At 40.0% G+C, this 55,161-nt stretch carries 70 protein-coding genes (1 of these 70 only partly in view); 60 read left to right on the top strand and 10 right to left on the bottom strand.

Going from position 1 to position 55,161, the window contains the following annotated elements:
- The 5 genes from AC3E9F_RS06690 to AC3E9F_RS06670 form a co-directional block, all read right to left on the bottom strand.
- Positions 1–306 carry the 5' portion of a DUF1700 domain-containing protein gene (locus tag AC3E9F_RS06690; RefSeq protein WP_006151044.1) on the bottom strand. The gene continues 288 nt to the left of window position 1, outside the view, so only the first 306 of its 594 coding nucleotides appear in the window; the start codon lies at positions 304–306; its stop codon lies off the left edge, out of view.
- Complete coding sequence (locus tag AC3E9F_RS06685) at positions 293–619, bottom strand: PadR family transcriptional regulator (RefSeq protein ID WP_263394164.1); 327 nt, start codon at positions 617–619, stop codon at positions 293–295. The genes AC3E9F_RS06690 and AC3E9F_RS06685 overlap by 14 nt, the downstream gene beginning before the upstream one ends.
- A gap of 171 nt (positions 620–790) precedes the next feature.
- Complete coding sequence (locus AC3E9F_RS06680) at positions 791–1,216, bottom strand: hypothetical protein (protein WP_263394163.1); 426 nt, start codon at positions 1,214–1,216, stop codon at positions 791–793.
- A 41-nt stretch (positions 1,217–1,257) separates the two neighbouring features.
- Positions 1,258–2,754 (bottom strand): gliding motility protein, encoded by a 1,497-nt coding sequence (locus AC3E9F_RS06675; RefSeq protein ID WP_263394162.1) that lies wholly within the window; start codon positions 2,752–2,754, stop codon positions 1,258–1,260.
- Positions 2,755–3,105: 351 nt separating this feature from the next.
- The gene (locus AC3E9F_RS06670) at positions 3,106–4,272 is read right to left on the bottom strand and encodes a CynX/NimT family MFS transporter (protein ID WP_263394161.1); all 1,167 of its coding nucleotides are present in this window, start codon (positions 4,270–4,272) and stop codon (positions 3,106–3,108) included.
- A 213-nt stretch (positions 4,273–4,485) separates the two neighbouring features.
- On the opposite strand from AC3E9F_RS06670, the gene AC3E9F_RS06665 reads away from it, so the two are divergent.
- From AC3E9F_RS06665 to AC3E9F_RS06645, 5 genes are all read left to right on the top strand, one after another.
- Positions 4,486–5,316, top strand: coding sequence for a glycosyltransferase (locus tag AC3E9F_RS06665; RefSeq protein WP_263394160.1), 831 nt, complete (start codon positions 4,486–4,488; stop codon positions 5,314–5,316).
- A 78-nt stretch (positions 5,317–5,394) separates the two neighbouring features.
- The gene (locus AC3E9F_RS06660) at positions 5,395–7,245 is read left to right on the top strand and encodes a polysaccharide biosynthesis protein (RefSeq protein ID WP_263394159.1); all 1,851 of its coding nucleotides are present in this window, start codon (positions 5,395–5,397) and stop codon (positions 7,243–7,245) included.
- 163 nt (positions 7,246–7,408) lie between these two features.
- Complete coding sequence (locus AC3E9F_RS06655; RefSeq protein ID WP_214262819.1) at positions 7,409–7,864, top strand: DUF805 domain-containing protein; 456 nt, start codon at positions 7,409–7,411, stop codon at positions 7,862–7,864.
- 177 nt (positions 7,865–8,041) lie between these two features.
- Positions 8,042–8,506, top strand: a complete 465-nt coding sequence (locus AC3E9F_RS06650) for a DUF805 domain-containing protein (protein WP_214262818.1) — start codon at positions 8,042–8,044, stop codon at positions 8,504–8,506.
- Between the two features lie 73 nt (positions 8,507–8,579).
- Positions 8,580–8,939 carry a DUF805 domain-containing protein gene (locus tag AC3E9F_RS06645; protein WP_263394158.1) on the top strand — a complete coding sequence of 120 codons (360 nt, stop codon included), beginning with the start codon at positions 8,580–8,582 and terminating at the stop codon, positions 8,937–8,939.
- Between the two features lie 76 nt (positions 8,940–9,015).
- On the opposite strand, the gene AC3E9F_RS06640 is transcribed toward AC3E9F_RS06645, so the two are convergent.
- Genes AC3E9F_RS06640 through sdaAB form a run of 3 tightly spaced genes read right to left on the bottom strand, consistent with a single transcriptional unit; the run spans position 9,016 to position 11,221 of the window.
- Positions 9,016–9,645, bottom strand: coding sequence for an HAD hydrolase-like protein (locus tag AC3E9F_RS06640; protein ID WP_263394157.1), 630 nt, complete (start codon positions 9,643–9,645; stop codon positions 9,016–9,018).
- Positions 9,646–9,668: 23 nt separating this feature from the next.
- The gene (sdaAA, locus tag AC3E9F_RS06635) at positions 9,669–10,541 is read right to left on the bottom strand and encodes an L-serine ammonia-lyase, iron-sulfur-dependent, subunit alpha (protein WP_263394156.1); all 873 of its coding nucleotides are present in this window, start codon (positions 10,539–10,541) and stop codon (positions 9,669–9,671) included.
- An 8-nt stretch (positions 10,542–10,549) separates the two neighbouring features.
- Positions 10,550–11,221, bottom strand: coding sequence for an L-serine ammonia-lyase, iron-sulfur-dependent subunit beta (gene sdaAB / locus AC3E9F_RS06630; protein WP_004251057.1), 672 nt, complete (start codon positions 11,219–11,221; stop codon positions 10,550–10,552).
- Positions 11,222–11,461: 240 nt separating this feature from the next.
- Between sdaAB and apf the strand changes: the two genes are divergently transcribed.
- Both apf and AC3E9F_RS06620 read left to right on the top strand, forming a co-directional pair.
- A complete protein-coding gene (apf, locus tag AC3E9F_RS06625) occupies positions 11,462–12,088 on the top strand; it encodes an aggregation-promoting factor (protein ID WP_263394155.1) in 627 nt (208 codons plus the stop codon).
- 276 nt (positions 12,089–12,364) lie between these two features.
- Positions 12,365–12,562: a hypothetical protein gene (locus AC3E9F_RS06620; protein ID WP_416385342.1), complete on the top strand. Its 198-nt coding sequence runs from the start codon at positions 12,365–12,367 to the stop codon at positions 12,560–12,562.
- Positions 12,563–12,740: 178 nt separating this feature from the next.
- On the opposite strand, the gene AC3E9F_RS06615 is transcribed toward AC3E9F_RS06620, so the two are convergent.
- Entirely contained in the window at positions 12,741–13,544 is an 804-nt protein-coding gene (locus AC3E9F_RS06615; RefSeq protein WP_263394153.1) for a hypothetical protein, read from the bottom strand.
- A 304-nt stretch (positions 13,545–13,848) separates the two neighbouring features.
- On the opposite strand from AC3E9F_RS06615, the gene mnmA reads away from it, so the two are divergent.
- The 51 genes from mnmA to gap all read left to right on the top strand — a co-directional run bounded on the left by mnmA (position 13,849) and on the right by gap (position 51,023).
- Positions 13,849–14,970 (top strand): tRNA 2-thiouridine(34) synthase MnmA, encoded by a 1,122-nt coding sequence (gene mnmA, locus AC3E9F_RS06610; RefSeq protein ID WP_414312436.1) that lies wholly within the window; start codon positions 13,849–13,851, stop codon positions 14,968–14,970.
- 140 nt (positions 14,971–15,110) lie between these two features.
- Entirely contained in the window at positions 15,111–15,566 is a 456-nt protein-coding gene (locus AC3E9F_RS06605) for an NUDIX hydrolase (protein ID WP_490672951.1), read from the top strand.
- Between the two features lie 8 nt (positions 15,567–15,574).
- Entirely contained in the window at positions 15,575–17,491 is a 1,917-nt protein-coding gene (gene mnmG, locus AC3E9F_RS06600) for a tRNA uridine-5-carboxymethylaminomethyl(34) synthesis enzyme MnmG (RefSeq protein WP_490672945.1), read from the top strand.
- 85 nt (positions 17,492–17,576) lie between these two features.
- On the top strand, positions 17,577–17,711 hold the full coding sequence (locus AC3E9F_RS06595; RefSeq protein ID WP_024054483.1) for a hypothetical protein: 135 nt from the start codon (positions 17,577–17,579) through the stop codon (positions 17,709–17,711).
- A gap of 44 nt (positions 17,712–17,755) precedes the next feature.
- Positions 17,756–19,309 (top strand): damage-inducible protein CinA, encoded by a 1,554-nt coding sequence (locus AC3E9F_RS06590; RefSeq protein ID WP_263394149.1) that lies wholly within the window; start codon positions 17,756–17,758, stop codon positions 19,307–19,309.
- A gap of 125 nt (positions 19,310–19,434) precedes the next feature.
- Positions 19,435–21,642 carry an anaerobic ribonucleoside-triphosphate reductase gene (gene nrdD, locus AC3E9F_RS06585; protein ID WP_263394548.1) on the top strand — a complete coding sequence of 736 codons (2,208 nt, stop codon included), beginning with the start codon at positions 19,435–19,437 and terminating at the stop codon, positions 21,640–21,642.
- Between the two features lie 13 nt (positions 21,643–21,655).
- The gene (locus AC3E9F_RS06580; RefSeq protein WP_006149022.1) at positions 21,656–21,796 is read left to right on the top strand and encodes a hypothetical protein; all 141 of its coding nucleotides are present in this window, start codon (positions 21,656–21,658) and stop codon (positions 21,794–21,796) included.
- A 38-nt stretch (positions 21,797–21,834) separates the two neighbouring features.
- Positions 21,835–22,335, top strand: coding sequence for a GNAT family N-acetyltransferase (locus AC3E9F_RS06575; RefSeq protein ID WP_263394148.1), 501 nt, complete (start codon positions 21,835–21,837; stop codon positions 22,333–22,335).
- Between the two features lie 5 nt (positions 22,336–22,340).
- A complete protein-coding gene (nrdG, locus tag AC3E9F_RS06570; protein WP_263394147.1) occupies positions 22,341–22,937 on the top strand; it encodes an anaerobic ribonucleoside-triphosphate reductase activating protein in 597 nt (198 codons plus the stop codon).
- Entirely contained in the window at positions 22,934–23,566 is a 633-nt protein-coding gene (locus tag AC3E9F_RS06565; RefSeq protein ID WP_263394146.1) for a uridine kinase family protein, read from the top strand. The genes nrdG and AC3E9F_RS06565 overlap by 4 nt, the downstream gene beginning before the upstream one ends.
- 265 nt (positions 23,567–23,831) lie before the next feature.
- On the top strand, positions 23,832–24,140 hold the full coding sequence (gene rpsJ, locus AC3E9F_RS06560) for a 30S ribosomal protein S10 (protein WP_003009585.1): 309 nt from the start codon (positions 23,832–23,834) through the stop codon (positions 24,138–24,140).
- Positions 24,141–24,222: 82 nt separating this feature from the next.
- Positions 24,223–24,849 carry a 50S ribosomal protein L3 gene (gene rplC, locus AC3E9F_RS06555; RefSeq protein WP_004251088.1) on the top strand — a complete coding sequence of 209 codons (627 nt, stop codon included), beginning with the start codon at positions 24,223–24,225 and terminating at the stop codon, positions 24,847–24,849.
- Positions 24,850–24,873: 24 nt separating this feature from the next.
- Positions 24,874–25,497 carry a 50S ribosomal protein L4 gene (rplD, locus tag AC3E9F_RS06550; RefSeq protein ID WP_000024549.1) on the top strand — a complete coding sequence of 208 codons (624 nt, stop codon included), beginning with the start codon at positions 24,874–24,876 and terminating at the stop codon, positions 25,495–25,497.
- Entirely contained in the window at positions 25,497–25,793 is a 297-nt protein-coding gene (locus AC3E9F_RS06545) for a 50S ribosomal protein L23 (protein ID WP_001055347.1), read from the top strand. The genes rplD and AC3E9F_RS06545 overlap by 1 nt, the downstream gene beginning before the upstream one ends.
- Positions 25,794–25,810: 17 nt before the next feature.
- Entirely contained in the window at positions 25,811–26,644 is an 834-nt protein-coding gene (rplB, locus tag AC3E9F_RS06540; protein ID WP_006144707.1) for a 50S ribosomal protein L2, read from the top strand.
- 102 nt (positions 26,645–26,746) lie between these two features.
- Complete coding sequence (gene rpsS / locus AC3E9F_RS06535; protein ID WP_000533766.1) at positions 26,747–27,028, top strand: 30S ribosomal protein S19; 282 nt, start codon at positions 26,747–26,749, stop codon at positions 27,026–27,028.
- 11 nt (positions 27,029–27,039) lie between these two features.
- A complete protein-coding gene (rplV, locus tag AC3E9F_RS06530; RefSeq protein ID WP_000818137.1) occupies positions 27,040–27,384 on the top strand; it encodes a 50S ribosomal protein L22 in 345 nt (114 codons plus the stop codon).
- 12 nt (positions 27,385–27,396) lie between these two features.
- Positions 27,397–28,050 (top strand): 30S ribosomal protein S3, encoded by a 654-nt coding sequence (gene rpsC, locus AC3E9F_RS06525; RefSeq protein ID WP_000529936.1) that lies wholly within the window; start codon positions 27,397–27,399, stop codon positions 28,048–28,050.
- Positions 28,051–28,053: 3 nt separating this feature from the next.
- Positions 28,054–28,467: a 50S ribosomal protein L16 gene (gene rplP, locus AC3E9F_RS06520; RefSeq protein ID WP_002928793.1), complete on the top strand. Its 414-nt coding sequence runs from the start codon at positions 28,054–28,056 to the stop codon at positions 28,465–28,467.
- A gap of 9 nt (positions 28,468–28,476) precedes the next feature.
- A complete protein-coding gene (rpmC, locus tag AC3E9F_RS06515) occupies positions 28,477–28,683 on the top strand; it encodes a 50S ribosomal protein L29 (RefSeq protein WP_000772918.1) in 207 nt (68 codons plus the stop codon).
- A gap of 24 nt (positions 28,684–28,707) precedes the next feature.
- On the top strand, positions 28,708–28,968 hold the full coding sequence (rpsQ, locus tag AC3E9F_RS06510) for a 30S ribosomal protein S17 (RefSeq protein WP_000440801.1): 261 nt from the start codon (positions 28,708–28,710) through the stop codon (positions 28,966–28,968).
- 25 nt (positions 28,969–28,993) lie between these two features.
- Positions 28,994–29,362, top strand: a complete 369-nt coding sequence (gene rplN, locus AC3E9F_RS06505; RefSeq protein ID WP_000616547.1) for a 50S ribosomal protein L14 — start codon at positions 28,994–28,996, stop codon at positions 29,360–29,362.
- A gap of 72 nt (positions 29,363–29,434) precedes the next feature.
- Positions 29,435–29,740 (top strand): 50S ribosomal protein L24, encoded by a 306-nt coding sequence (rplX, locus tag AC3E9F_RS06500; RefSeq protein WP_000497691.1) that lies wholly within the window; start codon positions 29,435–29,437, stop codon positions 29,738–29,740.
- A 23-nt stretch (positions 29,741–29,763) separates the two neighbouring features.
- A complete protein-coding gene (rplE, locus tag AC3E9F_RS06495) occupies positions 29,764–30,306 on the top strand; it encodes a 50S ribosomal protein L5 (RefSeq protein WP_000013542.1) in 543 nt (180 codons plus the stop codon).
- Positions 30,307–30,323: 17 nt separating this feature from the next.
- The gene (locus AC3E9F_RS06490; RefSeq protein ID WP_001085699.1) at positions 30,324–30,509 is read left to right on the top strand and encodes a type Z 30S ribosomal protein S14; all 186 of its coding nucleotides are present in this window, start codon (positions 30,324–30,326) and stop codon (positions 30,507–30,509) included.
- Between the two features lie 212 nt (positions 30,510–30,721).
- Complete coding sequence (rpsH, locus tag AC3E9F_RS06485; RefSeq protein WP_004251095.1) at positions 30,722–31,120, top strand: 30S ribosomal protein S8; 399 nt, start codon at positions 30,722–30,724, stop codon at positions 31,118–31,120.
- Positions 31,121–31,310: 190 nt separating this feature from the next.
- On the top strand, positions 31,311–31,847 hold the full coding sequence (gene rplF / locus AC3E9F_RS06480) for a 50S ribosomal protein L6 (RefSeq protein WP_490672944.1): 537 nt from the start codon (positions 31,311–31,313) through the stop codon (positions 31,845–31,847).
- Between the two features lie 83 nt (positions 31,848–31,930).
- Positions 31,931–32,287, top strand: coding sequence for a 50S ribosomal protein L18 (rplR, locus tag AC3E9F_RS06475; protein ID WP_004251098.1), 357 nt, complete (start codon positions 31,931–31,933; stop codon positions 32,285–32,287).
- A 17-nt stretch (positions 32,288–32,304) separates the two neighbouring features.
- Positions 32,305–32,799 (top strand): 30S ribosomal protein S5, encoded by a 495-nt coding sequence (gene rpsE / locus AC3E9F_RS06470; protein WP_195183502.1) that lies wholly within the window; start codon positions 32,305–32,307, stop codon positions 32,797–32,799.
- Between the two features lie 13 nt (positions 32,800–32,812).
- Complete coding sequence (gene rpmD / locus AC3E9F_RS06465; protein WP_000057241.1) at positions 32,813–32,995, top strand: 50S ribosomal protein L30; 183 nt, start codon at positions 32,813–32,815, stop codon at positions 32,993–32,995.
- A gap of 145 nt (positions 32,996–33,140) precedes the next feature.
- The gene (rplO, locus tag AC3E9F_RS06460; protein ID WP_006154715.1) at positions 33,141–33,581 is read left to right on the top strand and encodes a 50S ribosomal protein L15; all 441 of its coding nucleotides are present in this window, start codon (positions 33,141–33,143) and stop codon (positions 33,579–33,581) included.
- A gap of 12 nt (positions 33,582–33,593) precedes the next feature.
- Positions 33,594–34,904, top strand: coding sequence for a preprotein translocase subunit SecY (gene secY, locus AC3E9F_RS06455; protein ID WP_263394143.1), 1,311 nt, complete (start codon positions 33,594–33,596; stop codon positions 34,902–34,904).
- A gap of 155 nt (positions 34,905–35,059) precedes the next feature.
- Positions 35,060–35,698 carry an adenylate kinase gene (locus AC3E9F_RS06450; protein ID WP_004251114.1) on the top strand — a complete coding sequence of 213 codons (639 nt, stop codon included), beginning with the start codon at positions 35,060–35,062 and terminating at the stop codon, positions 35,696–35,698.
- A gap of 117 nt (positions 35,699–35,815) precedes the next feature.
- The gene (gene infA, locus AC3E9F_RS06445; RefSeq protein ID WP_001029883.1) at positions 35,816–36,034 is read left to right on the top strand and encodes a translation initiation factor IF-1; all 219 of its coding nucleotides are present in this window, start codon (positions 35,816–35,818) and stop codon (positions 36,032–36,034) included.
- 24 nt (positions 36,035–36,058) lie between these two features.
- The gene (gene rpmJ / locus AC3E9F_RS06440; protein ID WP_001808836.1) at positions 36,059–36,175 is read left to right on the top strand and encodes a 50S ribosomal protein L36; all 117 of its coding nucleotides are present in this window, start codon (positions 36,059–36,061) and stop codon (positions 36,173–36,175) included.
- 17 nt (positions 36,176–36,192) lie between these two features.
- Positions 36,193–36,558, top strand: a complete 366-nt coding sequence (gene rpsM, locus AC3E9F_RS06435) for a 30S ribosomal protein S13 (RefSeq protein ID WP_004251117.1) — start codon at positions 36,193–36,195, stop codon at positions 36,556–36,558.
- A gap of 17 nt (positions 36,559–36,575) precedes the next feature.
- A complete protein-coding gene (gene rpsK, locus AC3E9F_RS06430) occupies positions 36,576–36,959 on the top strand; it encodes a 30S ribosomal protein S11 (RefSeq protein ID WP_001118385.1) in 384 nt (127 codons plus the stop codon).
- A gap of 43 nt (positions 36,960–37,002) precedes the next feature.
- Entirely contained in the window at positions 37,003–37,938 is a 936-nt protein-coding gene (locus AC3E9F_RS06425) for a DNA-directed RNA polymerase subunit alpha (protein WP_263394141.1), read from the top strand.
- A gap of 11 nt (positions 37,939–37,949) precedes the next feature.
- Positions 37,950–38,336: a 50S ribosomal protein L17 gene (rplQ, locus tag AC3E9F_RS06420; protein ID WP_004251124.1), complete on the top strand. Its 387-nt coding sequence runs from the start codon at positions 37,950–37,952 to the stop codon at positions 38,334–38,336.
- Between the two features lie 262 nt (positions 38,337–38,598).
- Positions 38,599–38,865: an ACT domain-containing protein gene (locus tag AC3E9F_RS06415; RefSeq protein ID WP_006149010.1), complete on the top strand. Its 267-nt coding sequence runs from the start codon at positions 38,599–38,601 to the stop codon at positions 38,863–38,865.
- Positions 38,866–38,874: 9 nt separating this feature from the next.
- The gene (locus AC3E9F_RS06410; protein WP_263394140.1) at positions 38,875–40,212 is read left to right on the top strand and encodes a PFL family protein; all 1,338 of its coding nucleotides are present in this window, start codon (positions 38,875–38,877) and stop codon (positions 40,210–40,212) included.
- Positions 40,213–40,521: 309 nt separating this feature from the next.
- Entirely contained in the window at positions 40,522–40,893 is a 372-nt protein-coding gene (rnpA, locus tag AC3E9F_RS06405) for a ribonuclease P protein component (RefSeq protein WP_263394547.1), read from the top strand.
- Complete coding sequence (locus AC3E9F_RS06400; protein WP_263394139.1) at positions 40,868–41,683, top strand: YidC/Oxa1 family membrane protein insertase; 816 nt, start codon at positions 40,868–40,870, stop codon at positions 41,681–41,683. Before rnpA ends, AC3E9F_RS06400 begins: the two co-directional genes overlap by 26 nt.
- Before the next feature lie 14 nt (positions 41,684–41,697).
- A complete protein-coding gene (gene jag / locus AC3E9F_RS06395; protein WP_263394138.1) occupies positions 41,698–42,654 on the top strand; it encodes an RNA-binding cell elongation regulator Jag/EloR in 957 nt (318 codons plus the stop codon).
- A 52-nt stretch (positions 42,655–42,706) separates the two neighbouring features.
- Positions 42,707–43,327, top strand: coding sequence for a ribonuclease P (locus AC3E9F_RS06390; protein WP_263394137.1), 621 nt, complete (start codon positions 42,707–42,709; stop codon positions 43,325–43,327).
- A gap of 118 nt (positions 43,328–43,445) precedes the next feature.
- Complete coding sequence (gene tkt, locus AC3E9F_RS06385) at positions 43,446–45,422, top strand: transketolase (protein ID WP_263394136.1); 1,977 nt, start codon at positions 43,446–43,448, stop codon at positions 45,420–45,422.
- 117 nt (positions 45,423–45,539) lie between these two features.
- On the top strand, positions 45,540–45,860 hold the full coding sequence (gene yajC, locus AC3E9F_RS06380; RefSeq protein WP_016466451.1) for a preprotein translocase subunit YajC: 321 nt from the start codon (positions 45,540–45,542) through the stop codon (positions 45,858–45,860).
- 48 nt (positions 45,861–45,908) lie between these two features.
- Positions 45,909–46,346, top strand: coding sequence for a low molecular weight protein-tyrosine-phosphatase (locus AC3E9F_RS06375; protein WP_263394546.1), 438 nt, complete (start codon positions 45,909–45,911; stop codon positions 46,344–46,346).
- The gene (locus AC3E9F_RS06370; RefSeq protein WP_263394135.1) at positions 46,339–46,752 is read left to right on the top strand and encodes an MORN repeat-containing protein; all 414 of its coding nucleotides are present in this window, start codon (positions 46,339–46,341) and stop codon (positions 46,750–46,752) included. The genes AC3E9F_RS06375 and AC3E9F_RS06370 overlap by 8 nt, the downstream gene beginning before the upstream one ends.
- A gap of 299 nt (positions 46,753–47,051) precedes the next feature.
- Entirely contained in the window at positions 47,052–49,703 is a 2,652-nt protein-coding gene (adhE, locus tag AC3E9F_RS06365; protein ID WP_263394545.1) for a bifunctional acetaldehyde-CoA/alcohol dehydrogenase, read from the top strand.
- Between the two features lie 309 nt (positions 49,704–50,012).
- Entirely contained in the window at positions 50,013–51,023 is a 1,011-nt protein-coding gene (gap, locus tag AC3E9F_RS06360) for a type I glyceraldehyde-3-phosphate dehydrogenase (protein ID WP_006154814.1), read from the top strand.
- A 169-nt stretch (positions 51,024–51,192) separates the two neighbouring features.
- Here the strand turns inward: gap and AC3E9F_RS06355 are convergent, their stop codons facing one another.
- Positions 51,193–52,128 carry an RluA family pseudouridine synthase gene (locus tag AC3E9F_RS06355; protein WP_317852501.1) on the bottom strand — a complete coding sequence of 312 codons (936 nt, stop codon included), beginning with the start codon at positions 52,126–52,128 and terminating at the stop codon, positions 51,193–51,195.
- A gap of 88 nt (positions 52,129–52,216) precedes the next feature.
- On the opposite strand from AC3E9F_RS06355, the gene pbp2a reads away from it, so the two are divergent.
- The gene (pbp2a, locus tag AC3E9F_RS06350; protein ID WP_263394134.1) at positions 52,217–54,442 is read left to right on the top strand and encodes a penicillin-binding protein PBP2A; all 2,226 of its coding nucleotides are present in this window, start codon (positions 52,217–52,219) and stop codon (positions 54,440–54,442) included.
- 179 nt (positions 54,443–54,621) lie between these two features.
- The gene (locus AC3E9F_RS06345; protein ID WP_263394133.1) at positions 54,622–55,104 is read left to right on the top strand and encodes a sigma-70 RNA polymerase sigma factor region 4 domain-containing protein; all 483 of its coding nucleotides are present in this window, start codon (positions 54,622–54,624) and stop codon (positions 55,102–55,104) included.
- The last annotated feature ends 57 nt before the right edge of the window (positions 55,105–55,161 follow it).

The following is a 55,161-nucleotide window of genomic DNA, read 5'->3' as shown; positions in this document are numbered from 1 at the left end:
CATGAGAAGACCAATCCCGACTGGAATCCCAATAGGTGCAGCCAGAAGTGCGATGATTGCGATTTGTAAAACCTGACGGTTGTTCTTATTGGAATTTTCTTCGTTGATTTTTTTATCAAGAAGTGTAGTCAGGACATCATGGGCAGCTTCTTTTGGACTTCCCAGGCTAGCTATTAGGTCTTCCTCGCCTTCAGGACCAGCATCATCAAAGAGTTCTTTGAAGTAGTCCATGGCTTCGATGCGATCAGATTGAGGAAGCTTCATCAGATAGGCTTCAAGCTGATTCAAATATTCAGTTCTTGTCATGGCGAATGCTCCCTTCTATGATGCCGTTGATAGTGTCAGTGTAGAGTGTCCACTCTTCTCTGAGTACAAATAGTTGCTCCTCCCCAATCTCTGTTAAGGAGTAGTACTTCCGCATCCGACCTTGGTATTCGCGAGAGTATGTAGTTAGATAGCGGTTGGTTTCCAGTTTTTTCAAGATGGGGTAGAGGGTAGATTCCTTGATTTTGGCAATGAGTTTAATGGTTTGGCTAATTTCATAACCATAGGAATCCCCTTGTTCTAGAATGGCCAAGATGAGAAATTCAATCAAAGCCGCTGATGTCGGAAAATACATGGGGCACCTCCTTTTTAGTATATAAAAATTCTATATATAATTATTCTACACATACATCATACATCTAAATGTAAGCCCTGTCAAGCAATATGTGTAAAATTTTTATATATAAAAATCTCCTAGTAAAAACTAGAAGATTGGAGGCTGTTTTGCATTACTTTGAGGCAATACTTATCTGCAATCCTCATCATAAATGGGCGGAAGATAAAAATACTTGTCTTCAATCTTGATTTTGGCACAGAGAATGCCGTTTTGATAGACATATCCGTTAAATGGAGGATAGCTATCCAAGTTTTTTAGGATATTCTCAGGCAAAGAACTAAAATTGTAATCCCTCAGAGCCCCAGAACCAATCAATCTTTCAGTCCGATAAGCCTTGATTTCTTTGTCATATTTTTTGAGAAATTCTTCTCGTTTGCTTTCAAAGAGAGCCAAATCTCCGTCATCTAACTGGTAATAGCGTTCGTAACCAGCAATCCAAGAAATATAAACACACAGTAAAGATTTTTCTATCTCTGGAGAGTAGCCAATTGTAAAGTAATTTTCTTTGTCGACCTGCCGATTTTCTACTGTGATAGTCTGTATAAAGTTAGTCATGATAATCTCCGTTTTAAGAATGAACTAGAAAGGCTTCTCATTTAAAAATCTTTTAGCTCATCAAAGATTTCTATAAATTTTTCTTTGTCCATCCCTAAATCTTCAGGTAGTAAATCTAAGATCTCGATCAGGGCATCATAGATATCCTCTCTCTCGATTGTTTCAATAAAACAGTTACGCTTGTCCATTTTATTGAAACCTTGAGTATATTCTCTTATGAGGGCTTCTATGTGTTCCGTAGTGTCCTCGTTGGGGTTTTCTAGAAGCTTTCTAACACTTGCTCTAGTCTTTCTATATAGAGAGGCTGCTTTTTTTGCGTTTGCGGTTGAAATATTTTCTTGTCCATCCCATGAGCGAAATGGATTGTCTAGGTTTTGGGCTAGCCATTCAGCTTTTCTCGGTTTTGTTATCCAAAGATTCAGTCCCTTGTCCTGCTGTTTTTTATAATATTTTTTGGCTACTTTAGCGGCCTCTTCTGGTAAGCTGCTCATCCAAAACATACTTAATCGAGGTAAATCTTCTGGTTTGGGAATATCCTCTGCAGTAAAGCCAAACAAATCAACAGTGGAAAACATGACTAACTCTTTGAACTCTGATAATTTATGGAAATTGAGAATATGACCAGGTTTCCCCCACAATCTTAATTCCCTAAGTCTTGGATAGTTATTCAAGATTTGTGCAAAGTCTATTTCAAGGATGTTAGAACAATGGATGGCTCCTAAATCTTTTAATCCCAGTGCCTTAGGTAGAGAACTATCAAGTTGTAATCGTAAGCTGGCTCCATGGTCCTTTACAAGTATTTGACAATTGTCGCTCATGTCTCCTAATAAGACTAGCTCCTCCAAATCATCGTTTAGTCTAAGTTCCTCTACGCCTGTCAAATCAATGGAAAGCCGATGTATGGATGTCTTAGAAAAATCCAGTTTTGTTTGTCCATGATTTTTAAGAACTAGTTCTGTAATAAAAGGAGTTGACTGCAAATACTCATATATATTTTTGTGCCATCTCGTTAATGTCAACTTAGATAAACAAGGGAAGACTTTTAATTCTAATGCGTCTTCAAAAGGCGTCCACTCGTCATTGATATTGTGTTTAGAAATACGGCACTCATTTCCTGTAAATGAAACTTTTTCCTTGCTTTTATCTGCTTTCTTAAATAAATCTCTTTTTTCTTTTGGTATTTCTTGCCATTTCAGTTGCCTATAAATATCGTAACCATTTCCCCAAAACATAGCATATGTGTTTGTGCTTTCGGTTGTTAATGGTGTTGTATTACCAATAAAAATATAATGTGACGGTACATGAATATCAACATTACTGAGATGTAAGTTTCTTTCCCAGTACATAAAATCTATATAGAGTGGCTTCAAAGAAGATAATTCTTCTTCTCTAAGAGGTTGTTTTCCTGACCAGTCTAAAGACAGTAGGACAGCCTGCGGCTTTTTCTCCCCCTCTTCTATCTTGGTTATCTGACAAGCTATGTATTTTTTTAGATGGAAATTGTAAACACAATAGACGTCCCCTGCTTTTGCTAGCATACAAATTTCTCCTTATATGATTCAATGGTCTTTGGATAATCGATATTTTTTATCCAATTAAAATTTCTTAATGGCGTTAAAACAATCATAAATGTAGACGTTTATAATTTCAACTTTAGCATCGCTTCAACTATCAATTCCGAAAGTAATAATCTTTTATGTACCCAAACAGTGCTACTCCTAATAAAGTGTAACCGGAGTTTTCCTAGCTTTATTATATCATTTTTGCGCATAGTAAGAGTAGTATGCTTGGTAAATCTATACTTTGTAAAATGTTGTGAAGATCAAAAAAAACCAGACTCAGTCTGGCTTTCAAAGTGTGTTTATTTGTGGCAAATTCTAAAAACCTTTTTAGAGGATTTTATCCGATTTATCCACCATAAAGAGAGCGATTGTCATGATGATATCAATCATTAAAAGAGCCAGTACAGCTGGGATCCACGAATGGAAAAAGTTAAAACTATAACCAAAGAGAGTTGGTCCAAAGGCTGCCAGGATGTAACCACCTGTCTGGGCAAGCCCAGATAATTGGGCCGTCTTTTTAGGAGAGCTAGTTTTGATAGAGAAGCAAACCATGAGATAAGGGAAAAGAGCGCTACAAGCAGTACCAATTAAGAGATGCGCTACTAACCAGTAGAGGAAACTCTTGCTCGGGTATAAGAGCATGGCAATTCCAAGCAATCCAGCGATAGAGATGACTGTCAGCATGATTTGACGGTGACGATTGGACAAACGAGTTGTTAAACTTGGAATGGTCATCGAGAAGGGGATACTAATCAGTGAAAAGATAGAAGCCAGAAGGCCAGCGTCTGTATGAGATAGTCCTGCACTGATGGCCATGGTTGGTAACCAGGTCATGCTAGTATAGAAGAGCAAGGACTGAAGTCCACCAAATACAATAATAGCCCAAACTTCCTTGTTTTTTAAGATATTCTCTTTCTTTTGTTTTTTCTCATGTCCTTCTAGAAAATGATTGCGACGATGATTGGGGAACCAGACCACTAAAGTTAGTAGGCAGACGAAGGATAGGCAGAGGATCAAGCCTTTCCAAGAGGCCGCTTGAGTAATGGGAACAGAGAGATAGGAAGCAAGAGCTGTTGCGATTCCCATGGAAGTCACATATACTGTTGTCAAGAAGCTAATCTTTTGTGGGTAGTTGGCCTGAATAGCGCTAGGAAGGAGCACGTTAAAGATTGCAATACTTGCTCCGATGAGTAAAGTTCCCAGATAGAGTAGAGGAAGATTAAAGATACGAATCACGGAACCTATGGTCAATACGATAAGACTATAGGTGAAAAGGTGCTCGAGCCCAATTTTTTGAGCCAAACGTGTCGCAAAAGAGGAGAAGAGGGCAAACATCAAGAGAGGAAGGCTGGTCAAAACACCAAGTGAACTGACTTCTACTCCAAAACCTTGAGCAATGTCACCTAAAATAGTTGGCAAAGCTGTGAAAGGAGCCCTTAAGACCGCTCCGATTAAGATAAATCCTAGAATAAAAAAGAGTGATCGTTTTTTCATGTGAACCTCAATATGCTGATTTTGATAACAGCTTATTTTAAGGCTTTTTCCCATAGATGTCAAGATAGAGAGAATCCGTTACTTAGCTCAGCGAAATCATGGGAAAAAGAAGAATATATTTACTAGTTTTTTTCTGGGATTCAAATAAAAATAGGAAAGTCTGGAAATTTGTGATAAAATAGTGAAAGAAAATCTATACATTGGAGAAGTACTGTGTCTGAAAATCGTAAATTTAGCGTCTTGATGTCAGTCTATGTTAAAGAAAATCCAGTCTTTCTAGAAGAGGCAGTAGAGAGCATCATACATCAAACGCTCAAACCTAGCGAAGTGGTCATCGTCGAAGATGGGCCACTGACACCTGAGCTCTATCAAGTTTTGGAGAAATTGGAAGCACAGTCAAGTATTCCGATCAAACGTTGTCCACTTGAGCAAAATCGCGGCTTAGGCTTAGCGCTTCAGTACGGTGTCTTACAGTGCCAATATGATGTCATTGCTCGTATGGATACAGATGATATTGCTGTTGAAGACCGTTTCGAACAACAGTTCGAATTGATGGAAAAAGAAAATTTGGACCTACTAGGTGGTCATATCGCAGAGTTTATCGACCAACCTGACGAGATTGTGTCCTATCGTCGTGTGCCGATTAAGCATGAGGATATCATTGCCTACCAACGTATGAGAAGCGCCTTTAATCATATGACTGTGATGTTCAAAAAAGAAATGGTGCTCAAGGCTGGTAACTATGAGGATGGTCTTTATATGGAAGATGATCTTCTCTGGCTAAATATGATTAGTGCTGGAGCTCGGACTGGAAATGTAGATCAAATTCTTTGTAAGGTGCGCGTGGGAGCGGGGATGTTTGAACGCCGTGGAGGTCTTCGCTATCTCAAGCTCTATCGTCAGGCACGTCAAAGAATGCACGCGCGTGGGCAGATTTCTTATGGTGAATACCTGAAAAGTGTTTTAATTCAGGTTGTCGTTGCTCTGTGCCCAGGCTTTGTGCGACAGTTTATATTTTTGAAACTTCTAAGAAAAAGCAAGTAATGCTTAGCTGATAGGATTTTAATCTAATATCTTATCATTTCTAGAAAATGTGATTCTGTGTAGGAGGATACCATTCACATGAATAAAAAAATAACAGATTACGTCATTGATCTGGTTGAAGTATTAAATAAACAACAGAAACAAATATTTTGGGGATTTTTTGATATTGCCAGTATGGTCTTATCAATTATTGTGTCCTATATTCTATTTTATGGGTTAATCAATCCAGCCCCGGTAGACTATGTCATTTACACCAGTCTAACCTTCCTGTTCTATCAACTGATGATTGGCTTCTGGGGTCTTAACGCTAGCATTAGTCGCTATAGTAAAATCACAGATTTCATGAAGATTTTCTTCGGAGTGACCATCAGTAGTGTCTTATCCTATGTGATTTGCTACGCCTTTTTGCCACTCTTTTCTGTCCGCTTTATCGTACTCTTTATCCTATTAACCACCTTTTTGATTTTACTTCCTCGTATCACTTGGCAGTTGATTTACTCAAGACGTAAAAAGGGCAATGGAGATGGAGAACACCGCCGTACCTTCTTGATTGGTGCTGGAGATGGTGGCGCGCTCTTTATGGACAGCTACCAACATCCTACTAGTGACCTTGAGCTAGTTGGAATTTTGGATAATGATGAAAAGAAAAAAGGTCAAAAGCTTGGGAAAATCCCAGTTTTGGGTTCTTATGATAATCTACCAGAATTGGCTAAACGCTACAGAGTAGAAAAAGTTATCGTTGCAATTCCGTCTCTAGATCCATCTGAATATGAGCGAATTCTGCAAATGTGTAACCATATCGGTGTAAAATGCTATAAGATGCCGATGATTGAGTCAGTTGTGCAAGGCATCCAACCTCAAGCAGGTGGTTTCCAAAAAATTGATATCACGGACCTGTTAGGACGTAAGGAGATTCAGCTTGATGAATCACGTCTGGGTTCAGAAATCACTGGTAAAACCATCTTGGTGACCGGTGCCGGAGGATCAATCGGTTCAGAAATCTGCCGTCAAGTTAGTCGATTCAATCCTGAACGTGTCATTTTGCTCGGTCATGGAGAAAACTCTATTTATCTGATTTACCATGAATTGATTCGCAAGTTCCAGGAAATTGATTTTGTTCCTGTTATTGCTGATATTCAAGATTACGATCGTTTGCTTCAAGTTTTTGAACAGTATGAACCAGCCATTGTTTACCATGCTGCAGCCCATAAGCATGTTCCAATGATGGAGAGAAATCCAAAAGAAGCCTTTAAGAACAACATCCTTGGAACTTATAATGTTGCTAGAGCGGTTGACGCTGCTCGAGTTCCTAAAATGGTTATGATTTCGACAGATAAGGCCGTTAATCCACCAAACGTCATGGGAGCTACCAAACGTGTGGCTGAGTTAATTGTTACAGGATTTAATCAACGTAGCCAATCTACCTATTGTGCGGTGCGTTTCGGTAACGTACTGGGTAGCCGTGGTAGTGTAATTCCTGTCTTTGAACGTCAGATTGCTGAAGGCGGTCCTGTAACAGTGACGGATTTCCGAATGACTCGTTACTTTATGACCATTCCAGAAGCTAGTCGTTTGGTGATTCATGCGGGTGCTTATGCCAAGGATGGAGAAGTCTTTATCCTTGATATGGGTAAACCTGTTCGCATCTACGATTTGGCTAAGAAAATGGTTCTACTCAGCGGTCATACTGAAAATGAAATTCCAATCGTAGAAGTAGGTATTCGCCCAGGTGAAAAACTATACGAAGAATTACTGGTATCAACTGAACTCGTTGACAATCAAGTAATGGACAAGATCTTTGTTGGTAAAGTAAATGTGATGCCTCTTGAGATGATCAACCAGAAGATTGAAGAGTTCCGTACCTTGCAGGGTTCTGAATTGAAGAGAGCAATCATAGCTTTTGCTAATGAAACAACTCATGTGGATTAAATATAAAAAATAAGGTATTATCCGTCAAATCTTCTTTAAGTGGAGGTGACAGGTAATATCTTTTTTCTATATTTAGAGGAATTTTCAGCTAATTTTAAACATATTTGCTCTAAGTGAACAGATATGGTAAAATATAATAAATAACAATAATAGGGAGTATCTTATGATTAACGCTTATAAAAGTTTCTTTAAAGGCTATGTAGATTTTGCAGGCCGTTCAACACGTTCTGATTTCTGGTGGGTTTGGCTTGGAAATATGATTCTTTATATTCCTTTCTTCTTAACATACGGAAATGCTCTAGCTAATTCACGAAACAAGAGCGCTCTTATTGCTTTGGGCTTTATCGCTATTATCTATTTTATTTTTGGCTTAGCACTTTTCTTACCGTCGCTTGCTTTGATGGTCCGTCGCCTTCGTGACGCTGGTTTCCACTGGGCACTTATCTTTATTTTATTCGTTCCACTGGGTAGTATTGTTCTTCTAGTACTTTTTGCTATGCCAACAAAGGAAGAAGCAACTCCAGTTATGAACCAAGTAAAAGAAGTTCAAGCTGAAGAAGTTGTAGAGGCAGTTGAAGCTCAAGAAGTCTCACCATTTGAAGAAATAGACAAGAACTAAAGTAAAATTGTTAAAGCATCTCTAGTTGATAAGATCTTTTAAGATTGTAAAGCTAGATCCTAAAAATACTCCTAGGTCTAAATTTAAGATTTGGGAGTGTTTTATGTCTATTCACAGTCGCTCTACAAATCTTATTAAGTATTCTAAACGATAAAAATAATAATAGGGGAGTAGCTTATGATTCAAGCTTATAAGAATTTTTTCAAGAATTATGCAGAGTTCACCGGTCGTTCGACGCGTCCAGATTTCTGGTGGGTTTGGTTAGGAAACCTCATCCTTTCTATTCCTTTCTGGATTATCTATTTCTACACTGTATTTCTTAGTACCGTGATGTATTCAGTGAGCGATTCAGCTAGCGAAGCTACTTTCATGGTTTTTGGTTTAGTTGCCATTATTTATGCAGTTTTCTACCTAGCAATTTTAGTGCCGACTTTAGCTTTGTCAGTTCGTCGTTTGCGTGACGCCGGATTCCACTGGGCCTTTATCTTCCTTCGCTTCGTTCCAATGGGAGGAATTGCTCTTTTGGTCCTTTTCGCTATGCCAACAAAAGAGACTGAAGTGGTAAACTATAGTGAACCTCAAACAGTCAAAGTCGAAGAAGTCATCGAAGACACACCGTTCGAAGAATCAGATAAGAGCTAAGAGATTCTTGTTTTACAGTTGAATCTTGTCTGGTAGTTCTCACGCCTGTTTAACATATAATTAGGAGTATCCTATGATTGAAGCCTATAAAAATTTCTTTAGAGGGTTTGCAGACTTTTCAGGACGTTCAACACGTCCAGACTTTTGGTGGGTTTGGATAATGAACAGTGTTTTATCCATTCCTCTTTATATTACCTATTTTCAGGCTGTCTTCACTAAAGAAGAAGTAGCAGACCCTATCGCAAGTGTGGGAATTCTGAGTTTTTATATCATTTTTTATTTAGTGATATTCATACCGAGTATCGCTCTAAGAGTTCGTCGTTTACGTGATGCAGGCTTTCACTGGGCCTTCATTTTTCTCGCTTTCGCTCCAATGGGAGGATTTATTCTTTTAGTCCTGCTGGCAATGCCAACCAAGGAAGTAACTAACTAATAAATGACAGATTAAAGCAAGCACAAATTTAAAAACACTCCAATTTAATTGGAGTGTTTTTTGTTTAGGATTTCAATTATAGTTGACGTAAAATGTCTGCTGGTTGATGTGCAACCCAGTCAGGTTGATAGGTCATGAGGTCCTTCTCGTCACCAAATCCCCAAGTAACAGCTAGTTTTTTAATGCCAGTTTCTTGGGCGCCAATCATATCAAATTTAGTATCTCCGATAAGGACCACTTTTTCTGGGTCCAAGTTATGAGTTGCCAAAGCTTGGCGAATGACGTCTGCCTTGTGCACTGCTTGAGGACTTGAACCATAGATGCCGGCAAAGAAATGCTCGATTTCAAAATTAGCTATCATATGTACTGCTGTAGGGGTATTTTTTGTTGTCGTGATATAGAGAGGATATTGTTGAGCTAGTTCAGCGAGTAGTTCCTTGATTTGTGGAAATAGCTGGGCTTCGTAAACTCCTTTTTCCTTATAATAGGAGCGATAAAGCTGGATAGCTAGCTCAACCTGATCAGGCGAGAGACAACTAGCAAAACTAGTCTCCAGTGGAGGGCCCATAAAACCACGGATGGTTTTTGCGTCTGGACTAGGGACTCCAAGTTGTTCAAAAGTATAGGTGAAGCCCTTGTGAATACCGATAGAGCTGTCCACAAGGGTTCCATCTAAGTCGAAAAAGATGGCTGATAAGGATGACATTGATTCTCCTAGTAATCTTGAAATTAGTCGCCGAAGATTTCTTTTTGAAGACGACGACCTGTCGGTGTGGCTGCGAGACCACCTTCGGCAGTTTCACGAAAGGCAGTTGGGAGACTAGAGCCTACTTGGTACATGGCATCAATAACTTCGTCAACTGGGATTTTTGATTCGATACCAGCTAAAGCCATATCAGCTGCGATGAAGGCGAAGCTTGCTCCCATGGCATTACGCTTAACACATGGAACTTCAACCAAACCTGCAACTGGATCGCAGATAAGACCGAGCATATTTTTGATAACGAAGGCGATAGCCTGGCTAGCTTGGTAAGGACTTCCACCTGCAGCCAGGGTTAGGGCGGCAGCACTCATGGCTGAAGCTGAACCCACCTCTGCTTGACAACCTCCTTCGGCCCCCGAGATAGAGGCGTTGTTAGCAATGACGAGCCCAAAAGCACCAGCAGCGAAGAGGAAATCTAGTTGTTGTTCATGAGTTAGATTTAGTTTTTGAATAGCAGATGTGAGAACTGCGGGAAGACAACCTGCACTACCTGCGGTCGGTGTTGCACAAACAAGGCCCATCTTGGCATTGTGCTCATTAACGGCAATAGCGTTACGGGCAGCAGACAAGACAGTGAAGTCTGATAAGGTCTTTCCTTTTTTGATGTAGTGGTCTAGCTTGGCAGCATCACCACCTGTCAGACCGCTACGAGATTTATTCTCATTGAGTCCGAGTTCAACAGAAGCTTTCATGACTTCAAGATTGCGCTCCATGAGGAGAAGAACTTCTTCACGCTCACGACCAGTTAGTTCAAACTCAGTCCTAATCATGAGTTCGGCAACATTTCCTTGGAAATCAAGTTCAGCCTGTTCAACTAATTCTTTGATAGAGTAAAACATATTTTCTCCTATTGAAAGAAATTGACATTGTGCAAATGAGGAATTTTCCGAATTTCTTCGATAGATTCTTCACAGTTGCGACTATCAACTTCAATAATCATGATGGCTTTTTCTCCAGCTTTTTCTCGAGTTACATTCATTTGAGCGATGTTGATACCAAAGCGAGAAAGAGCTTCAGTCACATGAGCAATCATACCAGGAACATCTTGATGAACGATGATGATGGTAGGGGTGTTCATGTTGAGAGATACGGCAAAACCATTTAATTCTGTCACCTGGATATTTCCACCGCCGATTGAAATTCCTGTTACGCTGATAGTCTTACGATCGTTCTTAACAGTGATTTTCGTAGTATTTGGGTGGGGAGCATTACTGTCCTTTTGGATGGTCCACACGATTTTAATGCCACGCTTGTGGGCAATTTCTAAACTATTTGGAATTTCAGGATCATCCGTATCCATTCCCAAAATACCAGCGACAAGAGCAAGGTCTGTTCCGTGTCCACGATAGGTTTTTGCAAAAGAGTTAAAAAGCTGAAATTCGACCTCGGTTGGAGTATCATCAAAGATAGATGAAACAATTTTACCGATACGGACAGCTCCTGCCGTGTGACTACTAGATGGCCCAATCATCACAGGCCCGATAATATCAAAGACAGATTGAAAACGAAGTGATTGCATCTGTTTCCCCTTACAAAGATTCTTACTTCTATTATAACAAAGATTAGATGTAAGTGCTTAATTACTTTCTGAAATATATAAAAAGATTAAAAAGCTTTTATAACAAGGGTTTTGTAACAAAAAGTGGCTTTTTTAAGTAAATAAATCACAGTTTTGTAACATTTCTACACAAATTCGTTAACAAATAGTAACATTAGAAAGGTATCATGGTAGTATAAGAAAAAAGGAGAACTTTTTTAAATGAAATTAAACATTAAGACTAAACTTGCAGGATTTGCAGTTGTACTTGCTTTCCTTGCACCATCACTTACTTTTGCACAAGAAACAAAAACTTATACAGTTAAACCTGGAGATACTCTTTCAGAAATTGCTGAGACTTACAACACAACAGTTGAAAAATTAGCTAAATTGAACAACATTAAAAATGTTGACCTTATCTTTGTTGACCAAGTATTGGTTATCGATGGGGCAGCTCCAGTTGCTGAAACTACAACAACAGAAGCTCCTGTAGCAGAAGTTGAAGAAACTCCAGCAGTTGCTGAAACTGTTGTAGAAGAAACTACATACGAAGAAACTTACGAAGCTCCAGCTCAAGCACCTGCAGCAACAGAAAGCTACTCAGCTCCAGCTGCAACTGTAAGCGGATCTGAAGCAGAAGCGAAAGAATGGATCGCTCAAAAAGAATCAGGAGGTAGCTACACAGCGACAAACGGACGTTACATCGGACGTTACCAATTGACAGATTCTTACTTGAATGGCGACTACTCAGCTGAAAACCAAGAACGTGTAGCAGACGCTTATGTTGCTGGACGTTACGGTTCATGGACAGCTGCTAAGAACTTCTGGCTTAACAACGGTTGGTATTAAGAAGATATAGAAAAGGAAGTCTCAATGACTTTCTTTTTTGTTTACAAAGATATCAACTTCTCGCTCTAGTTCTGTTAGTAAGTGTTCATTTTCTACTAGCTTAGCTAAGGAGAGTCCATTTTGTATCAACTGAGCATCATTAGTACAAATGACTATACGAATATAGGAAAACGCAAGTGTGTCATACCGTTTGCTTATTTTTGCTTCCTCCAAGAGAGTGTAGCAAAGCTGTTTGTAAACTAACTTATCACCATTGTAAAGATAAAGAGTTGAGAGATTCAGCAGCAACATCATATTTTGTCATTTTCATTATATCTAAGCATGTCTACTAGTCCAATAATTGGACTAGTGATTGGACATACTGAAATAAATCCAATAAATTCTATTATTATAGCTCTTAGTACGATATGGGCATTAATTTTGATATTATCAAGGGTGTATAGAAAATATTTTTATAGAGACGAAGATGACTAAAGTTTTTATCAATAATTGGCTCCATAATATCTATAGGGAATTTACCTACTACAAATATCATAGAGCCCTAAAAAAGAGCCGTTTAAGGCTCTTTTTGTGTGTTTACATTTGATGAGAGATCATTATAAACATTGGTGTTGAGGGCTTACAAGTTTATGGGATTTCGACATCTAGATTATTAGTTAGACGAACTGGTTGTATCGCTATTAGACTCTGATTGAGAACCTGAAGAATCAGCAGTTTGACCTCCTGTATTAGCGCTATTATCTCCTCCACTACTAGTACTACCAGATGAAGACTGCTCAGCTGCAGGTGCTTGGGAATTAGATATGCTTCCATTTGTTTCTGGATAGCTTTGAATATAGCTACTATCTTCTGAACGGTTGGCTTCTATTCCGGCATCTCTAGTAGTCGTTTCTGTTTGGGTAGTTTTTTCTTCTTCTTTTTTGGTCAAGACTTCAACTTGTTTTTGGAATTTAGAGATTAGTTCTTGAATTGGTTTTATCTTTTCTTCAAGAGCAACTTGGTCGCTGGCAGAATTAATGTTTTTAATGATGTCTATTATTTTTTGCAAGGAAGTGATGGCTGTCTCAAGTGTTTGTTTATCTTGAAACTGGCTATCAGAATCCTTTATATCTAATTTCAAAGCTTTTTCACTATAATGATTTGTGACTTTATCGGCAGTAGAAGCGAGAAAGTCTGCTAATGTCTTTTTGCCTTCATCAGTAGTTGGTTTTAATTCTTGAATTTTTTTCCAATCTTCTATAATAGTTTCAGAATCAATATTGAAGTCTTTAATGGCGTTTTTTACTTGTTCGACATCTTGTTGATTTTTTTGTTGTTTGATGAGAGCAACGTTCCCTCTCTCTGCTTGGATTTTTTCTTGATGGAGGACTAAGCCTGTCAAAAGTCCAATACCTGCAATAAGTGTAATAATAAAAATAGTATTTTTTGATTTTAGAATATCTTTGTAGTTGTTCACATTAGTTCTACGCACATGGATGATGGTGTATATATGGAATCATGTGCGCATTCCTCCTTATTAAAGTATATCATTTTTAGTTGATTTTAAAAATAAGTTTTTAAAGAGAATAGAGATTTAGGAATGGATTGATTTTTTTGTATCCTATCTTCATGTATTTATAAAAGAGGTGGCTAGGTTTGTCAGCATCTTCCTTGTCTTCTCTAACCAAGCATGTTATAATGAAAACTGCTCAAACGACCTTCAATCGTGATAGCAAACACGACCTTCAATCGTGAATAAACGAATAGATGGGAGAACTACCATGAGTGATAACTCTAAAACACGTGTTGTCGTGGGGATGAGTGGTGGTGTTGATTCGTCGGTGACGGCTCTCTTACTCAAAGAACAGGGCTACGATGTGATCGGTATCTTCATGAAGAACTGGGACGACACAGATGAAAACGGCGTCTGTACGGCGACCGAAGATTACAAGGATGTGGCTGCAGTGGCAGACCAACTTGGCATTCCTTACTACTCTGTCAATTTTGAAAAAGAGTACTGGGACCGCGTTTTTGAGTATTTCCTAGCGGAATACAGAGCAGGACGCACGCCAAATCCAGACGTTATGTGTAACAAGGAAATCAAGTTTAAGGCCTTTTTGGACTATGCCATGACCTTGGGAGCAGACTATGTAGCAACTGGGCACTATGCCCGTGTGGCGCGTGATGAGGATGGCATCGTTCACATGCTTCGTGGCGTGGATAATGGCAAGGATCAGACCTATTTCCTCAGCCAACTTTCACAAGAACAATTACAAAAGACCATGTTCCCACTGGGACATTTGGAAAAGCCTGAAGTTCGCAAACTAGCAGAAGAAGCAGGTCTTGCGACTGCTAAGAAGAAAGATTCAACAGGGATTTGCTTTATCGGAGAAAAGAACTTTAAAGAATTTCTCAGCAACTACTTACCAGCTCAGCCTGGTCGAATGATGACTGTGGATGGTCGCGATATGGGTGAGCATGCTGGTCTGATGTACTATACGATCGGTCAGCGTGGCGGACTCGGTATCGGTGGACAACACGGCGGTGACAATGCTCCTTGGTTCGTTGTCGGAAAAGACCTAAGTCAGAACATTCTCTATGTAGGCCAAGGATTCTACCATGATTCGCTGATGTCAACTAGCTTAGAAGCCAGTCAGGTCCACTTTACTCGTGATATGCCAGAGGAATTTACGCTCGAATGCACGGCTAAATTCCGCTACCGTCAGCCTGACTCCAAGGTGACTGTTCATGTCAAAGGAGACAAGGCAGAAGTTATTTTTGTGGAACCACAACGCGCCATCACACCAGGACAGGCAGTTGTCTTTTACGACGGTGAAGAGTGTCTCGGTGGTGGTTTGATTGACAATGCCTACCGTGATGGCAAGGTTTGTCAGTACATATAGATTGACAAATGTTCTCAATTTGCTACAATAATAAAAGCAATAGAAATGATGGTCAAAGCTCATGGATGTTGCAGGCTTTTTTGTCCTGCACTTCTTACGAGTTTTGACTGTTTTTGTGTCGTTTAAGGGAAAGGACAAGAATGACTCAGCAAGACTTTCGGACAAAAGTGGGGAATACGGTTTTTGGCGTTCGGGCGACAGCTTTGATTCTTCAAAACCGCAAGCTCCTAGTCACCAAAGATAAGGGCAAGTATTACACTATTGGCGGTGCGATCCAAGTAAATGAAAGCACGGAAGACGCGGTAGTCCGCGAAGTGAGGGAAGAACTGGGTGTTAAAGCTCAAGCTGGGCCACTAGCTTTCGTGGTTGAAAATCGTTTTGAACAGGACGGTGTTTCCTATCACAACATCGAGTTTCATTTTCTAGTAGACTTACTTGAGGATGCCCCGTTGACCATGCAGGAAGATGATAAAAGGCAGCCCTGTGAGTGGATTGATTTGGATAAACTCCAGAATATCCAGCTGGTTCCAACCTTTTTAAAAATAGCCCTACCAGATTGGGACGGGCAACTAAGACACATTCACCTTGAAGAATAGGAGAGAAAATGACTTATAATTTTACGGAAGAATACGATATTATTGTAATCGGTGCGGGACATGCGGGGGTCGAAGCTTCCCTAGCTGCGAGCCGTATGGGCTGCAAGGTCTTGCTTGCGACTATCAACATTGAAATGTTGGCTTTCATGCCATGTAATCCGTCTATTGGTGGTTCTGCCAAGGGGATTGTCGTGCGTGAGGTAGATGCCCTTGGTGGCGAAATGGCTAAGACCATTGACAAGACTTACATCCAGATGAAGATGCTCAACACTGGGAAGGGACCAGCTGTCCGTGCCCTTCGTGCGCAGGCTGATAAGGAACTTTACTCTAAGGAAATGCGCAAGACGGTTGAAAATCAAGAAAATCTAACCCTTCGTCAAACTATGATTGATGAGATTTTGGTGGAAGAAGGCAAGGTTGTCGGTGTTCGTACAGCTACCCATCAGGAATATGCTGCCAAGGCTGTTATCGTGACCACAGGGACAGCCCTCCGTGGGGAAATCATCATCGGAGATCTCAAGTACTCATCAGGGCCAAACCACAGCCTAGCTTCTATAAACCTTGCTGACAATCTCAAGGAACTTGGACTTGAAATCGGTCGTTTCAAGACAGGAACGCCTCCACGTGTCAAGGCTTCCTCCATCAACTATGATGTGACAGAGATTCAGCCAGGAGATGAAACACCAAATCACTTCTCTTACACTTCACGTGATGAAGATTATGTTAAAGACCAAGTTCCATGCTGGTTAACCTACACCAATGGTACCAGTCATGAGATTATCCAAAACAACCTCCACCGTGCGCCTATGTTTACAGGTGTGGTTAAGGGAGTGGGACCTCGTTACTGTCCGTCGATTGAGGATAAGATTGTTCGCTTTGCAGACAAGGAACGTCACCAGCTTTTCCTTGAGCCAGAAGGACGAAACACAGAAGAAGTTTATGTCCAAGGACTTTCAACTAGTCTTCCTGAGGATGTCCAACGTGACTTGGTTCATTCTATCAAAGGTTTGGAAAATGCAGAGATGATGCGTACAGGTTATGCTATCGAGTACGACATGGTCTTGCCTCATCAATTGCGTGCAACGCTTGAAACCAAGAAAATCTCAGGTCTTTTCACTGCTGGCCAGACAAATGGAACGTCTGGATATGAAGAAGCTGCTGGTCAAGGGATTATCGCGGGTATCAACGCAGCGCTGAAAATCCAAGGCAAGCCTGAGTTAATTCTGAAACGAAGCGACGGTTATATCGGAGTGATGATTGATGACTTGGTAACTAAGGGGACCATTGAACCTTACCGTCTCTTGACAAGTCGTGCTGAATACCGCCTCATCCTCCGTCATGACAATGCCGATATGCGTTTGACTGAGATGGGGCGCGAGATTGGGCTTGTTGATGATGAACGTTGGGCTCGTTTTGAAATCAAGAAAAATCAATTTGAAAATGAAATGAAGCGTTTAGACAGCATCAAACTCAAGCCAGTCAAGGAAACAAATGCTAAGGTTGAGGAGATGGGGTTCAAGCCATTGACAGATGCGGTGACAGCCAAGGAATTCCTTCGTCGCCCAGAAGTCTCTTACCAAGATGTGGTGGCTTTCATCGGACCTGCTGCTGAAGAGTTAGATGACAAGATTATCGAATTGATTGAAACAGAAATCAAGTACGAAGGCTATATCTCAAAAGCCATGGATCAGGTTGCCAAGATGAAACGCATGGAAGAAAAACGGATTCCAGCGAATATTGACTGGGATGATATTGACTCTATCGCGACTGAAGCTCGCCAGAAGTTCAAGCTCATCAATCCAGAAACCATCGGCCAAGCTAGCCGTATTTCAGGTGTAAACCCAGCAGATATTTCAATTCTTATGGTGTATTTAGAAGGTAAAAATCGAAGCATTTCTAAAAACTTAGAAAAGAAAGCTGACTAAAAATAAAAAGCTGAATTCTCTTTTGAGAATTCAGTTTTTTAAATTTTTCTTCATTTTTCGAATTAAGAGAAAAGGAGAAATGACTATGCTTACAGTAGAAGAAAAAAATTTTTTAGACCGCTATAAAAGAGTTTCATATCATCGTTTTTATGAGATTGAACGCTTTGTTACCTTGTCTGAAAAGTTGAGCGAACGTCCGCCAAAGGCTGACAAGAACTAGACTTTTTGATATACTAGAACAAATTAAAATATAGGAGAGAGCGAATGAACGTATATGGCAGATTAGAAGACGAACCAACTCCAACTTGGATGGGAAGTCAGGATGCTCCAGTAGAAAATGAGGAGCAACTCGAGGTTGAAACTCGTCAGCCTGCCTGCTTACCATTTTTGAATATCCTCTTTTTGAGTACTATAGTGGTGCTTGTGTCCGTAATTTTACCCTTCTTCTTAGGGTTAATAAGTCCTGAGCAGTCCCAGGATTTTTATATTGGATGGGCTATGCATCAGAGCGGCGACGTCTACACAGATTATTTTGGAACGAGTGGTATCCTCTATTACTTTTTACAGTATGTAACCCAGGGAAGTATTTTGTTTGCCGTCTTTAATTGGTTAGCTTTAGTAGGTGCCGGATTCTTTCTTTTTCCTTCAGCTTACAATCTGACGGAACAAAATAAACAATCACAACAAGTATTGACAGTCTTTTATATCCTAGCTAGTGCTCTTAGCTTTGGTGGTGGCTATGCAACTATTCTTGCTCTCCCATTCTTGTTTTATGCTCTAAGTTTAGTGACGGCTTATTTGGCAGAACCAAACCAAGATAGGGGTTTCTTACGTATTGGAGCTAGCTTGGCTCTAGCATTTTTCTTTGCACCTTTGGTTACAACCTTGTATGCATTCGTCTTGTTTCTTGCAGTAACAGCTTTTAATGTCGGTCGCAATAAATTGACTCATGGGGTCTATCAATTTTTTGCTGCGGGCCTTGGTTTTTCAATTTTCTTTTATCCAATTGGCTACTACACGGTTTATAAAGGTAGTTTTGGAAATGCGATTAGTCAAATACTCTACCCAGTAGATAGTTTGAACTTTACGTCTAACCCGGGATTGCTAGACAACATCCTTTTCTATGGATTGTTAGCCATTGCTCTTGGAGCGTTGACGATGGCATTTACAGGCCTCTTCCAATCTAAACCATTGAAACAGTCTGTCTTATCAATCTTTGCTGCAATTGCTGTCATTTTGGTATTGGTTTTAGAAATTTTTTCTACAGACCAAATCCACGGCAGTCGTATGGTGGAGTTACTTCCTTTCTTGTCTCTTCTTTTACTGGCTGGGATTCGTACAGAGAAACCAGAAGGAGCCAATCGTCGTAGACGATCTAGAGAAGAAACTTCGGTATGGGGAGCTTTTCTAAAAGGGAATGCCTATCTGCCAATTTTAGCTCTTACTTATCTATTTTTAGCACCTGTACTATCACGATATTTGCTTCATGCGGAACAATTTCAAGAACGAACTAGTATTGAAGCTAAGGTCAAAGGGGAAACGCAAGCTACAGATCGTATCTATGTTTGGGATGATCAGACAAGTAGTTATAAGGCTAGCGAACGCTTGGCTGCTAGTCAGTTATTATCACCGAGATTGCATACAGGACTTGATGCAAATCGTACCAAGCTTGTAAATGATCTACGAGATAATCAACCAAAGATGATTGTAGTGAATACAAAAACAACCCTATGGACAGAAGTTGAGCAACTTTTAGCTGAAAATTATCAAGCGGTTCAAAGTGAATTCAAAGACTTTAAACTCTACAAATTAAAATAAAAACTATCAATATCTTGTGTAATTTTAAAAAATTTTTATTTTTTAACACAAGATATTGATTTTTATTTTTTTAGTGATATAATACTTTTTAGAATCAATATTATATTTAAGAAAAGGGTATGGATATGATTGTATTGGAAGAGAAGGCTGTCCCTGATCCGACTTTATTCGTTGAAAAGCGTGACGGCAGACGTGTAATTTTTGATGTAGACAAGATTGACAAAGCGCTTCATAAGGCTGCTGAAAAGGTGATGGATGTAACCCCTTTGGTTGAAAAGCGACTTAGTACCCTAGTTGAACGTATCGTTGAAGAGATTCATAGCCGTTTCCCGCAAGGTGTAAAAATCTACGAAATCCAAAATATCGTAGAACACGAGTTGTTGGAAGCTAAAGAATACGCTTTGGCCGAGGAGTATATTACTTATCGGACCCAGCGTGATTTTGAGCGCTCAAAAGCAACAGATATTAACTTCAGCATCCATAAACTGCTCAATAAAGATCAGGCGGTTGTCAATGAAAATGCCAATAAGGATAGTGATGTTTTTAATACCCAGCGTGATTTGACGGCAGGAATTGTTGGAAAATCAATCGGACTTCAAATGCTTCCTAAACATGTGGCAAATGCCCATCAAAAAGGGGATATCCACTATCACGATTTGGACTATAGCCCCTACACCCCTATGACTAACTGCTGTTTGATTGATTTCAAGGGCATGTTGGAAAATGGTTTTAAGATTGGGAATGCTGAGGTAGAGAGTCCCAAGTCTATCCAAACTGCGACAGCACAGATTTCCCAAATCATCGCCAACGTTGCATCAAGTCAGTATGGAGGCTGTTCAGCAGACCGGATTGATGAAGTCTTGGCTCCATATGCAGAGAAAAATTACCAAAAGCACCTCAAAGATGCAGAGGAATGGGTTCTGCCTGATAAGCGTGAGGAGTACGCCTGGAAGAAAACGCAAAAGGACATCTACGATGCCATGCAATCTCTAGAGTACGAGATTAACACCCTCTTTACCTCAAATGGTCAAACCCCTTTTACCTCTCTTGGTTTCGGTCTAGGAACCAATCGTTTTGAACGTGAAATTCAAAAGGCGATTTTAAACATTCGAATCAAGGGGCTTGGTTCAGAACACCGTACAGCTATCTTCCCAAAACTCATCTTCACCCTAAAAAGAGGACTTAACTTAGAAGAGGGATCGCCTAACTACGATATCAAGCAGTTGGCTCTTGAGTGTGCAACTAAGCGCATGTACCCGGATGTCTTGTCTTATGATAAGATTGTCGAGTTGACTGGTTCTTTCAAAGTTCCGATGGGATGCCGTTCATTCCTTCAAGGATGGAAGGATGAAAATGGAGTAGAAGTCAATTCGGGCCGTATGAATCTAGGGGTGGTGACGGTCAATCTTCCTCGTATTGCCCTCGAATCAGAAGGCGACCTGAACAAGTTCTGGGAAATCTTCAACGAGCGCATGAACATCGCGGAAGATGCCTTGGTTTATCGTGTGGAAAGAACCAAGGAAGCCACTCCAGCTAATGCACCAATTCTTTATCAATATGGAGCCTTCGGACGTCGTCTTGGAAAAGAAGAAAGTGTTGATCAACTCTTTAAGAATCGTCGTGCAACTATTTCTCTGGGCTATATTGGCTTGTACGAGGTAGCGACCGTCTTCTTTGGTAATGATTGGGAAACTAATCCAGAAGCCAAGGAATTTACACTGGATATTATTCGTGATATGAAGCGCCGAGTAGAAGAGTGGTCTGACCAATACGGTTATCACTTCTCTATCTATTCAACACCATCTGAAAGTTTAACGGACCGATTCTGTCGTTTGGATACAGAGAAATTCGGCTCTATTCCAGACATTACTGATAAAGAATACTACACAAATTCCTTTCATTATGATGTCCGCAAAAATCCAACACCTTTTGAAAAATTGGACTTTGAGAAAGTCTACCCAGAAGCAGGTGCATCAGGTGGCTTTATCCACTACTGCGAGTACCCAGTTCTCCAACAAAATCCAAAGGCTTTGGAAGCTGTTTGGGACTATGCTTATGATCGTGTAGGTTATCTCGGAACTAATACTCCGATTGACCGCTGTTACAAGTGTGATTTTGAAGGAGATTTTGAACCTACTGAGAGAGGATTTGCTTGTCCTAACTGTGGAAATAATGATCCTAAAACAGTAGACGTGGTTAAACGAACCTGTGGCTATCTTGGGAACCCACAAGCGCGTCCGATGGTTAATGGACGCCACAAGGAAATTGCTGCGCGTGTCAAACACATGAACGGTTCTACTATCAAAACAGCAGGACATGAAGTAAGAAATTAGAGAGAGAGATAGCATGGGAAAATATCAATTAGATGATAAAGGCAAGGCCTTGGTCCAACGATTCCACGAGAAACATTCGAAAGGTGGAAGCAGCAAAAAAGACCGAGTGGCTAGCCTTAGAGAACAGTTTTTAAACAAAAACAAGAAAAAGTGAGAGTTGCCTCTCGCTTTTCTTATAGCAGGGAGGGGAATATGGAATTACGCAGACCGACATTGGCAGATAAAGAAGCTGTATTAAACATGATGGCAGAGTTTGAAAAGAGCCAATCAGCCCACGATGGCGGATTTTGGGATGCTGAGAACTTTGATTATGAGAATTGGCTAGAAACTAACCTTAATAAAGAAATGGGAATAAAATTGCCTAAAAATCGTGTTCCATCAATTCAGTTCGTATTGTTTGATAAATCAGATCATGCTTTAGGTTTTTTAAATTTACGGCTGAGACTAAATGAGGGATTGCTGAATCATGCTGGCCATATTGGCTACTCCATCCGTCCCTCTGAAAGGGGCAAAGGCTACGCCAAAGAATCCCTCCGACAAGGTCTACAAATTGCCAAGGAAAAGAATATCAAACGAGCGCTTGTGACATGTAGCACGGAAAATCAGGCCAGCAGAGCTGTTATCTTAGCCAATGGAGGCCAATTGGAGGATGTTCGAAATGGAACGGAGCGCTATTGGATAGACTTGGAGTAGAAAGTATGACATGGAATACACCAAAACCAGGCGAGTGGAAGAGTGAGGAGCTGAGCCAAGGTCGAATCATCGATTATAAGGCTTTTAACTTTGTGGATGGCGAGGGGGTGCGCAATTCGCTTTATGTAGCAGGATGTATGTTTCACTGTGAAGGTTGCTACAATGTAGCGACCTGGTCATTTAATGCCGGGATTCCTTATACACTAGAGTTGGAAGAACAGATTATGGCAGATCTTGCCCAGCCTTATGTTCAAGGTTTGACCCTACTCGGTGGAGAGCCATTCCTGAATACTGGAATTCTTTTGCCTCTCATTAAACGCATTCGGAAAGAGTTACCAGAAAAAGATATCTGGTCTTGGACGGGTTACACTTGGGAAGAGATGATGTTGGAGACACCTGATAAACGGGAGCTCTTGTCAATGATTGATATCTTGGTTGATGGACGGTATGATAAAAGCAAGCGTAATCTCATGCTTCAATTCCGTGGCTCTTCCAATCAACGAATTATCGATGTACAAAAATCCCTCAAAAGTGGGCAAGTGGTGATCTGGGACAAGCTTAACGATGGAAAAGAAAGCTATGAACAGGTGAAGAGAGAATGAAGAAAAAAGACTTAATAGAGCAACTGGTCTCAGAAATAGACTCAGGAAGAATTAGGACGCTAGGGATCTACGGTCATGGGGCTTCAGGTAAATCAACCTTCGCTCAGGAATTATATCAAGCCATAGATTCTACTACAGTAAATTTGCTAGAAACAGATCCCTACATAACCTCAGAACGTCACCTGGTAGTACCAAAGCAAGCACCTGATCAAAAGGTGACAGCTTGTCTGCCAGTGGCGCATGAACTGGCAAGTTTGCAGAGAGATATTCTAGCCTTGCAAGCGGGTATGGATGTCTTAACAATCGAAGAACCTTGGAAGGCTAGTGAGGTCTTATCGGGAGCAAAACCAATTCTGATAGTCGAAGGGATGTCTGTGGGTTTTCTTCCAAAGGAACTCTTTGACAAAACCATTTGTTTCTACACGGATGAAGAGACAGAATTAAAGAGGCGTCTAGCTCGAGATACGGCTGTGAGAAATGGCGATGCATCCTTTATATTGGCTAGTCAGCAAATGAGACGAGAACAGTATCTGCAATATTATAAAGAAACCGAGTCAAAAACAGATATCTTGATAAATCAATCGAATGATATATTTCAGATCGAAACGAATATTATGAATACTATATAGAAGAAAAAATAAAAATTTGCTCTTCATTTATGCTTTTTTGAGATAAGGGGCAATAAGAAAACAGTTTCATCTAAAAAATTTAAAAAATCCTGTCAAATCCCTTGCAATCGCAGGGGCTTTGTGTTATTCTATTATGGTGCTGTAAATTACAGCCTTAGCTTTGATGCAAGAGGTTGCGACACGCTCGGTTGCATTGCCACGCAACGCGCGTCGGTTTTCTTGTGGAGCTAGCCTATTATCTTAAATAGACGAAAAGGAGAAAAAGATGGCAAACAAAAAAATCCGTATCCGTTTGAAAGCTTACGAACACCGTACGCTTGACACAGCGGCTGCAAAAATCGTAGAATCAGCTACTCGTACAGGTGCACAAGTTGCGGGTCCAATCCCACTTCCAACTGAGCGTAGCCTCTACACAATCATTCGTGCGACTCACAAATATAAAGATTCTCGCGAACAATTCGAAATGCGTACACACAAACGTTTGATCGATATCATCAACCCAACTCAAAAAACAGTTGACGCTTTGATGAAATTGGATCTTCCAAGTGGTGTAAACGTAGAAATCAAACTTTAATTTAAAGCTTGATACCTTGAGCATAAAAAACGCTCGTTAAAAACTTTTTGAATAAAAAATATAGAAAAGGAACTATTTTCTCATGACAAAAGGAATCTTAGGGAAAAAAGTGGGAATGACTCAAATCTTCACTGAAGCTGGCGAATTGATCCCTGTAACAGTTATCGAAGCAACTCCAAACGTTGTTCTTCAAGTTAAAACTGTTGAAACAGATGGTTACAACGCTATCCAAGTTGGTTTCGATGACAAACGCGAAGTATTGAGCAACAAACCTGCTAAAGGACATGTAGCAAAAGCTAACACGGCTCCTAAGCGCTTCATTCGTGAATTCAAAAACGTTGAAGGCTTGGAAGTTGGTGCTGAAATCACAGTTGAAACTTTCGCAGCTGGAGACATTGTTGATGTAACTGGTACATCTAAAGGTAAAGGTTTCCAAGGTGTTATCAAACGCCACGGGCAATCACGTGGACCTATGGCTCACGGTTCTCGTTACCACCGTCGTCCAGGTTCTATGGGACCTGTTGCACCTAACCGCGTATTCAAAGGTAAAAACCTTGCAGGACGTATGGGTGGCGACCGAGTAACAATTCAAAACCTTGAAGTTGTACAAGTTGTTCCAGAAAAGAACGTTATCCTTATCAAAGGTAACGTACCAGGTGCTAAGAAATCTCTTATCACTATCAAGTCAGCAGTTAAAGCTGGTAAATAATAAGGAAAGGGGAACACAGTCAAAATGGCAAATGTAACATTATTCGACCAAACTGGTAAACAAGCGGGCGAAGTTGTTCTTAACGATGCAATCTTTGGTATCGAACCAAACCAATCTGTTGTGTTTGATGTGATCATCAGCCAACGCGCTAGCCTTCGTCAAGGAACTCACGCAGTTAAAAACCGCTCAGCTGTTTCAGGTGGCGGACGCAAACCATGGCGTCAAAAAGGAACTGGACGTGCTCGTCAAGGTTCTATCCGCTCTCCACAATGGCGTGGTGGTGGAATCGTCTTCGGACCAACTCCACGTAGCTATGCGTACAAACTTCCTCAAAAAGTTCGTCGCCTTGCACTTAAATCTGTTTACTCAGAAAAAGTTGCTGAAAACAAATTTGTAGCCGTTGATTCTCTTGAATTTACAGCTCCAAAAACTGCTGAATTTGCAAAAGTTCTTGCAGCTTTGAGCATCGATTCTAAAGTCCTTGTTATTCTTGAAGAAGGAAACGAATTCGCAGCTCTTTCAGCTCGTAACCTTCCAAACGTGAAAGTTGCGACTGCTACAACTGCAAGTGTTCTTGACATCGCAAATAGTGACAAACTTCTTGTTACTCAAGCAGCTATCTCTAAAATCGAGGAGGTTCTTGCATAATGAATTTGTATGATGTTATCAAAAAACCTGTTATCACTGAAAGCTCAATGGCTCAACTTGAAGCAGGAAAATATGTATTTGAAGTTGACACTCGTGCACACAAACTTTTGATCAAGCAAGCTGTTGAAGCTGCTTTTGAAGGTGTTAAAGTTGCAAATGTTAACACAATCAACGTAAAACCTAAAGCTAAACGTGTTGGACGTTACACTGGTTTTACTAACAAAACTAAAAAAGCTATCATCACTCTTACAGCTGATTCAAAAGCAATCGAGTTGTTTGCTGCTGAAGCTGAATAATCTAAGGAGGAAATATCGTGGGAATTCGTGTTTATAAACCAACAACAAACGGTCGCCGTAATATGACTTCTTTGGATTTCGCTGAAATCACAACAAGCACACCAGAAAAAACTTTGCTTGTTGCTTTGAAGAACAAGGCTGGTCGTAACAACAACGGTCGTATCACTGTTCGTCACCAAGGTGGTGGACACAAACGTTTCTACCGTTTGGTTGACTTCAAACGTAACAAAGACAACGTTGAAGCAGTTGTTAAAACTATCGAGTACGATCCAAACCGTTCTGCAAACATCGCTCTTGTACACTACACTGACGGTGTGAAAGCTTACATCATCGCTCCAAAAGGTCTTGAAGTTGGTCAACGTATCGTTTCAGGTCCTGAAGCAGATATCAAAGTCGGAAACGCACTTCCGCTTGCTAACATCCCAGTTGGTACTTTGATCCACAACATCGAATTGAAACCAGGTCGTGGTGGAGAATTAGTACGTGCTGCTGGAGCTTCTGCTCAAGTTTTGGGTCAAGAAGGTAAATACGTTCTTGTTCGTCTTCAATCAGGTGAAGTTCGTATGATTCTTGGAACTTGTCGTGCAACAGTTGGTGTTGTCGGAAACGAACAACATGGACTTGTAAACCTTGGTAAAGCAGGACGTAGCCGTTGGAAAGGTATCCGCCCAACAGTTCGTGGTTCTGTAATGAACCCTAACGATCACCCACACGGTGGTGGTGAAGGTAAAGCACCAGTTGGTCGTAAAGCACCATCAACTCCATGGGGCAAACCAGCTCTTGGTCTTAAAACTCGTAACAAGAAAGCGAAATCTGACAAACTTATCGTTCGTCGTCGCAACGAGAAATAATTTAATACTAGTCGCTTAAGCGCTAGATAATCCGCCAGCTCGGTAGCGCTCGTTGAGAGCGCAAGCCGCTGTGGTACTATATTTAAAGGAGAAAATATAAAAATGGGACGCAGTCTTAAAAAAGGACCTTTCGTCGATGAGCATTTGATGAAAAAAGTTGAAGCTCAAGCTAACGACGAAAAGAAAAAAGTTATCAAAACTTGGTCACGTCGTTCAACGATCTTCCCAAGTTTCATTGGTTACACAATTGCAGTTTATGATGGACGTAAACACGTACCTGTTTACATCCAAGAAGACATGGTAGGTCACAAGCTTGGTGAATTTGCACCAACTCGTACTTACAAAGGTCACGCCGCAGACGACAAGAAGACACGTAGAAAATAAGGAGAACATAAATGGCAGAAATTACTTCAGCTAAAGCAATGGCTCGCACAGTACGTGTTTCACCTCGTAAATCACGTCTTGTTCTTGACAACATCCGTGGTAAAAGCGTAGCCGATGCAATCGCAATTTTGACATTCACTCCAAACAAAGCTGCTGAAATCATCTTGAAAGTTTTGAACTCAGCTGTAGCTAACGCTGAAAACAACTTTGGTTTGGATAAAGCTAACTTGGTAGTATCTGAAGCATTCGCAAACGAAGGACCAACTATGAAACGTTTCCGTCCACGTGCGAAAGGTTCAGCTTCACCAATCAACAAACGTACAGCTCACATCACTGTAGCTGTTGCAGAAAAATAAGGAGGTAAAATCGTGGGTCAAAAAGTACATCCAATTGGTATGCGTGTCGGCATCATCCGTGATTGGGATGCCAAATGGTATGCTGAAAAAGAATACGCGGATTACCTTCATGAAGATCTTGCAATCCGTAAATTCGTTCAAAAAGAACTTGCTGACGCAGCAGTTTCAACTATTGAAATCGAACGCGCAGTAAACAAAGTTAACGTTTCACTTCACACTGCTAAACCAGGTATGGTTATCGGTAAAGGTGGTGCTAACGTTGATGCACTCCGTGCAAAACTTAACAAATTGACTGGAAAACAAGTACACATCAACATCATCGAAATCAAACAACCTGATTTGGATGCTCACCTTGTTGGTGAAGGAATTGCTCGTCAATTGGAGCAACGTGTTGCTTTCCGTCGTGCACAAAAACAAGCAATCCAACGTGCTATGCGTGCTGGAGCTAAAGGAATTAAAACTCAAGTATCAGGTCGTTTGAACGGTGCAGATATCGCCCGTGCAGAAGGATACTCTGAAGGTACAGTTCCACTTCACACACTTCGCGCAGATATCGATTACGCTTGGGAAGAAGCAGATACTACATACGGTAAACTTGGTGTTAAAGTATGGATCTACCGTGGTGAAGTTCTTCCAGCTCGTAAAAACACTAAAGGAGGTAAATAACCAATGTTAGTACCTAAACGTGTTAAACACCGTCGTGAATTCCGTGGTAAAATGCGCGGTGAAGCTAAAGGTGGAAAAGAAGTAGCATTCGGTGAATACGGTCTTCAAGCTACAACTAGCCACTGGATTACTAACCGCCAAATCGAAGCTGCTCGTATCGCCATGACTCGTTACATGAAACGTGGTGGTAAAGTTTGGATTAAAATCTTCCCACACAAATCATACACAGCTAAAGCTATCGGGGTTCGTATGGGATCTGGTAAAGGGGCACCTGAAGGTTGGGTAGCACCAGTTAAACGTGGTAAAGTAATGTTTGAAGTTGCTGGTGTATCTGAAGAAGTTGCTCGCGAAGCGCTTCGTCTTGCAAGCCACAAATTGCCAGTTAAATGTAAATTCGTAAAACGTGAAGCAGAATAAGGAGAAGGCATGAAACTTAATGAAGTAAAAGAATTTGTTAAAGAACTTCGTGGTCTTTCTCAAGAAGAACTCGCGAAGCGCGAAAACGAATTGAAAAAAGAATTGTTCGAACTTCGTTTCCAAGCTGCTACTGGTCAATTAGAACAAACAGCTCGCTTGAAAGAAGTTAAAAAACAAATCGCTCGTATCAAAACAGTTCAATCTGAAGCGAAATAATAGACTAGGGAAGGAGAAATTTCAATGGAACGCAATAATCGTAAAGTTCTTGTTGGACGTGTTGTATCTGACAAAATGGACAAGACAATCACAGTTGTAGTTGAAACAAAACGTAACCACCCAGTCTATGGTAAACGTATTAACTACTCTAAAAAATACAAAGCACATGATGAAAACAATGTTGCCAAAGAAGGCGATATCGTACGTATCATGGAAACTCGCCCGCTTTCAGCTACAAAACGTTTCCGTCTTGTAGAAGTCGTTGAAGAAGCGGTTATCATCTAATCAAGCCTGAAAGGAGAAAACTGAAATGATTCAAACAGAAACTCGTTTGAAAGTCGCAGACAACAGCGGTGCACGCGAAATCTTGACTATCAAAGTTCTTGGTGGTTCTAAACGTAAATTTGCGAACATCGGTGATGTTATTGTGGCATCTGTAAAACAAGCTACTCCTGGTGGTGCGGTTAAAAAAGGTGACGTTGTTAAAGCAGTTATCGTTCGTACTAAATCAGGTGCTCGTCGTGCTGATGGTTCATACATCAAATTTGACGAAAACGCAGCAGTTATCATCCGTGACGACAAAACTCCTCGCGGAACACGTATCTTTGGCCCAGTTGCACGTGAATTGCGTGAAGGTGGCTTCATGAAGATCGTGTCACTTGCTCCAGAAGTACTTTAATCAATAAAAACAAACACAGTCCCCTGGCCTAGCCAGGGTGCCCATTGGGCGTAAGAATAAAAGGAGAAAAAAATGTTTGTAAAAAAAGGCGACAAAGTTCGCGTAATCGCTGGTAAAGATAAGGGAACAGAAGCTGTTGTCCTTACTGCCCTTCCAAAAGTAAACAAAGTTATCGTTGAAGGTGTTAACATCGTTAAGAAACACCAACGTCCAACTAACGAGCTTCCTCAAGGTGGTATAATCGAGAAAGAAGCAGCTATCCACGTATCAAACGTTCAAGTTTTGGACAAAAATGGTGTAGCTGGTCGTGTTGGTTACAAATTTGTAGACGGTAAAAAAGTTCGCTACAACAAAAAATCAGGCGAAGTGCTTGATTAATCACGAAGGAAAGGAGAAGTATAATGGCAAATCGTTTAAAAGAAAAATATCTTAATGAAGTAGTTCCTGCTTTGACAGAACAATTCAACTACTCATCAGTGATGGCTGTTCCTAAAGTGGATAAGATCGTTTTGAACATGGGTGTCGGTGAAGCAGTATCAAACGCTAAAAGTCTTGAAAAAGCTGCTGAAGAATTGGCACTTATCTCAGGTCAAAAACCACTTATCACTAAAGCTAAAAAATCTATCGCCGGCTTCCGTCTTCGTGAAGGTGTTGCGATCGGTGCAAAAGTTACCCTTCGTGGTGAACGTATGTATGAATTCTTGGATAAATTGGTTTCAGTATCACTTCCACGTGTACGTGACTTCCACGGTGTTCCAACAAAATCATTTGATGGACGCGGAAACTACACACTTGGTGTGAAAGAGCAATTGATCTTCCCAGAAATCAACTTTGATGACGTTGACAAAACTCGTGGTCTTGACATCGTTATCGTAACTACTGCTAACACTGACGAAGAGTCACGTGCATTGCTTACAGGCCTTGGAATGCCTTTTGCAAAATAATATAGGAGGTATAACTAATGGCTAAAAAATCTATGATTGCTAAGAACAAACGCCCAGCGAAGTTCTCTACTCAAGCATACACTCGCTGTGAACGTTGTGGACGTCCACACTCAGTTTACCGCAAGTTTAAACTTTGCCGTGTTTGCTTCCGTGAATTGGCATATAAAGGTCAAATTCCTGGTGTAACAAAAGCATCTTGGTAATATCATGATACAAAGAGCGTAACAACCCCAGCAAAAATAGGAGATTTGGTGCAGGAACGATGCTCCAAGACAAATCTATCTTTTTTGCCCAGGTTGTAGCTCGTGTTCAAATGGAGATTATCTAGTTTGAATGTATCAATACTTTCTGAGCTCAGCTCAATCATTAACTAGCAAGTGCAACTTGCAAACTACTAGTAAGAGGAGAAAATAAAATGGTTATGACTGACCCAATCGCAGACTTCCTAACTCGTATTCGTAACGCTAACCAAGCAAAACACGAAGTACTTGAAGTACCTGCATCAAACATCAAAAAAGGGATTGCTGAAATCCTTAAACGCGAAGGTTTTGTTAAGAACGTAGAAATCATCGAAGATGACAAACAAGGCATCATCCGTGTATTCCTTAAATACGGAGCAAACGGTGAACGAGTTATCACTAACTTGAAACGCGTTTCTAAACCAGGACTTCGTGTCTACAAAAAACGTGAAGATCTTCCAAAAGTTCTTAACGGACTTGGAATTGCTATCCTTTCAACTTCTGAAGGTTTGCTTACTGATAAAGAAGCTCGCCAAAAGAATGTTGGTGGGGAAGTTATCGCTTACGTTTGGTAAAATCAAGATACAAAGCTCGTAAAGAACAAAGCAAAATTAGGAAGTTGGAGCAGTTTGTTGACAAACAAGCCAACTTATCTATTTTGCACAGTTCTTAGAGCGTGTTCAGTTCAGCTCTTGAACTAAATAAGTATCTTAACCCCGTGAAAACTGGCCTTTATGGCCTGACAATTTAACAGGAGAATAAAACATGTCACGTATTGGTAATAAAGTTATCGTGTTGCCTGCTGGTGTTGAACTCACTAACAATGACAACGTTGTAACTGTAAAAGGACCTAAAGGAGAACTTACTCGTGAGTTCTCAAAAGATATTGAAATCCGTGTGGAAGGTACTGAAGTAACTCTTCACCGTCCAAACGATTCAAAAGAAATGAAAACTATCCACGGAACTACTCGTGCCCTTTTGAACAACATGGTTATTGGTGTTTCAGAAGGATTCAAGAAAGAACTTGAAATGCGTGGGGTTGGTTACCGTGCACAACTTCAAGGATCAAAACTTGTTTTGGCTGTTGGTAAATCACACCCAGACGAAGTTGAAGCTCCAGAAGGAATTAGTTTTGAACTTCCAAACCCAACAACAATCGTTGTTAGCGGAATTTCAAAAGAAGTAGTTGGTCAAACAGCTGCTTACGTACGTAGCCTTCGTTCACCAGAACCATACAAAGGTAAAGGTATCCGTTACGTTGGCGAATATGTTCGTCTTAAAGAAGGTAAAACTGGTAAATAATGTTGAGTGGTTGATTTTCAACCACCAACCTCATTACCAACTTTGTGCATAGCACACGATTTAAAATTAAAGAGGTGAAAACTGTGATTTCTAAACCAGATAAAAACAAACTCCGCCAAAAACGCCACCGTCGCGTTCGCGGAAAACTCTCTGGAACTGCTGATCGCCCACGTTTGAACGTATTCCGTTCTAATACAGGCATCTACGCTCAAGTGATTGATGACGTAGCGGGTGTAACGCTCGCAAGTGCTTCAACTCTTGACAAAGAAGTTTCAAAAGGAACTAAAACTGAACAAGCCGTTGCTGTCGGTAAACTCGTTGCAGAACGTGCAAGTGCTAAAGGTATTTCAGAAGTGGTGTTCGACCGCGGTGGATATCTATATCACGGACGTGTGAAAGCTTTGGCTGATGCAGCTCGTGAAAACGGATTGAAATTCTAATAGGAGGACACTAGAAAATGGCATTTAAAGACAATGCAGTAGAACTTGAAGAACGCGTAGTTGCTGTTAACCGTGTTACAAAAGTTGTTAAAGGTGGACGTCGTCTTCGTTTCGCAGCTCTTGTAGTTGTTGGTGACCGCAATGGTCGTGTAGGATTTGGTACTGGTAAAGCTCAAGAAGTTCCAGAAGCAATCCGCAAAGCAGTAGAAGATGCTAAGAAAAACTTGATCGAAGTTCCTATGGTAGGAACAACAATCCCACATGAAGTTCTTTCAGAATTCGGTGGAGCTAAAGTATTGTTGAAACCTGCTGTAGAAGGTTCTGGAGTTGCCGCTGGCGGCGCTGTTCGTGCCGTTGTGGAATTGGCAGGTGTGGCAGATATTACATCTAAATCACTTGGTTCTAACACTCCAATCAACATTGTTCGCGCAACTGTTGAAGGTTTGAAACAATTGAAACGCGCTGAAGAAGTTGCTGCTCTTCGTGGTATTTCAGTTTCTGATTTGGTATAAGAAAGGGGATAAAATGGCTCAAATTAAAATTACTTTGACTAAGTCTCCAATCGGACGTATTCCATCACAACGTAAAACTGTTGTAGCACTTGGACTTGGCAAATTGAACAGCTCTGTTATTAAAGAAGATAACGCTGCAATTCGTGGTATGATCACTGCAGTATCTCACTTGGTAACAGTTGAAGAAGTAAACTAATAAAATTTTAGGGGATGTGCAGTAGACCATCCCCTAAAACTAGATATAGTCATCTTAGATGACACAGTATAGGCGAGTTGATAGGGGAGACAACCTTTTCTCTCTTATCGGCGCTAGCATTTTACAAAAGAGGAGAAAATATATAATGAAACTTCATGAATTGAAACCTGCAGAAGGTTCTCGTAAAACTCGTAACCGTGTTGGTCGTGGTACTTCATCAGGTAACGGTAAAACATCTGGTCGCGGTCAAAAAGGTCAAAAAGCTCGTAGCGGTGGCGGAGTACGCCTTGGTTTTGAAGGTGGACAAACTCCATTGTTCCGTCGTCTTCCAAAACGTGGATTTACTAACATCAACGCTAAAGAGTATGCGATTGTTAACCTTGACCAATTGAACGCCTTTGATGATGGTGCTGAAGTAACTCCAGTGGTACTTGTAGAATCAGGAATTGTTAAAGCTGAAAAATCAGGTATCAAGATTCTTGGTAACGGTGAGTTGACTAAGAAGTTGACTGTTAAAGCTGCTAAATTCTCTAAATCAGCTGAAGAAGCTATCACTGCTAAAGGTGGTTCAGTTGAAGTCATCTAAGTGAGGTGACCTATGTTTTTTAAATTATTGAGAGAAGCACTCAAAGTTAAACAGGTTCGATCAAAGATTTTATTCACAATTTTTATCGTGTTTGTTTTTCGTATTGGTACTAGTATCACTGTACCGTGGGTAAATGCAAATAGCTTGAACGCTTTGAGTGGTCTATCCTTCTTGAATATGTTGAGCTTGGTGTCAGGGAATGCCATGAAAAACTTTTCAGTTTTTGCTCTTGGAGTCAGCCCCTACATTACAGCCTCAATCGTCGTCCAACTCTTGCAAATGGATTTGTTACCGAAGTTTGTGGAGTGGGGCAAACAAGGGGAAGTTGGTCGTAGAAAGTTAAACCAAGCGACTCGATACATTGCACTAGTGCTTGCATTTGTTCAATCAGTTGGGATTACTGCTGGTTTTAATGCTCTGTCTGGAGCTAAACTTTTGACTGTTCCACTTACACCACAGGTCTTTCTTGTGATTGGAGGAATCTTAACAGCAGGAAGCATGATTGTAACCTGGTTGGGAGAGCAAATCACAGATAAGGGATATGGTAATGGTGTTTCAATGATTATCTTTGCAGGGATTGTTGCTTCAATTCCTGACATGATTAAGGGCATTTATGTAGATTACTTTGTCAATGTACCAAGTAGTCGATTGACATCGTCTCTCATTTTTGTCGCTATTTTAATCATCGCTGTTTTGTTGATTGTTTACTTTACAACTTACGTTGAACAAGCTAAATATAAGATTCCAATTCAGTATACAAAGGTAGCTCAAGGAGCGCCATCAAGTTCCTATCTTCCTTTGAAAATTAACCCTGCTGGGGTTATTCCTGTTATCTTTGCTAGTTCCATTACAGCAGCACCAGCTGCAATCTTACAATTTGTGAGTGCGTCTGGTCTTAATTGGGAGTGGGTTAAAACAGCTCAAGAGTTGGTTTCTACTTCAACTCCGACAGGTGTTGCTTTGTATGCTCTGTTGATCATTCTCTTTACATTCTTCTATACATTTGTACAGATTAATCCAGAGAAAGCAGCAGAAAATTTACAAAAGAGTGGAGCTTATATCCATGGTGTCCGTCCTGGTAAAGGGACAGAGGAATACATGTCAAAACTTCTTCGTCGTCTCGCAACAGTCGGATCTCTCTTCCTAGGTGTCATTTCCATCCTACCTATTGTAGCTAAAGATTTATTTGGTCTTTCAGAAGTTGTTGCTTTTGGGGGAACAAGTTTGCTAATCATTATCTCTACAGGTATTGAAGGGATTAAACAATTGGAAGGTTATCTATTGAAACGTAAGTATGTTGGTTTCTTAGATACAACAGAATAATTGTAATAGAAAATAAAATTCACTATTGCTCAGAGAGTGGAGTGTAAAAATCAAAGACATTGTCAGATTTTTATCTCCTCTCTTCTATTTTGTTTTTAAATAGGAGTTGAAATGAATTTTTGCTTCTATTTAAAAATAAAAAAGGAGTTTGAATCATGAATCTTTTGATTATGGGTTTACCTGGTGCAGGTAAAGGAACACAAGCAGCAAAAATTGTTGAACAATTTCATGTTGCACACATCTCAACAGGTGACATGTTCCGTGCAGCAATGGCTAACCAAACTGAAATGGGTGTGTTGGCTAAGTCTTATATCGACAAAGGTGAATTAGTTCCAGATGAAGTTACAAATGGAATTGTTAAAGAGCGTCTTTCACAAGATGATATTAAGGAAACTGGCTTCTTGTTGGATGGTTACCCACGCACGATTGAACAAGCTCATGCCTTAGATAAAACATTGGCTGAACTTGGAATTAAACTTGAAGGTGTTATCAACATCGAAGTAGATCCATCTTGCCTACTTGAACGTTTGAGTGGTCGTATCATTCACCGTGAAACTGGAGAAACTTTCCATAAGGTATTCAACCCACCAGTTGATTACAAAGAGGAAGATTACTACCAACGTGAAGATGATAAACCAGAGACAGTTAAACGTCGTTTGGATGTCAATATTGCTCAAGGTGAACCAATTATTGCTCACTATCGTGCTAAAGGTCTAGTACATGATATCGAAGGTAACCAAGATATCAATGATGTCTTTAAAGATATCGAAAAGGTATTGACAAATTTGAAATAAAAGCGTTTTTCAGACTTGCAAAATGTCTTGACAAATGTTATACTGAGTTAGTCTGACTTATAATTGTTGTCTCTGTGTCTAGAGGCATCAAATCGAAATTTAGGGAGGTACTTTTGCGTGGCAAAAGACGATGTGATTGAAGTTGAAGGCAAAGTAGTCGATACGATGCCGAATGCAATGTTTACGGTTGAACTTGAAAATGGACATCAGATTTTAGCAACAGTTTCTGGTAAAATTCGTAAAAACTATATTCGTATTTTAGCGGGAGATCGTGTTACTGTTGAAATGAGTCCATATGACTTGACACGTGGACGTATCACTTACCGCTTTAAATAATCGAAAAACTTGGAGGGATAAGAAATGAAAGTAAGACCATCGGTCAAACCAATTTGCGAATACTGTAAAGTAATTCGTCGTAATGGTCGTGTTATGGTAATTTGCCCAGCAAATCCAAAACACAAACAACGTCAAGGATAAGATAGAAAGGAGAAAACATGGCTCGTATTGCTGGAGTTGATATTCCAAATGACAAACGCGTAGTTATCTCATTGACTTATGTCTATGGTATCGGACTTGCAACATCTCAAAAGATTTTGGCAGCTGCTGGAGTTTCAGAAGATATTCGTGTTCGTGACCTTACATCAGATCAAGAAGATGCTATCCGTCGTGAAGTGGATGCAATTAAAGTTGAAGGTGACCTTCGTCGTGAAGTGAACTTGAACATCAAACGTTTGATGGAAATCGGTTCATACCGTGGTATCCGTCACCGTCGTGGACTTCCTGTCCGTGGACAAAACACTAAAAACAACGCTCGCACTCGTAAAGGTAAAGCTGTTGCGATTGCTGGTAAGAAAAAATAATATAGGAGGTAAAAGTCTTGGCTAAACCAACACGTAAACGTCGTGTGAAAAAGAATATCGAATCTGGTATTGCTCATATTCACGCTACATTTAATAACACTATTGTTATGATTACTGATGTGCATGGTAATGCAATCGCTTGGTCATCAGCTGGTGCTCTTGGTTTTAAAGGTTCTCGTAAATCTACACCATTTGCTGCTCAAATGGCTTCAGAAGCTGCTGCTAAATCTGCACAAGAACACGGTCTTAAATCAGTTGAAGTTACTGTAAAAGGTCCAGGTTCTGGTCGTGAGTCAGCTATTCGTGCTCTTGCTGCCGCTGGTCTTGAAGTAACAGCAATTCGTGATGTGACTCCAGTGCCACACAATGGTGCTCGTCCTCCAAAACGTCGCCGTGTATAATCATTACCTTTACACTGCTTTTCGTTTAAGAGGGAGTAACTAAATGATCGAGTTTGAAAAACCAAATATAACAAAAATTGATGAAAATAAAGATTATGGCAAGTTTGTAATCGAACCACTAGAACGTGGATACGGTACAACACTTGGTAACTCTCTTCGTCGTGTACTTCTTGCTTCTCTTCCAGGAGCAGCTGTTACATCTATCGATATCGATGGAGTATTACATGAATTTGATACAATTCCTGGTGTTCGCGAAGACGTGATGCAAATCATTCTGAACATTAAAGGTATTGCAGTTAAATCATATGTAAAAGACGAAAAGACTATAGAACTTGATGTTGAAGGTCCTGCTGAAGTGACAGCCGGAGATATTTTAACTGATAGTGATATTGAAATCGTAAATCCAGATCATTATCTTTTCACAATCGGAGAAGGTGCTTCATTTAAAGCAACTATGACTGTAAACACTGGTCGTGGTTATGTACCTGCAGATGAAAATAAAAAAGATAATGCCCCAGTTGGAACACTTGCTGTAGATTCTATTTATACACCAGTTACAAAAGTTAACTATCAAGTTGAACCTGCTCGTGTAGGAAGCAATGATGGTTTCGACAAATTAACCCTTGAAATCTTGACAAATGGAACTATTATTCCAGAAGATGCTTTAGGGCTTTCAGCACGTATTTTGACAGAACATCTTGATTTGTTTACAAATCTTACAGAGGTTGCTAAATCTGCAGAAGTGATGAAAGAAGCTGATACTGAATCGGACGACCGTATTTTGGAACGTACGATTGAGGAACTTGACTTGTCTGTACGCTCATATAACTGTTTGAAACGTGCTGGTATCAATACTGTGCATGATTTGACAGAAAAATCTGAAGCAGAGATGATGAAAGTAAGAAATCTTGGACGCAAGAGTTTGGAAGAAGTGAAACTCAAACTCATTGATTTGGGTCTTGGATTAAAAGATAAATAAAGGAGGAATACATGGCTTACCGTAAACTAGGACGCACTAGCTCACAACGTAAAGCAATGCTTCGCGATTTGACAACTGACCTTTTGATCAACGAATCAATCGTGACAACTGAAGCTCGTGCTAAAGAAATCCGTAAAACTGTTGAAAAAATGATTACTCTAGGTAAACGTGGTGATTTGCATGCACGTCGTCAAGCTGCTGCTTTCGTACGTAATGAAATCGCATCTGAAAACTATGATGAAGCAACTGACAAGTACACTTCTACTACAGCACTTCAAAAATTGTTCTCAGAAATCGCACCTCGTTACGCAGACCGTAACGGTGGATACACTCGTATCCTTAAAACTGAACCACGTCGTGGTGATGCAGCGCCAATGGCGATCATCGAATTAGTATAAAATCATCAATTTTGTTGAGTGTTATGATGATGGAGCCCTGTGCTCTTAGTCTAGCTCTGGTCTACCGCTAGGACTTTTGTCCTAGCGGGAACACTCATCATAAGATGGTAGGGTAGACGCTTGTTTACGAAATTGTTTTTCTTTTAAGAACAATTTCGTAAGCAGGCGTTTTTTAGTTTTTTTGAAGTAAATGTGCTATACTGAGAAAAAAGAAAAATATAGATATGGTTATTTTCTATGATTTCAAAGATGGAGGACCAATATGAAAGCTATTATAACTGTTGTTGGAAAAGATAAGGGTGGTATTGTTGCAGGTGTTGCGACTAAGATTGCTGAACTAGGATTAAATATTGATGATATTTCACAAACTGTATTGGATGAATTCTTCACCATGATGGCTGTAGTATCCAGTGATGAAAAACATGATTTTACTCAACTAAGAAATGAGTTTGAAGCCTTTGGCCAGACCTTGAATGTCAAAATCAATATTCAGAGCGCGGCTATTTTCGATGCTATGTATAATATCTAGGAGGTGCTTATGGATATTAGACAAGTTACCGAAACTATTGCAATGATTGAAGAGCAGAATTTTGATATTCGTACCATTACCATGGGAATTTCTCTTCTTGATTGTATTGATCCGGATATTGATAGAGCTGCAGATAAAATATATGAAAAAGTTACGACTAAGGCGGCGAATTTAGTGGCTGTCGGTGATGAAATCGCCGCTGAGTTAGGTATACCTATTGTCAATAAACGTGTATCAGTAACACCGATTTCTCTAATTGGTGCTGCTACAGATGCAAGGGATTATGTACCGTTAGCCAAAGCTTTAGATAGAGCAGCAAAAGAAATTGGTGTTGATTTTATTGGTGGCTTTTCTGCTTTAGTTCAAAAAGGCTACCAAAAAGGAGATGAAATACTCATCAACTCGATTCCACGTGCTTTAGCTGAAACTGATAAAGTTTGCTCTTCAGTAAATATTGGTTCAACAAAGTCAGGAATCAACATGACTGCTGTAGCTGATATGGGTCGAATTATCAAGGAGACAGCTGAGCTTTCAGATATGGGGGCTGCAAAACTTGTCGTTTTTGCCAATGCAGTTGAGGACAATCCTTTTATGGCCGGAGCCTTTCATGGTGTTGGTGAAGCTGATGTTATTATCAATGTAGGCGTTTCAGGGCCTGGGGTTGTCAAACGTGCTTTAGAAAAAGTTCGAGGCCAAAGCTTTGATGTAGTTGCTGAAACTGTTAAAAAGACAGCCTTCAAGATTACTCGGATTGGTCAATTAGTTGGCCAGATGGCTAGTGAAAGACTAGGTGTTGATTTTGGGATTGTTGATTTGAGTTTAGCACCTACTCCTGCAGTGGGGGATTCTGTAGCTCGGGTTCTGGAAGAAATGGGATTGGAAACAGTTGGGACTCATGGGACGACTGCCGCTTTAGCTCTTTTAAATGACCAAGTAAAAAAAGGAGGAGTAATGGCTTGCAACCAAGTCGGTGGTCTGTCAGGTGCTTTCATCCCAGTTTCAGAAGATGAGGGTATGATAGCAGCAGTGCAAAATGGTTCCCTAAATCTTGAAAAGCTAGAAGCCATGACGGCTATCTGTTCAGTTGGGTTGGATATGATTGCTATCCCTGAAGATACACCTGCCGAAACCATTGCAGCTATGATTGCGGATGAGGCAGCAATTGGTGTTATTAATATGAAAACCACAGCTGTCCGTATCATTCCAAAGGGTAAAGAAGGCGATATGATTGAGTTTGGTGGCTTGCTAGGAACTGCCCCAGTTATGAAAGTCAATGGAGCTTCTTCGGCTGATTTCATTGCTCGTGGAGGACAGATTCCAGCTCCAATTCATAGTTTTAAAAATTAATAAAAAATAAAATGATTTAAGTTCTATTTAAGGATAGGTGTGTATACTCTAATCATTAAATAAAGACCTCCTAACTTTATTTAATAGAAATCCTAAACTTTTTCATAATAATCTCCTACAAAAGTCGCTCGTAAGAGTGGCTTTTGTTTTGTATTCTTTAAAAAACTAGTAAAATTTCATTGATTCTGGTCAAATTTTTTAAGAATGGCTAGTTTTTTCGAAGTCAAACCAGCCTAAAACCTTGCCATGATTGGCTTTTTGAAAAATTATGGTATAATAGTAGTAGTTTTATTAGATGGAGTAGAATTTTTGAGAAAAAGCTTTCGTGTAAAAAAAGAGAAAGATTTCGACGCCATATTTAAAAAGGGAGCAAGTGTAGCTAATCGAAAATTTGTTATTTATCGATTAGAAAACAATGAAACACATTTTCGAGTAGGTTTATCAGTCAGTAAAAAATTAGGAAATGCTGTGACAAGAAACCAAATCAAGAGAAGAATCCGGCATGTTCTCATTCGAAATAGTAATCAAATTGTTGATAATGTCGATTTTGTTGTGATTGCTCGAAAAGGCGTTGAACTATTAGAATATGCAGAAATTGAAAAAAACTTACTTCATGTTTTGAGATTAGCAAAGATTTACCAGGAAGGAAATAAGAGTGAAGAAGAAATTACAATTGACTAGTTTGTTAGGTTTGTCCTTGTTGGTAATGACTGCTTGTGCAACTAGTGAAGTGTCTGCTGATTCGGCAGACTTTTGGAGTAAACTTGTTTATTTTTTTGCTGAAACCATTCGATTTTTGTCATTTGATGTCAGCATTGGTTTAGGGATTATTCTTTTCACGGTTTTGATTAGAACAATACTGTTACCAGTCTTTCAAACACAAATGGTGGCTTCCAGAAAAATGCAAGAGGCGCAACCTCTTATCAAAGAATTGCGCGAACGTTATCCAGGTCGCGACATGGAAAGTCGTACTAAGCTAGATCAGGAAACACGTAAATTATTTAAAGAATTAGGCATTAAGCAATCCGCATCCTTCTGGCCGCTTTTAATTCAAATGCCAATTCTATTGGCTCTTTTCCAAGCTTTATCAAACGTAGATTTTTTGAAGACAGGCCACTTTTTATGGTTCAATCTAGGTGGAGCTGATACCACTTTCGTACTACCTGTTTTAGCTGCCCTATTCACCTTCCTCAGTAGCTGGCTTTCAAATAAAGCCTTACCTGAGAAAAATGGTGCAATGACAGGTATGATGTATGGGATGCCTGTTATAATCTTCTTTTTTGCAATATCTGCTCCAAGTGGTGTCGCTCTTTACTGGGCGGTTTCAAATGCTTATCAAGTATTGCAAACTTACCTTTTGAACAATCCCTTCAAAATTATTGCAGAGCGTGAAGCAGATGTACAAGCTAAGAAGGATTTAGAAGTTAAGAAAAGAAAAGCTCTAAAGAAAGCACAGAAAAAGAAAAAGTAAGGAGAAATCTGATAATGGTGTTATTTACAGGTTCAACAGTTGAAGAAGCAATCCAAAATGGATTGAATGAATTAAATATTCCGAGAATGAAAGCTCATATCAAAGTTGTTTCGAGAGAGAAAAAAGGATTTTTTGGACTTTTTGGAAAAAAACCAGCTCAAGTTGATATCGAAGCAATCAGTGAAACAACGGTTGTAAAAGCAAATCAGCAAGCAATCAAAGGCGTTCCAAAAGAAATTAATGATCAAAATGATCCAGTTAAAACAGTCAGCGAAGCAACAGTTGATTTGGGACATGTAGTTGCTGCTATCAAGAAAATTGAAGAAGAAGGCCAAGAAATTTCTGAAGAAGTCAAGGCTGAAATTCTTAAGAATGATAAAGAAGCCAGCACGATTTTAGAAGAAACAGGCCATATTGAAGTTTTAAAAGAATTGCAACCTGAGACAACTCAAGAAAATGCTGACGAAGAGCAAAGTAGCGATTTAGAAAATCTTGGTTTGAAAGTCGAGCCAACATACGACACTGAAAAGGTTGTTGAAGAAGTAACCAATTATGTTCAAGCGATTATCGATGATATGGATGTTGAGGGAACTATTTCTAGCACCTCTAACCGTCGCTCTATCAACATGCAAATTGATACGAATGAGCCAGGCCGTATTATTGGTTACCATGGTAAGGTTTTGAAATCTCTTCAACTTTTAGCACAAAATTACCTCTACAATCGTTATTCAAAAACCTTCTACATTACTATCAACGTTAATGATTATGTAGAACATCGTGCAGAAGTGTTACAGAGTTATGCTCAAAAATTAGCGACACGTGTTTTGGAAGAAGGCCGTAGTCAGATGACAGATCCAATGTCAAGCAGCGAGCGTAAAATTATCCATCGCATCATCTCACGAATGGAAGGTGTAACCAGTTACTCTGAAGGTGACGAACCAAATCGTTACGTTGTAGTTGACACAGAATAAAAATGAAAAATCAGGGAAAACCTGATTTTTTTCTAACTAAAGAAGGAATCAAATGAAAGAAATCAAGGACTATCTTGCTTATCAAGGAGAACAGTACCGGAATCCTGACAAAGCAGGAGCTGAAAAGGATAAAATGCTAGACTTGCGTCAAAAAGGGCAGGAGGCACGAAAGTCATTTACTCACCTAGCTGAATGTTTTCAAGCTAGGCACACCGGTTGGAATTTACACCCAACCAGTCAATGGATGAATCAAGCGCAGAGACTACGCCCCCATTTCTGGGTTTATTTACAGAGAGAGGGACATGTAACAGAGCCCATGATGGCTCTTCGTTTGTATGGAAACCCGAATGATTGGGGAATTTCTATAGAAGTCAGTTTTGTAGAGAGAAAGAAAGATGAGGCTACCTTGTCAAAACAGGCTAAAATCTTGGATATCCCAGTGGTTGATGGAATCTATTATTGGGTTCAGAAAAACGATGAAAGCTATAAAGTACAAGCTACTGAAGAGAACAGGCAACTTTTAAGACAAGAATTATCCAATCAGGAGATTCGTAAGGTTTTAGTAAAAGTTGATATTCCAATAACCGATGAAGATACCCTAGATAAAGTTCTAGATGGACTTGATAGAGGTTTTGAAAAATTATTACCTTACTATCAAGCGACTAGGAATTAGTATAATCGGCTGAGTCATTTTATAGTAAATTGTTTTATTGCTATTCTAGGTATTTTTTCATATAATAGTAAAATAGGATACGTGGTATACTTATCACCTCAAAGAGAAAGGAAATTCTATGTCAAATTTATCTGTTAATGCGATTCGTTTTCTAGGTATTGACGCTATCAACAAAGCAAACTCAGGTCACCCAGGGGTGGTGATGGGTGCTGCTCCGATGGCATACAGCCTATTCACTAAAGAACTTCGTATCAATCCAGCTCAACCAAACTGGATCAACCGCGACCGTTTTATTCTTTCAGCAGGTCATGGTTCAATGCTCCTTTATGCCCTTCTTCACCTTTCTGGTTTTGAAGATGTGAGCATGGATGAGGTAAAGAACTTCCGTCAATGGGGCTCTAAAACACCAGGTCACCCAGAATTTGGGCATACTGCAGGGGTTGATGCAACAACAGGACCTCTAGGACAAGGGATCGCAACTGCGACAGGTTTTGCACAAGCAGAACGTTTCCTTGCAGCTAAGTATAACCGTGAAGGATATAATATCTTTGATCACTACACATATGTTATCTGTGGAGATGGCGACTTGATGGAAGGTGTCTCAAGCGAAGCTGCTTCTTATGCAGGCTTGCAAAAACTTGACAAGTTGGTTGTTCTTTATGATTCAAACGATATCAACTTGGATGGTGAGACAAAGGATTCATTCACAGAGAGTGTTCGCGATCGTTACAATGCCTATGGTTGGCATACAGCCTTGGTTGAAGATGGGACAGACTTAGAAGCTATTCAAGCAGCCATTGAAGAAGCTAAGGCTTCTGGCAAACCATCTTTGATTGAAGTAAAAACTGTTATTGGTTATGGTTCGCCAAATAAACAAGGAACTAATGCCGTACACGGTGCTCCTCTTGGTGCAGACGAAACTGCTGCAACTCGTCAAGCCCTTGGTTGGGACTACGAACCGTTTGAAATTCCAGCGGAAGTTTATGCTGATTTCAAAGAAAATGTTGCGGACCGAGGTGCATCAGCATATGAAGCATGGACAAAACTAGTTGCAGATTATAAAGAAGCTCACCCAGAACTCGCAGCAGAAGTGGAAGCAATTATTGACGGACGCGATCCAGTTGAATTGACTCCAGAAGACTTCCCAGCTTTAGAAAATGGCTTCTCTCAAGCAACTCGTAACTCAAGTCAGGATGCCTTGAATGTAGTGGCTGCTAAATTGCCAACCTTCCTTGGTGGATCAGCTGACCTTGCACATTCAAATATGACTTACATCAAAACTGACGGACTACAGGACGATGCAAATCGCTTGAACCGTAATATCCAATTTGGTGTTCGTGAATTTGCAATGGGTACAGTTTTGAACGGAATGGCTCTTCACGGTGGACTTCGAGTTTATGGTGGAACCTTCTTCGTATTCTCAGACTACCTTAAAGCGGCAGTTCGTTTGTCAGCCTTGCAAGGTCTTCCTGTAACCTATGTCTTTACCCACGATTCAATCGCTGTTGGTGAAGATGGACCAACTCATGAGCCGATTGAACACTTGGCAGGACTTCGTGCAATTCCAAACCTCAATGTTTTCCGCCCGGCAGATGCGCGTGAAACTCAAGCCGCTTGGTATCTTGCAGTGAAGAGTGAGAAAACACCAACTGCCCTTGTCTTGACTCGTCAAAACTTGACTGTTGAGGAAGGAACAGACTTTGAGAAGGTTGCGAAAGGTGCTTACGTTGTATATGAAAATGCAGCAGACTTTGACACTATCTTGATTGCAACAGGTTCAGAAGTGAACTTAGCAGTAGCAGCTGCTAAGGAATTGGCAAGCCAAGGTGGAAAAATTCGCGTAGTCAGCATGCCATCTACAGATGTATTTGATGCACAAGACGCAGCATACAAAGAAGAAATCTTACCAAATGCAGTTCGTCGCCGTGTAGCTGTCGAAATGGGAGCAACTCAAAACTGGTATAAATACGTCGGTCTTGATGGAGCGGTTCTCGGTATTGATACCTTTGGTGCGTCTGCTCCAGCTTCAAAAGTTTTAGCAGAATATGGATTTACAGTTGAAAACTTAGTTGAAATTGTAAACAACTTGAAGTAAGAAAAACCAGAGCATTGCTCTGGTTTTTTTATTGTTCCAAAACCAGGGTACAATCTTGTAAAAACAAGTGAAATTTGTTATAGTAGTTTTATCTGAATTACAAAGGAGTAAAAAATAATGGGTGGGAATTTAACATTCTTGATTATGCTTGTTTTGATGTTCGGCTTGATGTTCTTCATGCAACGTTCTCAAAAGAAACAAGCTGAAAAACGTATGGAGAGCCTCAACAAACTTCAAAAAGGCTATGAAGTAATTACTATCGGTGGTCTCTATGGTACAGTTGATGAAGTTGACACTGAAAACAAAACGATTGTACTTGATGTAGACGGAGTATACTTGACTTTTGAATTAGGCGCAATTAGAACAGTTTTGCCAGTCAAAGAAGCTGTCACACCTGAAGGTACAGTTGTTGACGGCGAAAGCGCGATTGAAGAATAAAACGGGGTTGATCTTATACCCCTTTTTCTATGAAGATGAGGAACGATGATGAAAAAGATTGTTTTTGTTTGCCTTGGTAATATTTGTCGAAGCCCGATGGCAGAATTTGTGATGAAATCTTTAACCGATGATTATGAGATTGAAAGTCGAGCAACTTCTTCTTGGGAACACGGCAATCCAATTCACAAAGGGACTCAGAAAATCTTTAAAACTCACGGCATTCCTTATGATTCATCAAAAACATCGCAACAAATCTCTAAGGATGATTTTGAACATTTTGACTATATCATCGGAATGGATGAGTCCAATCTTCTTGACTTGACTCGGATGAGTCCTCAGGAGCATCATCATAAGATAGAGGCATTCGCTTCTGAAAGTGTTCCAGATCCATGGTATACAGGTGATTTTGATGAAACTTATAATCGAGTTTTAGCTGGTTGTCTAGCTTGGCTAGCACGTTTAGAAAATGAGGCAAAAAATGGATAATTTAAAAAAACTCTATGATAAATACAGTGTCTATATAACTCGTCCTCGTTTAGAAATTGCGACGGTAGTGGTCATAGCTCTTTGCGCGATATTCGTATTTGTAGGGAACATGCCTAAGCAAGGAGTATTAAAATTGGATGGAGATTCCTTAGTATATGACGGAAGTATCGTTCGTGGAAAGATGAATGGCAAAGGGACCCTGACTTTCGCAAATGGTGATACCTACACTGGGGAATTCAAAAATGGCGCATTTAACGGCAAAGGAACCTACCAAGCTAAGGAAGGCTGGGTTTATGAAGGTGACTTTGTTAATGGCCAGGCTGAAGGTAAAGGAAAACTGACTACTGAGCAAGATGTAGTCTATGAAGGTGATTTTAAACAAGGTCTCTTTCAACAAGCGCAATAACCTCCTCTTAGAGGGGGTATTATACTGCGTAAACGGAAAGCGCTTACATGGAAATTGAGATGCTTTACAATACCTTTTTACAATGGAATTTGTGAAAAATAAAAGTTTTATTGAATTATTCACAAAGTGGAAGTGTAAAAGTGCATGTGTAGGCATGTACAAAAATATTTTCACAAGGAAATAAAAAAAGTTTGTGAAATTTCTATGAAACTGTTTACAAATCTTGAAAAAAGAGTTATAATAAGATTGTGAAAAAATTAACAAAGGACTTACAATCCTTGAAAGCTATGGAGGAAAATATGGCTGATAAAAAAACTGTAACACCAGAGGAAAAGAAACTCGCTGCTGAAAAGCATGTTGATGGTTTGGTGCAAAAAGCTTTGGTTGCCCTTGAAGAAATGCGTAAACTTGACCAAGATCAAGTCGATTATATCGTAGCAAAAGCTTCAGTTGCAGCTCTTGATGCCCACGGGGAATTGGCTTTACATGCCTTTGAAGAAACAGGACGTGGAGTATTTGAAGATAAAGCGACTAAAAACTTGTTTGCCTGTGAGCACGTAGTAAACAACATGCGCCACACTAAAACAGTTGGTGTTATTGAAGAAGACGATGTGACAGGATTGACTCTTATTGCTGAACCGGTTGGTGTTGTTTGTGGTATCACTCCAACAACAAACCCTACTTCAACAGCAATCTTTAAAGCTTTGATTTCATTGAAGACTCGTAATCCTATTGTCTTTGCGTTCCACCCATCAGCTCAAGAATCATCAGCTCACGCAGCTCAAATCGTTCGTGATGCAGCGATTAAAGCAGGTGCTCCTGAGAACTGTATACAGTGGATTACTGAACCATCTATGGAAGCAACTAGCGCATTGATGAACCACGAAGGTGTTGCGACAATCCTTGCGACAGGTGGTAATGCCATGGTTAAAGCGGCTTACTCATGTGGTAAACCAGCTCTTGGGGTAGGTGCCGGAAACGTTCCAGCTTATGTTGAAAAATCAGCTAACATCCGCCAAGCTGCTCACGATATCGTAATGTCTAAATCATTTGATAACGGTATGGTCTGTGCATCTGAACAAGCGGTTATCATCGATAAAGAGATTTACGATGAATTCGTAGCAGAGTTCAAATCATATCACACTTACTTTGTAAACAAAAAAGAAAAAGCTCTTCTTGAAGAATTCTGCTTCGGTGTGAAAGCAAACAGCAAAAACTGTGCTGGTGCAAAATTGAACGCTGACATCGTTGGTAAACCAGCAACTTGGATTGCAGAACAAGCAGGATTTACGGTTCCAGAAGGAACAAACATTCTTGCTGCAGAATGTAAAGAAGTTGGCGAAAAAGAGCCGTTGACTCGTGAAAAATTATCACCAGTTATCGCAGTTTTGAAATCTGAAAGCCGCGAAGACGGTATTGCAAAAGCTCGTCAAATGGTTGAATTTAACGGTCTTGGACACTCAGCTGCCATCCATACTGCTGATGAAGAATTGACTAAAGAATTTGGTAAAGCTGTTAAAGCTATTCGTGTTATCTGTAACTCACCTTCTACTTTCGGTGGTATCGGGGACGTTTACAATGCCTTCTTGCCATCATTGACACTCGGATGTGGTTCTTACGGACGTAACTCAGTTGGGGATAACGTTAGCGCCATTAACCTCTTGAATATCAAAAAAGTCGGAAGACGGAGAAATAACATGCAATGGATGAAACTTCCTTCAAAAACATACTTTGAACGTGATTCAATTCAATACCTTCAAAAATGTCGTGACGTTGAGCGTGTCATGATCGTTACTGACCATGCTATGGTAGAGCTTGGCTTCCTTGATCGTATCATCGAACAACTTGACCTTCGTCGCAATAAGGTTGTTTACCAAATCTTTGCAGATGTAGAACCAGATCCAGATATCACTACAGTTGAACGTGGTACTGAGATTATGCGTGCCTTCAAACCAGATACAATCATCGCTCTTGGTGGTGGATCACCAATGGATGCTGCTAAAGTAATGTGGCTCTTCTACGAGCAACCAGAAGTGGACTTCCGTGACCTTGTACAAAAATTCATGGATATCCGTAAACGTGCCTTCAAATTCCCATTACTTGGTAAGAAGACTAAATTCATCGCTATCCCAACTACATCTGGTACAGGATCTGAAGTAACTCCATTTGCCGTTATCTCTGATAAAGCGAACAACCGTAAATACCCAATCGCTGACTACTCATTGACACCAACTGTGGCAATCGTAGACCCTGCTTTGGTATTGACAGTTCCTGGATTTGTTGCTGCTGATACTGGTATGGACGTATTGACTCACGCGACTGAAGCTTACGTATCACAAATGGCTAGCGACTACACTGACGGTCTTGCTCTTCAAGCGATTAAACTCGTATTTGAAAACCTTGAAAGTTCAGTTAAGAATGCAGACTTCCATTCACGTGAGAAAATGCATAACGCTTCAACTATTGCTGGTATGGCCTTTGCTAATGCCTTCCTAGGTATTTCTCACTCAATGGCTCACAAGATTGGTGCACAATTCCACACAGTTCACGGACGTACAAATGCAATCTTGCTTCCATACGTTATCCGTTACAATGGTACACGCCCAGCTAAGACAGCTACATGGCCTAAGTACAACTACTACCGTGCAGATGAGAAATATCAAGATATCGCTCGTATGCTTGGACTTCCAGCTTCTACTCCAGAAGAAGGAGTTGCATCTTATGCTAAAGCTGTTTACGAACTCGGTGAGCGCGTAGGTATCGAAATGAACTTCAAAGCACAAGGTGTTGACGAGAAAGAATGGAAAGAACATTCACGTGAATTGGCCTTCCTTGCTTATGAAGATCAATGTTCGCCTGCCAACCCACGTCTTCCAATGGTTGATCATATGCAAGAAATCATCGAAGATGCTTACTATGGTTACAAAGAAAGACCAGGACGTCTTAAATAATTGATTATCAGTCAGAGGCAGGAGTAATCCTGTCTCTTTTTATAGTTTTTTAAAATAGAAGAGGTTAAAAGTTTAACAAAAAAATTTTGTAAATAACTATAAAGATGTATGTTGATAGACTTTTGACAAAGGGAATCTATATAAAATTGTGTATCTAGAAAGTAGAAAACTGAAGTGAAAATCAACGTCAGCGCTTGCAATAAAACTAAAATAGTTATATAATAGGTTTGTTGAAAGGTGATTTGTAGTGATTCAAGTTACTCTTTTCACAATAAAATTTTCATGATTTTCATAAGGAGGAAATCACTAATGGTAGTTAAAGTTGGTATTAACGGTTTCGGTCGTATCGGACGTCTTGCTTTCCGTCGTATCCAAAACGTAGAAGGTGTTGAAGTTACACGCATCAACGACCTTACAGATCCAGTAATGCTTGCACACTTGTTGAAATATGACACAACTCAAGGTCGTTTCGACGGTACTGTGGAAGTTAAAGAAGGTGGATTCGAAGTTAACGGTAAATTCGTTAAAGTTTCTGCTGAACGCGATCCAGAACAAATCGACTGGGCTAACGACGGTGTAGAAATCGTTCTTGAAGCAACTGGTTTCTTTGCTACTAAAGCAGCTGCTGAAAAACACTTGCATGCTGGTGGTGCTAAGAAAGTTGTTATCACTGCTCCTGGTGGATCAGATGTTAAAACAGTCGTATTTAACACTAACCACGATATTCTTGATGGTACTGAAACAGTTATCTCAGGTGCTTCATGTACTACAAACTGCTTGGCTCCAATGGCTAAAGCTCTTCAAGATAACTTCGGTGTTGTTGAAGGATTGATGACTACTATCCACGCTTACACTGGTGACCAAATGATCCTTGACGGTCCACACCGTAAAGGTGACCTTCGTCGTGCTCGTGCTGGTGCTGCTAACATCGTTCCTAACTCAACTGGTGCTGCTAAAGCAATCGGTTTGGTTATCCCTGAATTGAACGGTAAATTGGACGGAGCTGCACAACGCGTTCCTACTCCAACTGGATCAGTTACTGAATTGGTAGTTGTTCTTGAAAAGAACGTCACTGTTGATGAAGTAAATGCAGCTATGAAAGCAGTAGCTAACGAATCATACGGTTACACTGAAGATCCAATCGTTTCTTCAGACGTTGTAGGTATGTCTTACGGATCATTGTTTGACGCAACTCAAACTAAAGTTCTTGACGTTGACGGTAAACAATTAGTTAAAGTTGTATCATGGTACGACAACGAAATGTCTTACACTGCACAACTTGTTCGTACTCTTGAATACTTCGCAAAAATTGCTAAATAATTTCTGAGTCGATAAAAGCAAGGCCAACTGGTCTTGCTTTTTTTGTATATATGAAAAAATGAGGCTGGGACAAAAGTCCTAGCCTCTCAATTGTCTTTGGATTGTGGAGCAAGACGCAGTGGTTGAGTGGGCTCTACTACGCTGATTTCATCAGCTTTTACAGCCTTACTCAATTGTGCGGAGGTGGGACGACGAAATCGAATTCTAACGAATTACCGATTTCTGTCCCACTCTCATTTTGTTTTATTTCTCTTTCAAATGAATCTGATAGAGCAGTAAAGCTTAGTTGTTTTAAAGTCAGAGGGTGGATAAAGGATAGTTTATATGCGTGAAGCATTAGTCTGCTAGTTCTAGAACTTGGATTATAGAGGGGGTCTCCAGCGATTGGATGGTTGTGGTGAGATAGGTGGACTCGAATCTGATGAGTACGTCCTGTTTTTAATCTACACTGAACGAGACTGGTTTTGTTTTGAAATTGTTTTAACCGAGTTACATGAGTTTCGGCGTATTGACCGTTTTTTTGATCCACAATTCTTTTTCTACGATCGTGACGATTGCGACCGATTTTATCTCGGAAGATCAAGTCCTTAGCCTCTAATCTTCCATCAACCAGAGCCCAGTATTCTCGAGAAATCTCTTTCTTTTCTAATAAGCGATTAAGGATAGGCAGAATGAATGGATCCTTCGCAAACAGTACGAGACCACTTGTTTCCATATCTAGTCTATGAACAACATAGCAAGTTTGACCAACATAGGCGCTGACATGATTGAGAAGAGCTATCTCATCGGGCTGATTCCCATGTGTCTTCATACCCTCGGGTTTATTGACGATAATTAAATACTGATCTTGATAGACTTCTTCGACAAGTTTGGGGTTTCCCCAGAGAATTTCTTTTGTAGGATAATCTTCCTCGTCGAAAATCAATTGGCACTCATCTCCGGCCTTGACCGTTTGATGCCAATGGACCTCTTCTTGATTAATCAGGATGTGTTTCTTGATTCTCAAAAAGTGCCTTATTTTTCTAGGTATTAACAGCTGTTCTTCTAGAAAATGTTTGACAGTCATTTCGGGTAGAGAGTTGGGGATCGTAAAGGTAAATTTCATACTGATATTGTAACAAAAAATGGTGTATTTGGACAGGGTAACCAGCAAAATTCTTGTCTTCCTATGGGGAAGATGATAAAATATACGCATGAAATTAGATACATTATTTGAAAAATTTCTTTCCTTATTTAAGAAAGAAGAATCTGAAATTGAAGAAACAGAGATTAACGAAGTTGACTATGAAGAAAATGAGTCAAGTAATTTAAGACGTTCAAGAGGGGGGCGAAAGAAGACCGGTGCAGTTGGCCCTGTTAGAAAATTTTGGCGTCGCTATCACTTGACAAAAATTTTTCTGATTCTAGGACTCAGCGCCAGCTTGTTTGTCGGAGTCTATCTATTTGCTTTAGCAAAATCAACAAATGTTACCGACCTGCAAAACGCCCTGAAAACTCGGACCTTGATTTTTGATAGGGAGGAAAAAGAAGCAGGTGCTCTGTCAGGACAAAAAGGAACCTATGTTGAGCTTGCTGATATTAGTGAAGATTTGCAGAATGCTGTTATTGCGACAGAAGATAGAAGCTTCTATAAGAACGATGGTATTAATTATGCTCGTTTCTTCCTAGCAATAGTAACGGGCGGGCGCTCAGGGGGTGGCTCCACAATTACCCAACAATTAGCGAAGAATGCCTATCTTTCTCAAGACCAGACTGTTCAGAGAAAGGCAAAAGAATTCTTTCTAGCTTTAGAATTGACAAAAAAATACAGCAAAAAAGAAATTCTAACCATGTACTTGAACAATGCCTACTTCGGAAACGGAGTTTGGGGTGTTGAAGATGCAAGTAAAAAATACTTTGGGGTTTCAGCTTCTCAACTGACACTTGATGAAGCCGCAACCTTGGCAGGAATGCTCAAAGGACCGGAATTATATAACCCTATCAATTCTATTGAAGATTCTACTAATCGTAGGGATACCGTCTTACAGAACATGGTAGCTGCTGGTTATATTGATAAGAACAAAGAAGAGGAAGCTTTGGGTGTTGATATGGCATCTCAGCTACAAGATGCTTATGAAGGGAAAGTTTCAGACTACCGATATCCATCCTATTTTGATGCAGTTGTTAATGAAGCAATTGAAAAGTACAATCTAACAGAAGAAGAAATTGTGAACAACGGCTATCGTATATATACGGAACTAGATCAAAATTACCAAGCTAACATGCAGGTCATTTATGAAAACACTTCTCTATTCCCAACAGCAGAAGATGGAACTCATGCTGAGTCGGGTAGTGTTGCTCTAGAACCAAAAACAGGAGGAGTTCGAGGAGTTGTTGGTCGTGTAGCAGGGGATGATAAAGCTGGTTTCCGAAATTTCAACTATGCAACTCAATCAAAAAGAAGTCCAGGTTCAACGATTAAGCCTTTAGTTGTTTACACGCCAGCAGTTGAAGCTGGATGGGCTCTTAATAAAGAGTTGGATAATCATACCATGGAGTATGGCGATTACAAGGTAGATAATTACGCAGGAATCAAGACTTCTCCAGAAGTTCCAATGTATCAAGCTTTAGCAGAATCGCTAAATCTTCCAGCAGTAGCGACAGTTAAGGAGCTTGGGATTGATAAGGCTTTTGAATCGGGCGAGAAATTTGGACTAAACTTGACGAACGTAGACCGTGTCTTAGGTGTTGCTCTGGGGGGTGGTGTAGAAACAAATCCGCTCCAGATGGCACAGGCTTATGCAGCATTTGCAAACGACGGTTTGATGCCAGAAGCACATTTTATTACTCGCATTGAAAATGCAAGTGGACAAGTAATTGCCACTCACAAAAATTCTCAAAAACGCGTAATAGATAAATCCGTAGCTGATAAAATGACTAGTATGATGCTAGGAACCTTTACAAATGGTACAGGAATAAGTTCGTCACCAGATGGTTATGTTATGGCGGGGAAAACAGGTACAACAGAAGCGGCTTTCAACCCTGTGTATACAAGTGACCAGTGGGTTATTGGGTACACGCCTGATGTCGTCATTAGTCATTGGCTTGGTTTTCCGACTACTGATGAAAATCATTATCTAGCAGGTTCGACATCAAATGGTGCTGCTCATATTTTTAGAAGTATGGCAGAAACAATTCTTCCTTATACGCCGGGAACTACCTTTAAAGTTGAAAATGCCTATAAACTAAATGGGATTGCTCCTGAAAATGTTCCAAGCCAGTCAACTGATAATGGGGGTACACAAACAAACGACTCTATCAGTGATATCCAAGGGCGCGCTCAAAATCTTATAGATGAAGCGGAACGAGCAATTTCTGATGCTAAAATTAAAGAAAAAGCAAAAACAATCTGGGATACAATCGTAGATTTATTCCAATAAATCTCGAATGACAAGAATCATTTCTTGTCATTTTTTGTATTCTGAAAAGCCTCAAAAATAATCTAAAAGAAATGTTAAAATATCCCAAGTATAAGTTTAGACAAGTAAACAAGCAAAATAAAAAAGAAAGAGTTCTGTAAAACCTAGCTATGATATACTGGATAAAGAAAAGGAGGGTAATGATGTTAGAAAAATATTACCATGAAGTAAAAGCCATTGTACATAAGTGTCGAAAAGAGTACTATCTACATCTATGGGAAAAAGAAGATTGGGATCAGGAGGGAATGATTTGCCTTAACGAATTATTAGAAAACTACCCGGAATTCATCGAAAAAAGAGACAAACAATTTTACACCTATTTCAAAACAAAATTCCGAAACCGAATTTTAGACGCAGTTCGAAAACAAGAAAGTTATAAAAGAAGATTAGATCGGCAAGCATATGAAGAGGTCGGAAAAATTAGCCACCGATTAGGAGAAGGAGGTCTTCTGTTAGATGAGTCATATGCTTTACAAGAAGTACTTAAAGGATATAAAGCAGGATTAGGAAAAGAAAAATTGGAACTTTATGAGAGATTGATTGCTGATGAGAGATTTAAAGGAAGAAAAGCGATGTTAAAAGAGCTGAGACAAGTGCTAAAAGATTTTTCGCCAAAAAGATAAAAAAAGTAGTCAAACTAGTTGACAAGGTAGAAAAAGTAGGTATAATAGAAAGAGTTG

The organism is Streptococcus sp. SCPM-O-B-15277 (M60) (genome assembly GCF_058200335.1).
The sequence above is the reverse complement of the archived record's forward strand: the minus strand, read 5'-3'. Positions and strand labels throughout refer to the sequence as shown.

What these genes read in the sequence shown, in the direction of transcription:
- rplE (WP_000013542.1), top strand. Translation starts at nt 29,764, where the DNA reads ATGGCAAATCGTTTAAAAGAAAAATATCTTAATGAAGTAGTTCCTGCT.
- AC3E9F_RS06575 (WP_263394148.1), top strand. Translation starts at nt 21,835, where the DNA reads ATGGAATTACGCAGACCGACATTGGCAGATAAAGAAGCTGTATTAAAC.
- AC3E9F_RS06345 (WP_263394133.1), top strand. Translation starts at nt 54,622, where the DNA reads ATGATGTTAGAAAAATATTACCATGAAGTAAAAGCCATTGTACATAAG.
- AC3E9F_RS06655 (WP_214262819.1), top strand. Translation starts at nt 7,409, where the DNA reads ATGATTAACGCTTATAAAAGTTTCTTTAAAGGCTATGTAGATTTTGCA.
- AC3E9F_RS06640 (WP_263394157.1), bottom strand. Translation starts at nt 9,645, where the DNA reads ATGTCATCCTTATCAGCCATCTTTTTCGACTTAGATGGAACCCTTGTG.
- nrdD (WP_263394548.1), top strand. Translation starts at nt 19,435, where the DNA reads ATGATTGTATTGGAAGAGAAGGCTGTCCCTGATCCGACTTTATTCGTT.
- apf (WP_263394155.1), top strand. Translation starts at nt 11,462, where the DNA reads ATGAAATTAAACATTAAGACTAAACTTGCAGGATTTGCAGTTGTACTT.
- AC3E9F_RS06415 (WP_006149010.1), top strand. Translation starts at nt 38,599, where the DNA reads ATGAAAGCTATTATAACTGTTGTTGGAAAAGATAAGGGTGGTATTGTT.
- rpsS (WP_000533766.1), top strand. Translation starts at nt 26,747, where the DNA reads ATGGGACGCAGTCTTAAAAAAGGACCTTTCGTCGATGAGCATTTGATG.
- sdaAA (WP_263394156.1), bottom strand. Translation starts at nt 10,541, where the DNA reads ATGTTTTACTCTATCAAAGAATTAGTTGAACAGGCTGAACTTGATTTC.
- AC3E9F_RS06390 (WP_263394137.1), top strand. Translation starts at nt 42,707, where the DNA reads ATGAAAGAAATCAAGGACTATCTTGCTTATCAAGGAGAACAGTACCGG.
- rplC (WP_004251088.1), top strand. Translation starts at nt 24,223, where the DNA reads ATGACAAAAGGAATCTTAGGGAAAAAAGTGGGAATGACTCAAATCTTC.
- AC3E9F_RS06675 (WP_263394162.1), bottom strand. Translation starts at nt 2,754, where the DNA reads ATGCTAGCAAAAGCAGGGGACGTCTATTGTGTTTACAATTTCCATCTA.
- rpsE (WP_195183502.1), top strand. Translation starts at nt 32,305, where the DNA reads ATGGCATTTAAAGACAATGCAGTAGAACTTGAAGAACGCGTAGTTGCT.
- rplD (WP_000024549.1), top strand. Translation starts at nt 24,874, where the DNA reads ATGGCAAATGTAACATTATTCGACCAAACTGGTAAACAAGCGGGCGAA.
- rplV (WP_000818137.1), top strand. Translation starts at nt 27,040, where the DNA reads ATGGCAGAAATTACTTCAGCTAAAGCAATGGCTCGCACAGTACGTGTT.
- AC3E9F_RS06590 (WP_263394149.1), top strand. Translation starts at nt 17,756, where the DNA reads ATGAACGTATATGGCAGATTAGAAGACGAACCAACTCCAACTTGGATG.
- rplN (WP_000616547.1), top strand. Translation starts at nt 28,994, where the DNA reads ATGATTCAAACAGAAACTCGTTTGAAAGTCGCAGACAACAGCGGTGCA.
- AC3E9F_RS06605 (WP_490672951.1), top strand. Translation starts at nt 15,111, where the DNA reads ATGACTCAGCAAGACTTTCGGACAAAAGTGGGGAATACGGTTTTTGGC.
- AC3E9F_RS06650 (WP_214262818.1), top strand. Translation starts at nt 8,042, where the DNA reads ATGATTCAAGCTTATAAGAATTTTTTCAAGAATTATGCAGAGTTCACC.
- AC3E9F_RS06685 (WP_263394164.1), bottom strand. Translation starts at nt 619, where the DNA reads ATGTATTTTCCGACATCAGCGGCTTTGATTGAATTTCTCATCTTGGCC.
- mnmA (WP_414312436.1), top strand. Translation starts at nt 13,849, where the DNA reads ATGAGTGATAACTCTAAAACACGTGTTGTCGTGGGGATGAGTGGTGGT.
- AC3E9F_RS06370 (WP_263394135.1), top strand. Translation starts at nt 46,339, where the DNA reads ATGGATAATTTAAAAAAACTCTATGATAAATACAGTGTCTATATAACT.
- rpmJ (WP_001808836.1), top strand. Translation starts at nt 36,059, where the DNA reads ATGAAAGTAAGACCATCGGTCAAACCAATTTGCGAATACTGTAAAGTA.
- rplF (WP_490672944.1), top strand. Translation starts at nt 31,311, where the DNA reads ATGTCACGTATTGGTAATAAAGTTATCGTGTTGCCTGCTGGTGTTGAA.
- sdaAB (WP_004251057.1), bottom strand. Translation starts at nt 11,221, where the DNA reads ATGCAATCACTTCGTTTTCAATCTGTCTTTGATATTATCGGGCCTGTG.
- rpsH (WP_004251095.1), top strand. Translation starts at nt 30,722, where the DNA reads ATGGTTATGACTGACCCAATCGCAGACTTCCTAACTCGTATTCGTAAC.
- AC3E9F_RS06660 (WP_263394159.1), top strand. Translation starts at nt 5,395, where the DNA reads ATGAATAAAAAAATAACAGATTACGTCATTGATCTGGTTGAAGTATTA.
- AC3E9F_RS06375 (WP_263394546.1), top strand. Translation starts at nt 45,909, where the DNA reads ATGAAAAAGATTGTTTTTGTTTGCCTTGGTAATATTTGTCGAAGCCCG.
- gap (WP_006154814.1), top strand. Translation starts at nt 50,013, where the DNA reads ATGGTAGTTAAAGTTGGTATTAACGGTTTCGGTCGTATCGGACGTCTT.
- adhE (WP_263394545.1), top strand. Translation starts at nt 47,052, where the DNA reads ATGGCTGATAAAAAAACTGTAACACCAGAGGAAAAGAAACTCGCTGCT.
- tkt (WP_263394136.1), top strand. Translation starts at nt 43,446, where the DNA reads ATGTCAAATTTATCTGTTAATGCGATTCGTTTTCTAGGTATTGACGCT.
- jag (WP_263394138.1), top strand. Translation starts at nt 41,698, where the DNA reads ATGGTGTTATTTACAGGTTCAACAGTTGAAGAAGCAATCCAAAATGGA.
- AC3E9F_RS06680 (WP_263394163.1), bottom strand. Translation starts at nt 1,216, where the DNA reads ATGACTAACTTTATACAGACTATCACAGTAGAAAATCGGCAGGTCGAC.
- AC3E9F_RS06490 (WP_001085699.1), top strand. Translation starts at nt 30,324, where the DNA reads ATGGCTAAAAAATCTATGATTGCTAAGAACAAACGCCCAGCGAAGTTC.
- secY (WP_263394143.1), top strand. Translation starts at nt 33,594, where the DNA reads ATGTTTTTTAAATTATTGAGAGAAGCACTCAAAGTTAAACAGGTTCGA.
- rpsM (WP_004251117.1), top strand. Translation starts at nt 36,193, where the DNA reads ATGGCTCGTATTGCTGGAGTTGATATTCCAAATGACAAACGCGTAGTT.
- AC3E9F_RS06645 (WP_263394158.1), top strand. Translation starts at nt 8,580, where the DNA reads ATGATTGAAGCCTATAAAAATTTCTTTAGAGGGTTTGCAGACTTTTCA.
- rpsQ (WP_000440801.1), top strand. Translation starts at nt 28,708, where the DNA reads ATGGAACGCAATAATCGTAAAGTTCTTGTTGGACGTGTTGTATCTGAC.
- rplX (WP_000497691.1), top strand. Translation starts at nt 29,435, where the DNA reads ATGTTTGTAAAAAAAGGCGACAAAGTTCGCGTAATCGCTGGTAAAGAT.
- rpmC (WP_000772918.1), top strand. Translation starts at nt 28,477, where the DNA reads ATGAAACTTAATGAAGTAAAAGAATTTGTTAAAGAACTTCGTGGTCTT.
- nrdG (WP_263394147.1), top strand. Translation starts at nt 22,341, where the DNA reads ATGACATGGAATACACCAAAACCAGGCGAGTGGAAGAGTGAGGAGCTG.
- AC3E9F_RS06565 (WP_263394146.1), top strand. Translation starts at nt 22,934, where the DNA reads ATGAAGAAAAAAGACTTAATAGAGCAACTGGTCTCAGAAATAGACTCA.
- AC3E9F_RS06595 (WP_024054483.1), top strand. Translation starts at nt 17,577, where the DNA reads ATGCTTACAGTAGAAGAAAAAAATTTTTTAGACCGCTATAAAAGAGTT.
- AC3E9F_RS06580 (WP_006149022.1), top strand. Translation starts at nt 21,656, where the DNA reads ATGGGAAAATATCAATTAGATGATAAAGGCAAGGCCTTGGTCCAACGA.
- mnmG (WP_490672945.1), top strand. Translation starts at nt 15,575, where the DNA reads ATGACTTATAATTTTACGGAAGAATACGATATTATTGTAATCGGTGCG.
- AC3E9F_RS06355 (WP_317852501.1), bottom strand. Translation starts at nt 52,128, where the DNA reads ATGAAATTTACCTTTACGATCCCCAACTCTCTACCCGAAATGACTGTC.
- yajC (WP_016466451.1), top strand. Translation starts at nt 45,540, where the DNA reads ATGGGTGGGAATTTAACATTCTTGATTATGCTTGTTTTGATGTTCGGC.
- AC3E9F_RS06545 (WP_001055347.1), top strand. Translation starts at nt 25,497, where the DNA reads ATGAATTTGTATGATGTTATCAAAAAACCTGTTATCACTGAAAGCTCA.
- AC3E9F_RS06410 (WP_263394140.1), top strand. Translation starts at nt 38,875, where the DNA reads ATGGATATTAGACAAGTTACCGAAACTATTGCAATGATTGAAGAGCAG.
- rplQ (WP_004251124.1), top strand. Translation starts at nt 37,950, where the DNA reads ATGGCTTACCGTAAACTAGGACGCACTAGCTCACAACGTAAAGCAATG.
- pbp2a (WP_263394134.1), top strand. Translation starts at nt 52,217, where the DNA reads ATGAAATTAGATACATTATTTGAAAAATTTCTTTCCTTATTTAAGAAA.
- AC3E9F_RS06450 (WP_004251114.1), top strand. Translation starts at nt 35,060, where the DNA reads ATGAATCTTTTGATTATGGGTTTACCTGGTGCAGGTAAAGGAACACAA.
- rpsJ (WP_003009585.1), top strand. Translation starts at nt 23,832, where the DNA reads ATGGCAAACAAAAAAATCCGTATCCGTTTGAAAGCTTACGAACACCGT.
- rpmD (WP_000057241.1), top strand. Translation starts at nt 32,813, where the DNA reads ATGGCTCAAATTAAAATTACTTTGACTAAGTCTCCAATCGGACGTATT.
- AC3E9F_RS06425 (WP_263394141.1), top strand. Translation starts at nt 37,003, where the DNA reads ATGATCGAGTTTGAAAAACCAAATATAACAAAAATTGATGAAAATAAA.
- rplP (WP_002928793.1), top strand. Translation starts at nt 28,054, where the DNA reads ATGTTAGTACCTAAACGTGTTAAACACCGTCGTGAATTCCGTGGTAAA.
- rplO (WP_006154715.1), top strand. Translation starts at nt 33,141, where the DNA reads ATGAAACTTCATGAATTGAAACCTGCAGAAGGTTCTCGTAAAACTCGT.
- AC3E9F_RS06670 (WP_263394161.1), bottom strand. Translation starts at nt 4,272, where the DNA reads ATGAAAAAACGATCACTCTTTTTTATTCTAGGATTTATCTTAATCGGA.